General features: G+C 59.8%; 42 protein-coding genes. All 42 read left to right on the forward strand.

What is annotated here, in order from left to right:
* Complete coding sequence (gene flgG / locus ACIPLA_RS24180) at positions 1-786, forward strand: flagellar basal-body rod protein FlgG (RefSeq protein ID WP_008011001.1); 786 nt, start codon at positions 1-3, stop codon at positions 784-786.
* Between the two features lie 52 nt (positions 787-838).
* The gene (gene flgH / locus ACIPLA_RS24185; RefSeq protein WP_218394160.1) at positions 839-1534 is read left to right on the forward strand and encodes a flagellar basal body L-ring protein FlgH; all 696 of its coding nucleotides are present in this window, start codon (positions 839-841) and stop codon (positions 1532-1534) included.
* A gap of 27 nt (positions 1535-1561) precedes the next feature.
* Entirely contained in the window at positions 1562-2650 is a 1089-nt protein-coding gene (locus ACIPLA_RS24190; RefSeq protein WP_401176623.1) for a flagellar basal body P-ring protein FlgI, read from the forward strand.
* Between the two features lie 11 nt (positions 2651-2661).
* Complete coding sequence (flgJ, locus tag ACIPLA_RS24195; protein ID WP_218394161.1) at positions 2662-3960, forward strand: flagellar assembly peptidoglycan hydrolase FlgJ; 1299 nt, start codon at positions 2662-2664, stop codon at positions 3958-3960.
* 23 nt (positions 3961-3983) lie between these two features.
* Positions 3984-6044 (forward strand): flagellar hook-associated protein FlgK, encoded by a 2061-nt coding sequence (gene flgK, locus ACIPLA_RS24200; RefSeq protein WP_401176555.1) that lies wholly within the window; start codon positions 3984-3986, stop codon positions 6042-6044.
* A gap of 13 nt (positions 6045-6057) precedes the next feature.
* Entirely contained in the window at positions 6058-7623 is a 1566-nt protein-coding gene (locus ACIPLA_RS24205; protein ID WP_123495990.1) for a flagellar hook-associated protein 3, read from the forward strand.
* 94 nt (positions 7624-7717) lie between these two features.
* The gene (locus ACIPLA_RS24210) at positions 7718-11290 is read left to right on the forward strand and encodes a glycosyltransferase (protein WP_401176559.1); all 3573 of its coding nucleotides are present in this window, start codon (positions 7718-7720) and stop codon (positions 11288-11290) included.
* A 252-nt stretch (positions 11291-11542) separates the two neighbouring features.
* Positions 11543-12316, forward strand: a complete 774-nt coding sequence (rfbF, locus tag ACIPLA_RS24215) for a glucose-1-phosphate cytidylyltransferase (protein ID WP_008072576.1) — start codon at positions 11543-11545, stop codon at positions 12314-12316.
* Positions 12298-13380, forward strand: a complete 1083-nt coding sequence (gene rfbG / locus ACIPLA_RS24220; RefSeq protein ID WP_401176564.1) for a CDP-glucose 4,6-dehydratase — start codon at positions 12298-12300, stop codon at positions 13378-13380. The genes rfbF and rfbG overlap by 19 nt, the downstream gene beginning before the upstream one ends.
* Positions 13377-13937, forward strand: coding sequence for a dTDP-4-dehydrorhamnose 3,5-epimerase (locus tag ACIPLA_RS24225; protein WP_218394165.1), 561 nt, complete (start codon positions 13377-13379; stop codon positions 13935-13937). Before rfbG ends, ACIPLA_RS24225 begins: the two co-directional genes overlap by 4 nt.
* Positions 13934-15160, forward strand: a complete 1227-nt coding sequence (locus ACIPLA_RS24230) for a methyltransferase domain-containing protein (RefSeq protein ID WP_401176568.1) — start codon at positions 13934-13936, stop codon at positions 15158-15160. Before ACIPLA_RS24225 ends, ACIPLA_RS24230 begins: the two co-directional genes overlap by 4 nt.
* A complete protein-coding gene (locus tag ACIPLA_RS24235) occupies positions 15157-16014 on the forward strand; it encodes an NAD-dependent epimerase/dehydratase family protein (RefSeq protein ID WP_401176571.1) in 858 nt (285 codons plus the stop codon). Before ACIPLA_RS24230 ends, ACIPLA_RS24235 begins: the two co-directional genes overlap by 4 nt.
* Positions 16004-17074, forward strand: coding sequence for a class I SAM-dependent methyltransferase (locus tag ACIPLA_RS24240; protein WP_401176574.1), 1071 nt, complete (start codon positions 16004-16006; stop codon positions 17072-17074). The genes ACIPLA_RS24235 and ACIPLA_RS24240 overlap by 11 nt, the downstream gene beginning before the upstream one ends.
* Positions 17075-17091: 17 nt before the next feature.
* Positions 17092-17829: a cephalosporin hydroxylase family protein gene (locus tag ACIPLA_RS24245; RefSeq protein ID WP_401176577.1), complete on the forward strand. Its 738-nt coding sequence runs from the start codon at positions 17092-17094 to the stop codon at positions 17827-17829.
* Between the two features lie 51 nt (positions 17830-17880).
* Entirely contained in the window at positions 17881-20817 is a 2937-nt protein-coding gene (locus ACIPLA_RS24250; protein WP_401176580.1) for a TIGR00180 family glycosyltransferase, read from the forward strand.
* A 30-nt stretch (positions 20818-20847) separates the two neighbouring features.
* A complete protein-coding gene (gene pseB / locus ACIPLA_RS24255) occupies positions 20848-21849 on the forward strand; it encodes a UDP-N-acetylglucosamine 4,6-dehydratase (inverting) (protein ID WP_218394171.1) in 1002 nt (333 codons plus the stop codon).
* Positions 21846-23009 (forward strand): UDP-4-amino-4,6-dideoxy-N-acetyl-beta-L-altrosamine transaminase, encoded by a 1164-nt coding sequence (pseC, locus tag ACIPLA_RS24260; protein ID WP_401176585.1) that lies wholly within the window; start codon positions 21846-21848, stop codon positions 23007-23009. The genes pseB and pseC overlap by 4 nt, the downstream gene beginning before the upstream one ends.
* Before the next feature lie 21 nt (positions 23010-23030).
* Positions 23031-23726: a pseudaminic acid cytidylyltransferase gene (pseF, locus tag ACIPLA_RS24265; protein WP_401176588.1), complete on the forward strand. Its 696-nt coding sequence runs from the start codon at positions 23031-23033 to the stop codon at positions 23724-23726.
* Positions 23723-25222, forward strand: coding sequence for a UDP-2,4-diacetamido-2,4,6-trideoxy-beta-L-altropyranose hydrolase (pseG, locus tag ACIPLA_RS24270; RefSeq protein WP_401176591.1), 1500 nt, complete (start codon positions 23723-23725; stop codon positions 25220-25222). Before pseF ends, pseG begins: the two co-directional genes overlap by 4 nt.
* Positions 25219-26271 carry a pseudaminic acid synthase gene (gene pseI / locus ACIPLA_RS24275; RefSeq protein ID WP_401176594.1) on the forward strand — a complete coding sequence of 351 codons (1053 nt, stop codon included), beginning with the start codon at positions 25219-25221 and terminating at the stop codon, positions 26269-26271. The genes pseG and pseI overlap by 4 nt, the downstream gene beginning before the upstream one ends.
* A gap of 230 nt (positions 26272-26501) precedes the next feature.
* Positions 26502-27428, forward strand: coding sequence for a ketoacyl-ACP synthase III (locus ACIPLA_RS24280; protein WP_008072591.1), 927 nt, complete (start codon positions 26502-26504; stop codon positions 27426-27428).
* Positions 27429-27511: 83 nt separating this feature from the next.
* Positions 27512-28804: a motility associated factor glycosyltransferase family protein gene (locus ACIPLA_RS24285; protein ID WP_218394176.1), complete on the forward strand. Its 1293-nt coding sequence runs from the start codon at positions 27512-27514 to the stop codon at positions 28802-28804.
* Positions 28801-29070, forward strand: a complete 270-nt coding sequence (locus ACIPLA_RS24290; protein WP_218394177.1) for a hypothetical protein — start codon at positions 28801-28803, stop codon at positions 29068-29070. The genes ACIPLA_RS24285 and ACIPLA_RS24290 overlap by 4 nt, the downstream gene beginning before the upstream one ends.
* Before the next feature lie 253 nt (positions 29071-29323).
* Complete coding sequence (locus tag ACIPLA_RS24295; protein WP_008072599.1) at positions 29324-30175, forward strand: flagellin domain-containing protein; 852 nt, start codon at positions 29324-29326, stop codon at positions 30173-30175.
* 71 nt (positions 30176-30246) lie between these two features.
* Positions 30247-30612, forward strand: coding sequence for a flagellar protein FlaG (locus ACIPLA_RS24300; protein ID WP_218394178.1), 366 nt, complete (start codon positions 30247-30249; stop codon positions 30610-30612).
* Positions 30613-30694: 82 nt separating this feature from the next.
* On the forward strand, positions 30695-32125 hold the full coding sequence (gene fliD, locus ACIPLA_RS24305) for a flagellar filament capping protein FliD (protein ID WP_218394179.1): 1431 nt from the start codon (positions 30695-30697) through the stop codon (positions 32123-32125).
* A gap of 126 nt (positions 32126-32251) precedes the next feature.
* Complete coding sequence (gene fliS, locus ACIPLA_RS24310; RefSeq protein ID WP_123496026.1) at positions 32252-32647, forward strand: flagellar export chaperone FliS; 396 nt, start codon at positions 32252-32254, stop codon at positions 32645-32647.
* 10 nt (positions 32648-32657) lie between these two features.
* Positions 32658-32954, forward strand: coding sequence for a hypothetical protein (locus ACIPLA_RS24315; RefSeq protein WP_008006639.1), 297 nt, complete (start codon positions 32658-32660; stop codon positions 32952-32954).
* Between the two features lie 172 nt (positions 32955-33126).
* The gene (locus ACIPLA_RS24320) at positions 33127-34602 is read left to right on the forward strand and encodes a sigma-54 dependent transcriptional regulator (RefSeq protein WP_007894189.1); all 1476 of its coding nucleotides are present in this window, start codon (positions 33127-33129) and stop codon (positions 34600-34602) included.
* Between the two features lie 128 nt (positions 34603-34730).
* Positions 34731-35936, forward strand: a complete 1206-nt coding sequence (locus ACIPLA_RS24325; protein ID WP_218395134.1) for a PAS domain-containing sensor histidine kinase — start codon at positions 34731-34733, stop codon at positions 35934-35936.
* Positions 35937-35941: 5 nt separating this feature from the next.
* A complete protein-coding gene (gene fleR / locus ACIPLA_RS24330) occupies positions 35942-37327 on the forward strand; it encodes a sigma-54-dependent response regulator transcription factor FleR (protein ID WP_401176602.1) in 1386 nt (461 codons plus the stop codon).
* Between the two features lie 291 nt (positions 37328-37618).
* Positions 37619-37948, forward strand: a complete 330-nt coding sequence (fliE, locus tag ACIPLA_RS24335) for a flagellar hook-basal body complex protein FliE (protein WP_008072611.1) — start codon at positions 37619-37621, stop codon at positions 37946-37948.
* A gap of 15 nt (positions 37949-37963) precedes the next feature.
* Positions 37964-39751 (forward strand): flagellar basal-body MS-ring/collar protein FliF, encoded by a 1788-nt coding sequence (fliF, locus tag ACIPLA_RS24340; RefSeq protein WP_401176606.1) that lies wholly within the window; start codon positions 37964-37966, stop codon positions 39749-39751.
* Positions 39744-40763: a flagellar motor switch protein FliG gene (gene fliG, locus ACIPLA_RS24345; RefSeq protein ID WP_109628582.1), complete on the forward strand. Its 1020-nt coding sequence runs from the start codon at positions 39744-39746 to the stop codon at positions 40761-40763. The genes fliF and fliG overlap by 8 nt, the downstream gene beginning before the upstream one ends.
* A 7-nt stretch (positions 40764-40770) precedes the next feature.
* Positions 40771-41580 carry a flagellar assembly protein FliH gene (gene fliH, locus ACIPLA_RS24350; protein WP_401176610.1) on the forward strand — a complete coding sequence of 270 codons (810 nt, stop codon included), beginning with the start codon at positions 40771-40773 and terminating at the stop codon, positions 41578-41580.
* Complete coding sequence (gene fliI / locus ACIPLA_RS24355; protein ID WP_123496036.1) at positions 41570-42928, forward strand: flagellar protein export ATPase FliI; 1359 nt, start codon at positions 41570-41572, stop codon at positions 42926-42928. The genes fliH and fliI overlap by 11 nt, the downstream gene beginning before the upstream one ends.
* Positions 42929-42934: 6 nt before the next feature.
* Positions 42935-43384: a flagellar export protein FliJ gene (gene fliJ / locus ACIPLA_RS24360; RefSeq protein ID WP_218394184.1), complete on the forward strand. Its 450-nt coding sequence runs from the start codon at positions 42935-42937 to the stop codon at positions 43382-43384.
* Between the two features lie 210 nt (positions 43385-43594).
* The gene (locus ACIPLA_RS24365) at positions 43595-43900 is read left to right on the forward strand and encodes an STAS domain-containing protein (RefSeq protein WP_401176615.1); all 306 of its coding nucleotides are present in this window, start codon (positions 43595-43597) and stop codon (positions 43898-43900) included.
* A 5-nt stretch (positions 43901-43905) separates the two neighbouring features.
* The gene (locus ACIPLA_RS24370; RefSeq protein WP_218394186.1) at positions 43906-45609 is read left to right on the forward strand and encodes a fused response regulator/phosphatase; all 1704 of its coding nucleotides are present in this window, start codon (positions 43906-43908) and stop codon (positions 45607-45609) included.
* Positions 45610-45640: 31 nt separating this feature from the next.
* On the forward strand, positions 45641-46009 hold the full coding sequence (locus ACIPLA_RS24375) for an Hpt domain-containing protein (RefSeq protein ID WP_218394187.1): 369 nt from the start codon (positions 45641-45643) through the stop codon (positions 46007-46009).
* A gap of 83 nt (positions 46010-46092) precedes the next feature.
* The gene (locus tag ACIPLA_RS24380; protein ID WP_218394188.1) at positions 46093-47454 is read left to right on the forward strand and encodes a flagellar hook-length control protein FliK; all 1362 of its coding nucleotides are present in this window, start codon (positions 46093-46095) and stop codon (positions 47452-47454) included.
* 218 nt (positions 47455-47672) lie between these two features.
* Positions 47673-48158: flagellar basal body-associated protein FliL (gene fliL / locus ACIPLA_RS24385; protein ID WP_401176620.1), on the forward strand; the 486-nt coding region annotated here is incomplete at its 3' end.

Consider the following 48158-nt stretch of genomic DNA (forward strand, 5'->3'; position numbering starts at 1 on the left):
ATGCTTCCGGCTCTATGGGTTGCCAAAACAGGTCTGTCCGCCCAGGACACCAACCTCACCACCATTTCCAACAACCTGGCGAACGTATCGACCACGGGTTTCAAACGTGACCGCGCCGAGTTCCAGGACTTGCTGTATCAGATCAAACGCCAGCCAGGCGCCCAGTCGACCCAGGACAGCGAATTGCCGTCGGGTCTGCAAGTGGGTACCGGTGTGCGCATCGTCGGCACCCAGAAAAACTTCACCGCCGGCAGCCTGCAAACCACCGAGCAACCGTTGGACATGGCCATCGACGGTCGCGGTTTCTTCCAGATCCTGCAGCCGGACGGCACCACGTCCTACACCCGTGACGGTACGTTCCACCTGGATTCCAACGGCCAGATCGTCAACGCCAGCGGTTTCGCCCTGGAGCCGGCCATTGTCATTCCGAACGACGCCCAGACCTTCACCGTCGGCCGAGACGGCACCGTGTCCATCACCGTTGCCGGCAACCCGGCTTCCCAGGTGATCGGCAACCTGCAAACCGCCGACTTCATCAACCCGGCCGGTCTGCAAGCGGTGGGTAACAACCTGTTCCTGGAAACCGCTGCCAGTGGCGCGCCGCAAGTCGGCACCCCGGGCCTTGCCGGTTTCGGCACCACGCTGCAGAACACCCTGGAAACGTCCAACGTCAGCACCGTTGAAGAGATGGTCAACATGATCACCACTCAGCGCGCCTACGAGATGAACTCCAAGGTGATCTCCACCGCCGACCAGATGCTCTCGTTCGTAACGCAGAATCTGTAATCAAGTCTATGAGGCGGCCATGAGGTCGCCTGCAATACCGTGAGGTAGGGTCATGAATCGCTTTGTATCTGTTCTGGCACTGAGTGGGGCCGTTTTGCTCGCGGGCTGCGTCGCCCCGCCGCCCAAGCCCAATGACCCTTACTACGCCCCGGTGTTGCCGCGCACGCCGCTGCCGGCTGCCGCCAATAACGGCTCGATCTACCAGGCCGGTTTCGAACAGAACCTGTACAGCGACCGCAAGGCGTTCCGGGTCGGTGACATCATCACCATCACCCTGAACGAGCGCACCCAGGCGAGCAAGAACGCCAACTCGCAGATCGACAAGAACAGCAAGACCGACATCGGTCTGAGCTCGTTTTTCGGGGGCGGCCTGAGCACCAGTGATCCAGTGGGCAGCGGCAGCCTGAGTCTGGACGTCGGTTATGAAGGTGACCGCGCCACCAAGGGCGACAGCAAGTCCGGCCAAAGCAACAGCCTGACCGGTTCGATCACCGTGACCGTCGCCGACGTGTTGCCCAACGGCATCATCGCCGTGCGCGGCGAGAAGTGGCTGACCCTCAACACCGGTGATGAGCTGGTGCGGATTGCCGGCCTCGTTCGCGCCGATGACATCGCCACCGACAACACCGTGTCGTCGACCCGCGTCGCCGATGCACGCATCACCTATTCGGGCACCGGTGCGTTTGCCGATGCGAGTCAGCCAGGCTGGTTCGACCGTTTCTTCCTCAGCCCGCTGTTCCCTTTCTAGGTGGCTACGTTGAATCTGAAAAGCCTTATGGTGGGCGTCCTGTTGCTGACGGCGGCCTTCGACGCTCAAGCCGAGCGACTGAAGGACATCGCCAGTATTTCCGGTGTGCGTTCCAACCAATTGATCGGCTACGGCCTGGTGGTCGGGCTTAACGGCACCGGCGATCAGACGACCCAGACCCCGTTCACCCTGCAGACCTTCAACAACATGCTTTCGCAGTTCGGCATCAAGGTGCCGGCAGGTTCGGGCAACGTGCAATTGAAGAACGTCGCGGCGGTGTCGATCAGTGCTGATCTGCCGGCGTTCGCCAAGCCGGGTCAACAGATAGATATCACCGTTGCGTCCATCGGTAACTCCAAGAGCCTGCGTGGCGGTACGTTGTTGCTGACGCCGCTCAAAGGTATCGACGGCAACGTCTACGCCGTCGCTCAGGGCAACCTGGTGGTGGGCGGTTTCGATGCCGAAGGACGTGACGGTTCGAAGATCACCGTCAACGTTCCGTCGGCCGGTCGCATCCCTGGCGGTGCGTCGGTCGAGCGTGCCGTGCCAAGCGGTTTCAATCAGGGCAACAGCCTGACCCTGAACCTCAACCGTTCGGACTTCACTACCGCCAAGCGCATCGTCGACAAGATCAACAACATGCTTGGCCCTGGCGTCGCTCAGGCCATCGACGGTGGTTCGATCCGCGTGACTGCGCCACTCGATCCGAGCCAGCGGGTCGACTATTTGTCGATCCTCGAAAACCTCGAAGTCGACCCGGGCCAGGCGGTGGCGAAAGTCATCATCAACTCGCGCACCGGCACCATCGTGATCGGCCAGAACGTCAAGGTTTCCCCGGCCGCCGTGACCCACGGCAGCCTGACCGTAACCATCACCGAAGACCCGATTGTCAGCCAGCCCGGCCCTCTGTCCAACGGGCAGACGGCGGTTGTGCCGCGCTCGCGGGTCAACGCTCAGCAAGAAGCCAAGCCAATGTTCAAATTCGGCCCGGGCACCACCCTCGACGAAATCGTCCGTGCGGTGAACCAGGTCGGCGCGGCACCGGGTGACTTGATGGCGATCCTCGAAGCGCTGAAGCAGGCCGGCGCGTTGCAAGCCGATCTGATTGTGATCTGAGGACGGCGATCATGGATATGCGCAAAAGCGGTCTGGTCAGCAGCAGCGATTCGGGTTCCTACTCGGACCTGAATCGCCTGAACCAGCTCAAGGTCGGTGACAAGAACAGCGATGCGAACATGCGCAAAGTGGCGCAGGAATTCGAATCGCTGTTTCTGGGTGAAATGCTCAAGTCCATGCGTTCGGCCACCGAAGCGCTGGGCCAGGACAACCCGCTCAACACGCCGGCAGCCAAGCAATACCAGGAAATGTACGACCAGCAGTTGGCCGTTTCCCTGTCCCGCGAAGGCGGCGGTATTGGCCTGGCGGACGTGCTGATGCGCCAGATGTCGAAGAACAAACCGATGGCGCCGGGTGAGGCCGCGGCAGCGTCTGCCGCCAAGCAAGCCGCCGCGCAAGCTGCCGTGGAAACACCGATTGCCGCCGGTACGGTCGCCACCAACGGACCACTGTCGCGTCTCAATGGTGAGCGCCCGTTGTGGGCTTCGCGCTCGGTGAAGACGCCGGCAAGCGCGGGCGAGGGTGCTCATCGCAATGACATGGCGCTGATCAATCAGCGGCGTCTGGCATTGCCACCGAAACTGGCTGATCGTTTGCTCGCCGGGCTGGTGCCGTCGGCATCGACCACGGCGACGACCGCCACCGCAGCACAGAACAAAATCCAGGTGCCGCAGAGTACCGCGACCAGTTCCGGTTCCCTGTACAACGGCGATTGGCTGGCTGCGCAAACGGATACAGCGGCCAGCGGACGCATGCAGATTTATGGGCGTGCCATGGCCCAAATACCCCTGGCGCCGGCGAAGAAAGCCTTCAGTTCCGCCGACGAATTCGTCAACACCATGCTGCCGATGGCCAAAGAAGCTGCCGACCGTATCGGTGTCGATCCACGTTACCTGGTGGCTCAGGCTGCCCTGGAAACCGGTTGGGGCAAATCGGTCATGCGCGCCCAGGATGGCAGCAGCAGCCACAACCTGTTCGGCATCAAGGCCAGCAGTAACTGGAAGGGCGATTCGGCGCGGGCGATCACCAGCGAATTCAGAAATGGCGAGATGGTCAAGGAGACGGCCGAGTTCCGTTCCTACGCCTCTTACAAAGACAGCTTCCATGACCTTGTGACGCTGCTGCAAAGCAATAATCGCTATCAAGATGTGCTGAAGTCGGCCGATAACCCAGAACAGTTTGTACGCGAGTTGCAAAAAGCCGGGTATGCAACCGACCCGGATTACGCAAGCAAGATTTCGCAGATAGCCAAGCAGATGACGAGTTACCAAAACTACGCTGCGGCGGGCGCTTCCACTACGCCTTTATAGGCACAAGGCATAAGGTCTGAACCATGAGTTTGCTCAATATCGGGATGTCGGGTCTGGCCGCTGGCCAATCCGCGCTGATGACTACCGGCAATAACATTGCCAACGCCGACACCGCCGGGTACTCACGCCAGCAAACCGTGCAGGGCACCAAGGCTTCGAATCAGTTCGGCAATGTCTACATCGGCACCGGTACGACCCTGGCCGATGTGCGTCGGGTGTACAACAGCTACCTGGATGCGCAACTGCAGACCACCACTTCGCTTAACAGCGACTCGGCTGCCTACGCCGGGCAGATCAGCCCGCTCGATAAGTTGCTCTCGGACAGCGGCACCGGCCTCAATGGCGCCTTGACCAAGTTCTTCGCCTCGGTACAGAACGTCAACGCCAAGCCGGGCGACGATGCTTCCCGCCAACTGCTGCTCAGCGATGCGCAGGCGCTGAGCAACCGGTTCAACTCGATCTCCAGCCAGTTGACGCAGCAGAACGCCAACGTCAACGGCAACCTGGCGGACATGGCCGATCAGGTCAATAAACTGGCCGCCACCGTGGCCCAGCTGAACCAGAAGATTTCCGAAGTTTCCAAAGCCGGCGGCCAGCCCAACGACTTGCTCGATGCGCGCAACGAGACCGTACGCCAACTGTCCACTTTCACCGGTGCGCAGGTGATGGAGCGTGACGGTAACCTCGACATTTACCTGGGCAGCGGTCAGCCGCTGGTCATGGGCAGCACCGCCAGCAAACTGGAAGTGGTGCCGAGCAAAGACGACCCTTCGCGCTCGGCCATTCAGCTCAATCGTGGTTCGAGCACCATCGACATCACTTCGGTGATGACCGGTGGTGAAATGGGCGGCTTGCTGCGCTATCGCAGCACCGTGCTGGACCCGGCCATGAACGAGCTGGGGCGTGTGGCACTGGTCGTCGCCGATCAGATGAATACCATCCAGGCCCAGGGCATCGACAAGAACGGTGACTTCGGTTCGAACCTGTTCAACAGCATCAACAGTGCCGCTCAAATGGCTCAGCGCAGCGTCGCCACGGTCGGCAACAGCGCCGGCTCGGGCAACTTCGAGGTGAGCATCGAGGACAGCGGCAAGCTGACCATCAACGATTACAAGGTCATCTTCACCAGCGCCACGAACTACACCGTGCAGCGCCTGCCTGAAGGCACCGCCATGGGCGCATTCAGCACGCTGACCACGCCGCCGCCAGTGGTCGATGGTTTCTCGATGAAGCTCACCGGTGGCACCGCAGCCGCCGGCGACACCTTCAAGATCACCCCGACCCGCAACGCGGCGACCACCATCAAGACCGAGATGACCGACTCCAAGCGCCTGGCCATCGCGGCACCCTTGGGCGCCGCCATCGCGCCGGGCGGCAGCGGCACATTGACGATTCCGGCCAGCGGTCAACCGACCCTGACCACGAAGTTCGATATCTACGACACGGCGACCACCACCACGATCCAGAACGGCCTGAAGACCTCGACTCCGGTCAAGATTGTGTTCGGCACGGCCGGTGGTACGACCCAGACTTATCAAATGCTCGATGCCCAAGGTAACCCGCTCAGCAGCGGCACCATTGTGCCGGGCCAGAACAATACGCTGAGCCTGACCATTCCTCTGGTCGACGCCAGCGGCGCCGCGATCAATGACCCGGGGCCGCCAGTTGTGCAGCGCACTGTGTCGTTTGACATGACCGTGGCCGGTTCGCCAGGTCAAGGCTCTGCGATCAACGTCTCGCTCAGCCAACCGGGTACGCTGGACAACCGTAACGGCACCACACTGGCTGGCTTGCAGACCAAGCAGACCGTGGATACCGGTTCGGCGAGCAAAGGCATTTCCCTGACCGACGCCTACGGCAAACTGGTTGAGGGCGTAGGCGCCAAAGCCGCCCAAGGCAAGCTCGACAGCGCTGCCACCGAAGCGATTCTGGCCAACGCCAAGGGCGCTCGCGACTCGTTGTCCGGGGTCGACCTCGATGAGGAAACCGGCAACCTGGTCAAGTACCAGCAGTACTACACCGCGTCTTCGCAGATCATCAAGGCTGCGCAGGAAATCTTCAGCACACTGATCAACAGTCTTTAAGGAGTCGTAGCCCATGCGCATTTCTACCGCCCAGTTTTACGAGTCCTCTGCCGCCAACTATCAGAAGAACTTCGCCAACGTGGTCAAGAGCAGCGAAGAGGCCAGCAGCCTGGTTCGTGTGAATACCGCGGCGGATGATCCGGTCGGCGCTTCGCGTTTGCTGCAACTGGGTCAGCAGGCTTCGATGCTTGATCAGTATGAAGCCAATACCACCACCATCAAGGCAACCCTGGGCACCACGGAAGCAGTGATGACCAGCATCAATAACGTGCTGCAACGCGCCAAGGAATTGGCCGTAGGCGCAGGCAACGCCGGTTATACCGATGCCGACCGCCAGGCCAACGCATCGGAGCTGGGGCAGATCGAAGAGCAGCTGCTCAGCCTGATGAACAGCAAAGACGAGAACGGTAAATACATCTTCGCCGGTTCCAAGGGCGATACCGTGCCGTTCACACGTAACAACGATGGCACCTACAGCTACAACGGTGACCAGGTAACGCTTGACCTGGCGATCGGCGACACCATGTCGATGGCCACCAACAGCACCGGTTGGGATGCATTCCAGCAAGCGATCAACACCAGCCGTAGCGAGGTCACCCGGACCGCGCCGGTCGTGGACGACGGCCGCGTGACCCTGTCCAACGGCCAAGTGTCGTCGAACGTCACCTACAACGCCAAATTCCGCAGCGGCGAGCCGTATACCGTGGATTTCGTCAGCGGCACCCAGCTGAAAATCACTGACTCGGGCGGCAATGACGTGACTGCCGAAGCCAGTCAGGGTGGCGCGTTCGATCCTGCCAGCAAGACCGGCCAGGCCGTCACTTTCCGTGGCGTCGAGCTGACCCTGAACATCAACCTGAGCGCCGGCGACACGGCGGCGACCGTGCTGCCTGGCCACACGTTTACCCTGGCGGCCAAGCCGGACACCTTCAGCGCAACCGGCAGCCCGGGCAACCCTTCGGCGGCGCAGGTCACCACCAGCAGCATCACCAACCCGGCGGATTACCACGCCAGTTTCCCTACCGGTTCTGCGATCCTCAAGTTCACCAGCGCCACCGCCTTCGACCTGTATGCGGCGCCTTTGACGGCCAGCAGCAAGCCTGTGTCTAGCGGAACCATGGCCGGTAGCGTCGCCACTGCATCGGGTGTGAGTTTCACGTTGAGTGGTACGCCGGCTGCCAACGATCAGTTCAGCATCGCGGTCAACACTCACGAAACCCAGAACATCCTGGACACCGTGAGCCAGTTGAAAACCGCGCTGAATACGCCAACCAACGGTGATCCGATCGCTACTCAGAAGCTGCAAGCGTCATTGGCTTCCGGTATTGCCAACCTGGCCAGCGGTACCGATCAGCTGTCCAGTGCCTTGAGCTCGGTCGGTGGTCGCGGTGCTGCCCTGGATACCCAGAGCGATACCAACCAGAGCTTGAAACTGGCCAATGCCCAGACCCAATCATCGATCCGCGATTCCGATCCGGCTGAAGTGATGACCCGTCTGACCCTGCAACAAACCATGTTGCAAGCCTCGCAACTGGCCTTCAGCAAGATTGCTCAGTTGGGCCTGTTCAACAAGGTCTGAGCCTGCGCCTGCCGAGCAGCCAACCGTCTTTTTTTAAGCGGTTCCGGGGCCTCTGCCTGAAAGGGTAGAGGCCCGCCGCTCGAGAGTTTCCGCCGTGAATCAACGCCCCCTCGTCAGCATCGTCATCCCAGCCTTCAATCCGCGCTTCTTCAGTCAGGCATTGGAAAGTGCGCTCGCCCAGACCTACGAGCACGTCGAGATCGTCATCTGCGACGATTCGTCCAGCGACGAAATCCGCGACATTGTCGAGACCTTCGTCGAGCCGGCTCACCCGATTCGTTACTTGCGCAATCCGCAGCGTCTGGGTTTGCAGAAGAACGTATTGCGTTGCGTCGAGCAAGCCCGGGGCGAGTTCATTAAAGTGCTGTGCGACGACGACCGTCTGTTTTCACCGAGCATTGCCTTGCAGGCGCAGGTGTTGATTGACCACGCGGACGTGAATGTGGTGTTTGCCTTGCGGATGCTCAGCGACGCCGGCAATTTCATCTTGCCGCCACGGGTCGACAACTGCCGGTTCTCGCCGAACGACGCCTTGCTCAAGGGCGATGACATGCTGGCGATCTTTGAAGGCACGCCAAAGAATTTCCTCGGCAATTTCAGTTCGACCCTGATGCGTCGCGCCGATGTACTGGAGCTGTTGCCGGCGCTGATTCAGGAAGGTGCCGGTTTCGTCGCCATGCTCGATTTCGCCTTGTTCGTGTGCTTGATGCGTCGCGGCAATCTGGTGTCGCTGAGCACTGTGTTGAGCACTGAACGTCTGTATCCGGAGCGCCTTAGCAAAACCCCTGAAATGGTCAAGGCCGCAGCCGTGGAGTGGAACTGGCTTTCGCAGATGCTCGCGGCGCGCAGCGGTGAATCGGCACCGGCATCGGGTTGGGTGCGCTACATCGAACTGACTAAAATCACCGACCAGCCCCACGCCTGGGAAGAGCTGTGTGTGGTGCGCATTCTGGGCAACCGCAACACGGTGGTGAATGGCCGGGTGGGCGGGGAGAGCGAAAGCTACGCCGATTTCTATCGCGAATGGCTGGCGATCCGCAGGTTCTCCGATGTCGAGCAACGGCTCATGCCGCAACGTCTCGACAGTTGGGCGTACCGTCCGCAGATCGTGCCTATCGTGATCGACAGCACAGCTGACGGTGCGGGGCTCAAGACGACGTTGCAGAGTATTAGCCAGCAACTGTACGCGCCTCAGGCAGTGCTGGTGTTGTCCGATGCCTTGTGTGCGACTGACGATCGCGTGGTGCAGTTGCCGTTCCAGGCGGATTGGGCGCAACAGCTCAACGCCGTGGTACCGCAACTGGAAGGTGCTCACTGGTTTTATCTGCTGCACGCTGGCGACACCTTGCGCGAGTCGGCTCTGCTGATCCTGGCCGAACGCATTGCCGGTTCGGCGGGCATTCTTTGTGCTTACAGTGACGAAGGCGCGCTGGTCGATGGCGAGTCGATCGATCCGGTGTTCAAACCCGATTTCAACCTCGACCTGATGCGCGCCTATCCCTACGTCGGTCGAACCCTGGCCTTCGAGCGGCAGCGCTTCATGGCGCTGGGCGGTTTCGATCCGGCTCACGGTGAGCTGGCACCGCACGATTTGTTATGGCGTCTGGTGGAAGAGGCCGGGCCGCAAACCATCGAGCACATCGCCGAAATCCAGGTAGAGTCGACTCAGTCTTTCGCCGCCTGGCTGTCATTGCCCGAAGTGATCGAGAGCAACGCCGGCATGGTCAGTGCGCACCTGGATCGTATTGGCGTGGCGCACGCGATCCGGCAGGAAGCGTTGCCGCTGATCAACCGCATCGACTACCTCCATGGGGTGCGACCGCTGGTGTCGATCATCATCCAGACCGGCGATTCGCTGTACGCGTTGCAGCGATGCATCGAAGGCCTGATCGAGCGCACGGCCTATAGCCGATACGAAATCCTGATCGTCGACAGCGGCACGGACGACCCGGCGATGCTCGACTGGCTGGAAGCGATGGCGCAACTGGGCGCCGCAATGCTGAGAGTCTTGCGTTACGCCGGTGACGCCAACGACGCGGCGATCCGTAACTTTGCCGCGAGCCTGGCGCATGGCGAGTACTTGCTGCTGCTCAGTGCGCAGACGGTAATCTGCGACAGCGACTGGCTGGATGAATTGCTCAATCACGCCCAGCGCCCCGAAGTGGGTGTGGTCGGTGCCCGCATCCTCAGCCCCGAGGGCTCGATCGTCAGTGCCGGGTTGATTCTTGGTCTTGCCGGACCCGTCGGTTCGCCATTTTATGGCGAAGCGGCCGGTTCTCGCGGCTACATGCAGCGTTTGCATGTGACCCAGAACTGGAGTGCGGTGAGCAATCACTGCCTGATGGTGCGCAAGCAAGTGTTCGATGAACTCGAGCAGTTCGATGAGGTGACCTTCACCCTAGGCCTCAGCGACGTCGACTTGTGTTTGCGGGCGACCAAGGATGGCTACCTGGTGGTCTGGACGCCTTACGCCAGCGTGGTGTGGGTGCCGCAAGATGTGTCGCCGGCACAGCCTTCGACACTGGCGCTGCGCGAGCGTGAACAGGAGGACTTTTATCGCAAATGGCTGCCGAAGATCGCCAAGGATCCGGCCTACAGCCCGGCGCTGAGCCTTGGGATTTCCAGCTTCAGTCTGGAGCCGTCACTGCGCAATAACTGGAACCCGTTTTGTACCCGTGCCTTGCCGTTGATTCTCGGTCTGCCGGTTAACAGTACCGCCGTTGGCCATTACCGGGTAACCGCGCCGCTGGCCGAACTCGAAGCAGCCGGTCGGGTGATCGCGCGGGTGGCCTATGAGTCGCCGTCGACCGTGGAGATCGAGCGTCTGTCACCCGACACGATCATTCTGCAAGGGCGTTACAGCGAAGGCGCCGCGGGTGACATTCTGCGGATGAAAAAGTATTCCAGTGCGCTACGAATTTTCGAACTCGACGACTACATCGTCAGTGCGCCGAAGAAAAACACCCACGCCCGCAACAAACCGGTCAATACCGAGCAGCTGTTGCGCGAAGGCATTGGCCTGTGCGATCGCGTAGTGGTCACCACTCAGCCACTGGCCGATGCCTTGTCGAGTATGCACAGCGAGATCCGCGTGGTGCCGAACATGCTATCGCCGGACCCTTGGGCGACACTGACCAGTCACCGTCGCACCTCCAGCAAGCCGCGAGTCGGCTGGGGGGGCGGCACCAGCCACACCGGTGACCTGGAGATCATTGCCGAGGTTGTGCGCGAACTGGCGGACGAAGTCGAGTGGGTGTTCTTCGGCATGTGCCCTGACGCCTTGCGTCCGTATGTTCACGAGTTTCACTCCACCATCGGTTTGCAGAGCTACCCATTCAAACTGGCCAGTCTGAACCTTGACCTGGCGCTGGCACCGCTGGAATTTCATATCTTCAACGACTGCAAAAGCAACCTGCGCCTGCTGGAATACGGCGCCTGCGGGTACCCGGTGATCTGCACTGACACCGAGGCCTACCGCGGCCACTTGCCGTGTACCAAGGTCTATAGCAACAGCACGGACGAATGGCTGCAGGCGATCCGCATGCACCTGGCTGACCCGGATGCCAGCTATCGTATGGGCGATGAATTGCGTGAAGCGGTGCATCGCGATTTCATGTTGCGTGGCGACAACCTCAATCACTGGTTATGGGGCTGGTTGCCGGACTGATTCTGCTATTACCTTCCAAGGATCAAAAATCGCAGCCTTCGACAGCTTCACAGGAATGTGTTGACTGGCGAAGGCTGCGATTTTTTTGTCCTGCGCAATTGGCTCACTTCCTGCAAGTCGCCCGTATATCGCCATAAAACCTTCACCCCCGAGGGGATGACCGGCCCAATGGCTGCGGGTAAATGATGTGCATGACGGCTCGCCGACCCTTGCGGGGGGCTGCCGCGCCGCGCGAAGAGCAAGAGGACAGCGATGAAGGCAGTAATTCTGGCGGGTGGTCTCGGTACGCGCATCAGCGAAGAGTCGCACCTCAAGCCCAAGCCGATGATCGAGATCGGTGGCAAGCCAATTCTTTGGCACATCATGAAACAGTACTCTGCCCATGGGATTCATGATTTCGTGATTTGCCTTGGCTACAAGGGCTATGCGATCAAGGACTTCTTCGCCAATTACTTCCTGCACACCTCCGACGTCACCTTCGACATGCGCAATAACCGCATGGACGTGCACCAGAACTACAGCGAACCGTGGAGCGTCACGCTCATCGACACCGGTGAGGAAACCATGACCGGCGGCCGCTTGTTGCGCGCCGGCCGTTACCTCAAGGACGAAGAGGCGTTCTGCTTCACCTACGGCGACGGCGTCTCCGATATCAATATCCGTCAACTGGTGGACTACCACAGCGCCCACGGTCGTCTGGCGACCGTCACCGCCGTACAACCGCCGGGCCGTTACGGTGCCCTGGAGCGTCACGGCGATCAGGTGCTTGGTTTCACCGAAAAGCCCCGTGGCGACGGTGGCTGGATCAATGGCGGTTTCTTTGTGCTTTCGCCCAAAGTGCTGTCATACATCGGCGGTGACGAAACCACTTGGGAAGCCGAGCCCTTGGCGCGACTGGCCCAGGATGAACAGTTGAAGGCCTTCGAGCACGAAGGTTTCTGGCATCCGATGGACACCCTGCGCGACAAGAACCACCTCGAAGCGCTGTGGCAGAGCGGGGAGGCCCCATGGAAGCAATGGGACTGAGTCCGCAATTCTGGCGCGGCAAACGTGTTCTGCTGACCGGCCACACCGGTTTCAAAGGCAGCTGGTTGACGTTGTGGCTGCAAAGCCTCGGTGCCGAGGTCAGCGGGTTTTCGCTCGATCCGTCCACCGAGCCGAGCCTGTTCGAACTGGCCCGCGTGCACGAGGGCATCAATGATCAGCGCGGTGACCTGCGTGATCTCGGTGCCTTACTGGAATTGATCGCCGAAACCCAGCCGGAAATCGTCCTGCATCTGGCGGCCCAACCGCTGGTGCGCGAAGGCTATCGCGATCCGCTTGGCACCTATTCCAGCAACGTCATGGGCACGCTCAATCTGCTTGAAGCGATCCGCCAGGTCGGCGGCGTGCGTGCCTGTGTGCTGGTGACCACTGACAAGGTCTACGCCAACAAGGAATGGCTGTGGCCGTACCGCGAGAACGAAGCCCTCGGCGGTCATGACCCTTACAGCAGCAGCAAGGCTTGCTGTGAATTGTTGGCGCAGTCTTACGCCGCATCGTTTTTCCCGGCCGACAAGTACACCGAGCATGGCTTGGCGTTGGCCACCGCGCGTGCCGGCAATGTGTTGGGCGGTGGCGACTTTGCGCCTGAGCGCCTGATTCCCGATGTGCTCAAAGCCTGGTCGGCGGATGAGCCGGTGACCCTGCGCTACCCGCAAGCCGTGCGCCCATGGCAGCACGCATTGGAACCATTGGCTGGTTACCTGCAACTGGCCGCCGGCCTCTACGAGCAGGGCCCGGCGTTTGCCGGTGCGTGGAATTTTGGCCCGAGCGAAGCGGACATGTGCAGCGTCGGTGAAGTGGTCGAGTTGCTCGCCAGCCGCTGGCCGCAAGCGCGCGGCTTGCGCATCGAACCCACTGATTTGCATGAGGCCGGTCTGCTGCGCCTGGACAGCAGCCGCGCCCGTCAGCTGCTGGCCTGGCAACCGCGCTGGTCGTTACAGCAGTGCCTGACCCAGACCCTCGATTGGCACCTGGCATGGCAGAACGGCGATGACATGCGTGAAGTCACCTTGAACCAGTTGAACGTGTACCGAGGCGCGCTGTGAGCGAGTTCCTGTTGAAAGCCTTGCCGCTGGCCGGTCTGTTCAGTGTCCAGCACAAACGCTTCGAAGATGATCGCGGGCACTTCGCTCGGCTGTTTTGCGAAGGCAGCCTGAGCGCCTTCGGCCAGACGTTTCATATCCGCCAGATCAATCATTCCTGCACTCGCGAGCGGGGCAGTGTGCGCGGCCTGCATTATCAAAATTCCAATGCGCCGGAAGCCAAGTTGATTACCTGCCTGCGTGGCGAGGTCTGGGATGTGGCGGTGGACTTGCGCCCTGACTCCGAAACTTTTCTGCACTGGCACGCCGAACACCTGCAGGCCGGCGACGGCCGCAGCCTGCTGATCCCGGCCGGGTTCGCCCATGGTTTCCAGACCCTCACCGACGACGCCGAATTGCTCTACCTGCACAGCAACGATTACGCGCCTGCGCATGAGGGTGGCTTGAGCGTGAACGATCCACGGCTGGCCATCGCCTGGCCGTTGCCTGTCAATAATCTGTCGGCCAGGGATTCCAGCCATCCCTTGCTCGATGAACACTTCGCTGGAGTGCGTCTATGAATTGCCGTGGTTGCGCTGCACCGCTGAGCCTGCCGCTGATCGATCTCGGCACCTCGCCGCCGTCCAATGCCTACGTGCATGCGGATTGCCTGGAACAAGCCGAGCAATGGGTGCCGCTGAAGGTCGCGGTGTGTCAGCAGTGCTGGCTGGTGCAGACCGAGGATTACACCCGCGCCGACAGTCTGTTTGATGCCGAATATGCGTATTTCAGTTCGTTCTCCAGCACCTGGCTGGCCCACGCCGAGCGCTATGTCGCCGAGATGGTCGAACGCTTCGGCCTGACCGCCGACAGCCGCGTGGTGGAAATCGCCGCCAATGATGGTTACCTGTTGCAGTACGTGGCGGGGCGCGGCATCCCTTGTCTGGGCGTTGAGCCAACCCGCAGCACCGCGCTGGCGGCACGGGAAAAAGGCCTGCAGATTCGCGAACTGTTTTTCGGTCGCGACACCGCTGCGCAGTTGAACAGCGAAGGCTGGGCCGCTGACCTGATGGCTGCCAACAACGTGCTCGCCCATGTGCCGGACATCAATGATTTCCTCGGTGGTTTCGCCACCTTGCTCAAGCCCACCGGTGTGGCGACGTTCGAGTTTCCACAGCTGTTGACGCTGATGGCGGGGCAGCAGTTCGACACGCTGTATCACGAGCATTATTCCTATCTGTCCCTGACCGCCGTGCAGACGCTGTGCGAGCGCAATGGGCTGGAGGTGTTCGATGTCAGCCAGTTGACGACTCATGGCGGGTCGTTGCGGGTGTTCGTGCAGCGCAAGGACGGTGAACGCCGCGCCGTCCAACCAACTGTGCAGCATCAGTTGCAGGCTGAACTGGACGCCGGGGTGAAGACGCCCGAGTACTACGCGACCCTGGCGCCAGCGGCTGAATGTATCAAGCACGAACTGCTGCGTTTCCTGCTGCAGGCCAAGGCCGACGGCAAGCGCGTGGTCGGTTATGGCGCGGCGGCCAAGGGCAACACCTTGCTCAACTACGCCGGGGTCAAACCGGACCTGCTGGCCTGGGTGGCCGACGCCAACCCGCACAAACAGGGCAAGTACCTGCCGGGCAGTCGCATTCCGATCGTTTCGCCGGCGCAGATCGATCTGGAGAAACCGGATTACGTGCTGGTGCTGCCGTGGAATTTGCTTCACGAAGTCAGTCAGCAACTGGCGCAGGTACGGCAGTGGGATGGCCGTTTCGTGATCGCTGTGCCTGAGTTGACCGTGCTGTGAAAGTGCTCGTGACCGGTGCCACAGGGTTCGTCGGCCGACACTTGGTCGAAGCCTTGCTCACCCGTGGCTGTCAAGTCCGGGCCGTGGCGCGTAACGCCGAGGCCGCTGCGAGTTTGCCGTGGATCAATGCTGTGGAGTTTATCGCGGCGGATATTCACGCCGACGAGCTGAACATTCCAGCGCTGACCGATGGCATCGACGCCCTGGCGCATCTGGCATGGCCGGGGTTGCCGAACTATCAGGCGCTGTTCCATTTCGAGCATAACTTGATGGCCGATTACCGGTTCATCAAGGGCGCGGTCGAGGCGGGTGTGCCGCAAGTGTTGGTCACCGGCACCTGTTTCGAATACGGCCTGCAGAGCGGACCGCTCAGCGAGCAGACCGAGGCGCGGCCGAGTAACCCTTACGGGTTGGCGAAAAACACGCTACGGCTGTTCCTCGAAAATCTGCAGCAGGTTCAACCGTTCACCCTGCAATGGGCGCGGCTGTTTTACCTGCACGGGGAAGGGCAGAACCCTAACAGTTTATTGGCTGCGCTGGACCGGGCAATCGAGGCCGGCGACGCCAGCTTCAACATGTCGGCCGGCGAGCAATTGCGCGATTACCTGGCGATCGACACAGCCGCCGGTTACCTCGCCGCGATCCTGCAACAGCGCGAATTTGATGGCGTGATCAATTGCTGCAGCGGCCAGCCGATATCGGTCAGAGCGCTGGTCGAACAACGTCTGCATGAGCGCGGCGTGTCAATCGATTTGAACCTGGGCCATTACCCTTACCCTACCCATGAACCGATGGCGTTCTGGGGCGTGGCGGACCGTTTGCAACAGCTACTGGGAGCAGAGCATGAGGCATGAGTTGTATCGGGTCGCCGACCTGCCGGTGTTGCAGAACCGTACCTTTGCCGATGCGCAATCAGCGAAAGCTTCGGCCTGCGCCGACATGGTGTTGGTGCAGGACGAGACGAGCGGGCTGATCTTCAATCAGGCCTTCGACGCCGACAAACTCAGCTACGACGCTGACTATCAGAACGAGCAGGCGCATTCCGGCCAGTTCCAGAAACATCTGAACGATGTCGAAGGGATCATTGCTCGCCACTTCAAGGGGCAAGAGCTGATCGAAGTCGGCTGCGGCAAGGGGTATTTTTTAGAGCTGCTCAAAGGCCTGGGTTACTCGATCACCGGCATCGATCCGGCCTACGAAGGCGACAACGCCGATGTGATCAAGGCGCCATTCACTCGCGGCCTGGGTCTGTCGGCGGACGCCATCGTGCTGCGGCATGTGCTGGAGCATATTCAGGATCCGTTGAGCTTTCTGGCGGTCATCGCCGAGGCCAATCAGGGCGGGCAGATCTACATCGAAGTGCCGTGCTTCGACTGGATCCTTGAGCACCGTGCCTGGTTCGACCTGTTCTACGAGCACGTCAATTATTTCCGCCTCGATGACCTGCGCCGGATGTTCGGCACGGTGCACGAGGCCGGTCACCTGTTCGGTGGCCAGTATCTGTACATCGTCGCCGACCTGTCCACGTTGCGCCTGACCCCGGAACAACCGGTGCCGCGCCTGACGCTGCCCGAAGGTTTCACCGCCAGCCTCGACCGTGCCGTGCAGATCATCCAGGCCGCGCCTGAGCGAGGTTCGGCGATCTGGGGCGCGTCGTCCAAAGGCGTGATTTATTCGCTGTTCCTGCAACGAGCGGGTGTGGCGGTGGATCGCGTGGTGGATATCAATCCGGCCAAACAGGGCCGATATCTGCCCCTGAGCGGCGCGCGGGTGTCCTCGCCCCAAGAGGCCATGGATGCCTTGCCCGAAGGCGCCAACCTGTTTGTGATGAACTCCAACTACCTCGAAGAAATCAAGCGGATGACTGGTGGACGCTACGTCTATCACGCCGTCGACAGCGCTTCGTTCCAGTGACCAATGAGAATTTTGAAATGACCGACAACAGCATCAACAAAGCCTTCGAAGCCGAATGCCGGGAACAGATCGCCCAGCAAGGTGATGACCAGAAACTCACCGGCCTGGCCCGTGACTTCTTCAACGAATCGGCCAAGCACAAATACAGCTACCACTTCTCGTGGATGGGCCGTCCGATCATCCAGCTGCCGCAAGACATGATGGCGATGCAAGAGATCATCTGGCAGGTCAAACCGGATCTGGTCATCGAGTGCGGCATTGCCCACGGCGGTTCGATCATCTACTACGCCTCGTTGCTGGAGCTGCAAGGCCACGGCGAAGTGCTGGGCATCGACCTGGACATCCGTGCGCACAACCGCGAAGCCATCGAAAGCCACCCGATGAGCAAGCGCATTTCGATGATCGAAGGTTCGAGCATCGACCCGGCCATCGCCGCCAAAGTGCGCGCTGCCGCCGAAGGCAAGAAAGTCATCCTGGTGCTGGATTCCAACCACACCCACGATCACGTGCTCGAAGAGCTGCATCTGTATGCGCCATTGGTTTCGGTGGACAGCTACTGCGTGGTGATGGACACCGTGGTTGAAGACATGCCGGCCGACTTCTTTCCGGATCGTCCATGGGGCCCGGGCGACAACCCGAAGACTGCGGTATGGAAGTACCTTGAAGAGAACAAGGACTTCGAAATTGACCAGCAACTGCAAAACAAGCTGCTGATCACCGTAGCGCCGGACGGCTATCTGCGTCGCGTTCGTTAATCAAAAGTGGTTTCAGGTTCTTGGCGATTGGCCGGTTGTGGGGATAGAAAGATGCAGGTTCAAAACAGTGCTCAAAACAACGTTGCACCGCTGAACGAGCGGTTTACGGTGGTGGTGATTTCCCACAACCGGAACGCGTTCCTGCGGCGTACCTTGCAGTACTACAGCAGCTATCCCTGCACGGTTCTGGTTCTGGATTCGTCCGCTGAGGGTGACGAGAACATGGCCCGGGACTTCCCGTCGGTCGACTATCGCCACTTGCCGCAATACACCTACAAGGGACTGCAGGAAAAACTCACCTACGGTGTCAATCAGGTCACCACGCCCTACATGGTGTTTGCCGCCGATGACGACTTCCTGCTGCACCGCGCACTGACCGAGTCGGTGGAGTTTCTCGAAGCCAATCCCGACTACGGCTTGTGCCATGGCTACGGGATCATGTACCTGACCCGTGCCACGGAAGTGAACTACTTCCGTCGCGACCGCAAGGTTCATGAGGATTACAACTCGGAGCAGGCCGAAGACCGTGTGGTGCGGTTCATGGATAATTTCCTGCCGCCGTTCTATGCGGTCACCCGTACCGACTTGCTGCAACAGTGGTACAGCCTTCTGCCAGCGGGCACCAGTTTCGAATGGCAGGAAATCGGCCACACCTTCTACTTGTTGGCCTGCGCGAAGGCGCGGATCCTGCCGATTCCGTTCGCCGTGCGGGAAATGAACTATGGCGCTTCGGACCACAACACCAACGTGTTGACGGTGCTGACTTTCAAAGACGCCAAAAGCGTTGCCGAACGCGAGCAGTTTGCCCAATTCCTGGCCTCGATCCCGACGCCACTCAGCGACAACAAGGATCCGGCCCGGGTCAAACAAATTGCCCTGGACAGTTTTGCTGCCATGGCCGATTGCCTGGTCGAAGGCCGCTCGCTCAAAGGCACCATGATTATTCGCTCGGCCTGGCGCGAGGCGGGGGAAGAGCCGATTCGTTCATTCGGCCCCGAGCAGTTCGTCGAAATACCGTTCTACAACAAACCGGTGTTCGATCTGCTGACCGAGTTCGAATTTCTGCTGCACGCCATGCCTGCCGGTCGCCTGCAACTTCAGGAGCTGGAAGGCATCCTGCTCAAGCAGCATGAGTTGATGCGCGTTCACCCCAACGACACCGACCGCACCGTGCGTAGCCGGTTGTGGGAGGCCTTGAGCCTGAACGTGTTCAATCGCGCGGTGGTCAAGCGCCTGGCGGAGTCATTGAAAGACAGTGACGAGCAGGAAGAAGGCCTCAAGCTGCAAGCCTGGGCCGAGCGACTGAACGCTTTACCGGGTCAGCAAGAACGCCGACTGCTTGAGAACATGCCGTCCGGCCGCTTGCTGAGCTGGCTCGAAGCGCGCAACCCGGATGCCGCGCAGCTCAAGGCTATCGCTGCACAGTTGGCCACGCATAATGGCGGTCCACAGTTCGGCATTCTGTTGCTGGATCTGGATGCCGACATGGTCAAGTTGCAGGCGACCTTCGACAGCTTGGTCGGTGGTCACTGCAAAGCATTCAACGTGGTGGTGTTCACTACCGGTGATTTACCGGCGACCACGTCCGTGCGCGACACCGTGCACTTCGTCAAAGTCACCGCGACCAATTATGTGGAGCGCATCAACCAGATCGTCGCTCAGTCCACCGCCGATTGGCTGTTGCTGGCCGAGGCCGGTGATCAGTTCACTGCCAGCGGTTTGCTGCGCGCCAGCCTGGAGCTGGCCGGTGCCGAGGGTGTCCGTGCAGTGGCGATGGACGAGCTTCAGCGTCAGGCCAACGGTGCTCTGGCGGATGTGTTCCGCCCCGGGGTCAATCTCGACCTGCTGCAAAGCGTGCCGTCGCTGATGGCGCGCCACTGGTTGATCCAGCGTGATGTGTTGGCTCAGGCACGCGGTTTCTCGGCCGAGTACAGTCAGGCGCTGGAATTCGATCTGTTGCTGCGTCTGATCGAGGATGGCGGGCTGGCGGGCCTGGCGCATCTGGCCGAGCCGCTGCTGATTTGCAATGCCCCGGTAGAGGAAGTCAGCGTTCAGGAGCGTCAGGTGCTGACCCGTTCTCTGACTGCGCGTGGGTATCGCGCTCAGGTCAGCTCGACGCTGCCGCTGACTTACCAGATCGACTATCAACACGCTGAGCGGCCGCTGGTATCGATTATCCTCCAGAGCCAGGACAACCTTGAGTCGCTGCAACGAGCGCTGGTCAGCGTGCTGCAGCGCACCCGTTATCAACGTCACGAAGTGCTGATTGCCGACAATCACAGCCAATCCGAAGAACTGGCGACCTGGCTGAGCAGCCTTGAAGGCAAGGGCGATCGACTTCGCGTAGTGCGCAGCGGTCAGCGCCTGAGTGCCTCGGCACTGAACAATGTTGCCTGTGCCGAGGCCAAGGGGAACTACCTGGTGCTGCTGTCGGCAGAATCCGAAGTGGTCAATGCCAATTGGCTCGACGCCATGCTCAACCAGGCCCAGCGTCCGGAAGTCGGCATCGTTGGCGCCAAACTGATGGACATTCGTGGCGTCACCACCCAGGCCGGTCTGGTCCTGGGTTTGAATGGCGAGATCGGCTCGGTCTTTGTCGATGAACGTAAGGACGCCAAGGGCTACATGAACGGCCATCAGGTCGAGCAGAACTATTCGGCAATATCCGGTGCCTGTCTGATGGTTCGCAAGGACGTGTTCGAAGCGGTGGGCGGTCTGGACGAGGAACATTTCGACGAAGCTTTTGGCGATATCGACCTGTGCCTGAAAGTCGCCGATGCCGGTTATCTGACTGTCTGGACGCCACAAGCACAATTACTGCACCCGGGCCTGCTGCCCGATGCGCCTCAAGCACGCGCCGCTCTGCGCGACAAGTGGCAGGGCCGCTTCGAACACGACTCGGCCTACAACCAGAACCTGGCCTTGACCGGCAAGGGCTTTACTCTCGGCGAACCGACCAGCGTGAACTGGGCGCAGTTGCTCGCATAAGCCTGGCTGACAGGTAAAAGGACTCAAGGCATGTTCAACGGTAAATCGATTTTCATCTCTGGCGGCACCGGCTCGTTCGGGCGCAACTTCATTCGCCGCTTGCTGGAGCAATACCAGCCCAAGCGGGTGGTGGTGTTCTCCCGCGATGAGCTCAAGCAGTACGAGATGCAGCAGACGTTCAACGCGCCGTGCATGCGTTACTTTATCGGCGATGTGCGCGATGCCGAGCGTTTGCGTCAGGCCATGCGCGGTATCGATTACGTGGTGCATGCCGCGGCCCTGAAGCAAGTGCCGGCGGCGGAATACAACCCCACTGAATGCATTCGTACCAACGTCAACGGTGCGGAAAACATCATCGCCGCTGCCATCGACAACGGCGTGAAAAAGGTCGTCGCGCTGTCTACCGACAAGGCCGCCAGCCCGATCAACCTGTACGGCGCGACCAAGCTGCTGTCGGACAAACTGTTCGTGGCCGCCAACAACATCGCCGGCGAACAGCAGACTCGTTTTGCCGTGGTGCGCTACGGCAACGTGGCTGGCTCGCGGGGTTCGGTGGTGCCGTTCTTCAGCAAACTGATTGCCGAGGGCGCCAAATCACTGCCGATCACCGACGAGCGCATGACGCGTTTCTGGATCACCCTCGATCACGGTGTGAAGTTTGTGCTCGACAGCTTCGCCCGCATGCACGGCGGTGAAGTGTTTGTGCCGAAGATCCCGTCGATTCGCATCGTCGATCTGGCGCAGGGCATGGCTGGACATTTGCCGCACAAAAACGTCGGCATCCGTCCGGGGGAAAAGCTCCATGAACTGATGGTGCCGCTGGACGACGCGCGCATGACCCTGGAGTTCGATGATCACTACACCATTCAGCCGTCGATTCGCTTCACCAGCGTCGACGTGGATTTTGCCGTCGACAAACTGGGCGAGCAGGGCCGGCCGGTGAGCGAAGATTTCGAGTACCGCTCCGACACCAACCCGCACTTCCTGTCGGTCGGCCAGATCGCTGATCTGCACGCGGAGTTGTCGGCATGATTCCCTACGGTCGGCAAAGCCTGGATCAGGAAGATATTGACGCGGTGGTTGCCGTGTTGCAGTCCGACTGGCTGACGCAGGGGCCGACCATCGAGCGTTTCGAACAGGCCATGGCCGAGCGTTGCCAGGCTGATTTCGCTGTGGCGGTGTGCAATGCCACGGCGGCGTTGCACATTGCCTGTCTCGCCGCCGGCCTCGGGCCGGACGATCGGTTATGGACTACGCCGAACACCTTTTTGGCCTCGGCCAATTGCGGTCGCTACTGCGGCGCCGAGGTTGATTTTGTCGACATCGACCCGCTGACCTGGAACCTCGACGCCTATGCCTTGGCGGCGAAGCTTGAGATCGCCGAGCGCGACGGCATGCTGCCGAAAGTGCTGGTGGCGGTGGCGTTCTCCGGGCAGAGCTGCGATATGCGCATGATCGCTGAATTGGCCGAGCGCTATGGTTTCACCGTGATCGAGGATGCTTCCCACGCGGTCGGGGCGTCTTATGCCGGGCGTCCGGTAGGGTGCGGCGATTTCGCGGCGATGACGGTGTTCAGTTTCCACCCGGTGAAGATCATCACCAGCGCCGAAGGCGGCATGGTGCTGACCAACCGCCCGGAACTGGCCGAGCGCTTGCAGCGCCTGCGCAGCCACGGCATGACCCGCGACCCTGCGCAGATGACCGAACCCAGCCACGGCCCCTGGTACTACCAGCAAGTGGAACTGGGCTTTAATTACCGCATCACCGACCTGCAAGCGGCCCTCGGTCTGTCGCAGCTGAACAAGCTCGATGGTTTCATCGAACGTCGGCGTGAACTGGCGGCGCGTTATGAGCGGTTGCTGGCGTACTTGCCGCTGACCTTGCCCAGCGCGCAGCCCGAGGCCGAATCGGCGTGGCATCTGTACGTGGTGCGCTTGCAGACGGAGCGGATCAACCTCAGTCATCGACAGGTGTTCGAAGGTTTGCGAGCAGCCGGGGTCGGGGTGAATCTGCACTATATTCCGCTGCACTTGCAGCCGTACTATCGCGACCTGGGTTTTGCCGAGGGTGATTTCCCCCAGGCCGAACGTTATTACGCCGAGGCCATCAGCCTGCCGCTGTTTCCTCTGCTGAGCGATGAACAACAGGACTATGTGGTCGAGCAACTGCGACGACTGATTCTTGAGGCATAGCAACTTGAGGAGTACTGACTCTTGAGCAGTGTTGCGATCATTCCGGCCCGCGGTGGCAGCAAGCGAATCCCGCGCAAGAACCTCAAGCCGTTCGATGGCGTGCCGATGATCGTCCGTTCGATTCGCACGGCGCTGGAGTCGAACCTGTTCGACCAGGTGATCGTCAGCACCGACGATGAAGAAATCGCCGAGGTCGCACGGGCCAATGGGGCTCAAGTGCCGTTCATGCGACCCGCGACGCTGGCCGATGATTTCACCGGGACTGCAGCGGTGATCGTACATGCCTTGCAGCAATTGCCGCCGTTCGACTATGCGTGCTGCGTCTACGCGACGGCGCCCCTGTTGCAGGCGCGTTATCTGCGTCAAGGGCATGAGTTGCTGGTGCAGAATCCGGACAAGTCTTTCGCGTTTTCAGTCGCCGGTTTTGGCTTCCCGGTACAACGGGCCTTGACCCTCGACGAGCAGGGCGCCTTGACCTCGCTCTACCCGGAGTTTCGCGAGACCCGTTCCCAGGACTTGCCCGAAGCTTTTCAGGACGCCGGCCAGTTCTATTGGGGGCGCAGCGAGGCCTGGTTGCGTGGCGATGTGCTGTTCTCGCCGGCAAGCCTGCCGGTGATTCTGCCGCGACATCTGGTGCAGGACATCGACACCCTCGAAGACTGGAAACGCGCCGAATACCTCTACATCGCCTTGAAGGCGGGAGGTGAGCTGCAATGAGAGTACTGATCCGCGCCGACGCGTCGCCGACCATTGGCAGTGGCCACGTCGCCCGTTGCCTGACCCTGGCCAGGGTATTGCGCAAGCAGGGCGCGCACGTTGCCTTCGCCTGTCGTCTGTTGCCCGGGCATCGACTGGATAGCCTGCGGGCCGAAGGCTTCGAGACCTTCGCGCTGCCGGAGCGCTATCGCGATGAAGACCCACAGCAGGCCATCGAGTCGATGCTGCCCTGGCAGGCTGACATTGCAGCGCTGGGGCAAGTATTGGAAAGTCATCCGGCTTTCGACTGGATCATCGCCGACCACTACGGTCTCGATCACCATTGGCAGACTGCCGCCCGCCGCTGGGCTCCACGAATTGCGGCGGTAGACGATTTGGCCACTCGGCAATACAGCGTCGATCTGCTGCTCAATCAAAATCTGTCGGGCACGCCAGAGGCTTATGCCTCACTGCTGACGCCCGATTGCCAGACGTTACTCGGCCCACGGTTTGCCTTGCTGCGCGATGAGTTCTGTTGCCCGGCGATCGAGATCAAACCTCGAGCCAGGCGCGTGCTGGTGAACTTCGGCGGCTTCGACGCGGCCATGCAGACCCATCACGCGATGCTGGCATTGGCGGACTTCCATGAGCTGGAAGTCGATTTCGTGGCAGGTGCCGACAACCCGGCCTGGGAGCAGATGCAGAGTCTGGTGGACTATCGTCCGAACTGGCGCCTGCACCATTTTGTCAGCGATTTCTACCAGCTGATGACCGAGGCCGACCTGTTCATCGGTGCCGGTGGCGGTACCAGCTGGGAGCGGGCGGCCATGGGACTGCCGACGATCTGCATTGCGGTTTCGAATAATCAGCAGGCCAACGGCGAGGTGATGGCGACCTCGGGTGCTCATGTGTTCCTGGGCAATCGCGACCGGGTCAGCGTCGAGCAGTTGCATCAGACCATCGGTTTTGTCGTGGGCAATCAGGGGATTCGTCAGAGTCTGGCCGAACGCTCGCGGCAGTTGGTCGATGGCCGTGGGGCGCAGCGGGTGGCGGCAGCGCTGGCGGGGGCGGTGTTGCAGGTTCGTCAGGCCACTCAGGATGATGCGCAATTGTTGTTCGATGGGCGCAATGCCGAAGCGGTTCGGCGCGGGTCGCTGGACACGCACGTCATTGACTGGCAACGGCATCAGGCCTGGCTAGCCGCGAGCCTGAGCAATCCGCGGCGGTTGCTGTTGATCGCCGAAGCGGATGATGGCCCGGTCGGTGTGCTGCGTTATGACCTCGACGATGCTCGCGCCGAAGTCTCGATTTATCTGTTCGAAGGCCGATTTGGCCTGGGCTGGGGCAGGGCGCTGCTGGCGCGGGGCGAAGCCTTCGTCACCGCTCATTGGCCGCGACTGGAAGCCATCACCGCTCAGGTGCTGCCGGCCAATTCAGCGTCGCTGAAAGTTTTCCGCGAGGCAGGTTTCACTCAGAGTGCTTGTGCGTTCACACGCGTCTTAAAGGATCACCCATGACCAGTTTCAAGATCGGCAACCGCTTGATTGGTGCCGATGCGCCGCCGTTCATCATTGCCGAGATGAGCGGCAACCATAACCAGTCGCTGGACGTGGCGCTGCACATCGTCGAAGCCGCGGCCAAGGCCGGTGCGCACGCCTTGAAGCTGCAAACCTATACCGCCGAGACCATGACCCTGGATCTGTCTGAAGGCGAGTTCTTCATCAAGGACCCCAACAGCCTGTGGGCCGGTTCTTCGCTGTACGCGCTGTACGAGAAGGCCCACACGCCGTGGGAATGGCACGCGCCGATTTTCGCCCGTGCCAAAGAGCTGGGCATGCTGGCGTTCTCCACACCGTTCGATGACACCGCAGTGGACTTCCTCGAAAGCCTGGACGTGCCGGCCTACAAGATCGCCAGTTTCGAGAACACCGATTTGCCGTTGATCCGGCGGGTCGCTGCCACCGGCAAGCCGCTGATCATCTCCACTGGCATGGCCAGCATCGCCGAACTCGACGAAACCGTGCGCGCCGCCCGTGAGGCCGGTTGTAAGGACCTGGTGTTGCTCAAGTGCACCAGCACGTACCCGGCGACGCCCGCCAACAGCAATGTGCGCACCATCCCTCATCTGCGGGAGCTGTTTGGCTGTGAAGTCGGTTTGTCCGATCATTCGATGGGCGTTGGAGTGTCCGTCGCCGCGGTAGCGCTGGGGGCGACGGTGGTGGAAAAACACTTCACCCTCGACCGTGCCGCCGGTGGCGTGGACGCCAGTTTCTCGCTGGAACCGGCTGAACTCGCCAGCCTGGTGATCGAAACCGAACGCGCCTGGCAGGCCATGGGCCAGGTGCATTACGGCGTGACCGAGGCCGAGCGCAAATCTCTGGTATACCGACGTTCGCTATACGTCACTCAGGACATGGCCGCCGGTGAGCCTTTCACCGTTGCCAATCTGCGAGCCATCCGGCCTGGCCTGGGGCTGGCCCCCAAACACGCTGAAACCCTGCTGGGCCGCCGTGCGCGCCAGGCCATCAAGCGCGGAACACCGCTGGATTGGTCGTTGGTTGAATAACCGCTTGTGCGGCTGATTCGGCAAAATAGCGTGACCTGCGAGTCATAACGCGCATCTTCACTGTATTGTATAAAAAGGGGAGATGGCGCCTGGACTGTTTTTAGCCCAGTGATGGCCTTTTATTCTTCCCGCTGTCACCCCCTTGAGGGCGACGTTTATTCGTTGTTTGTCGGCGCCCCTCGATTCCTTGCGAGCGGTGGTATTGGGCTGTTTATTATTGGGAAGCCGTAATGATTGGCATAAAGAGCATTGCGAGCTACGTTCCTGTAGCCGGCGTGGACAATTACGCACAAGGTGCAAAATTCGAAAAGGATGAAGAATTCATCCTGGGCAAGATCGGTTCGGCCTTCCTGCCGCGCAAAGATGCGGGGCAAGAAACTTCGGACCTGTGTGTCGAAGCAGTCAACGCGCTGTTCGCCAACAATCCCGATTTGAAGCGTGAAGCCATCGACGTGTTGATCGTCGTCACCCAGAATGGTGACGAAGAAGGTCTGCCGCACACTGCTGCCATTGTTCAGGACAAACTGGGCCTGCCGACGACCGTGGCAGCGTTCGATATTTCCCTGGGCTGCTCGGGTTACGTCTACGGCATCTACGCCATCAAGGGCTTCATGGAAGCCGCGGGCCTGAAGAATGGCCTGCTGGTGACCGCTGATCCGTACTCGAAGATCGTCGATCCGGAAGACCGCAACACCACCATGCTCTTCGGCGATGCCGCCACCGCCACCTGGATGGGCGAAGACGCTCCATGGCAGCTGGGCAAGGCCAAGTTCGGCACTGACGGTTCCGGCGCGCCGCACCTGAAGGTTTCCGACGGGGTGTTCTTCATGAACGGCCGTCAGGTCTTCAACTTCGCGCTGCTCAAAGTGCCGGCGCATTTGCATGAGCTGCTCGCTGACTCGGGCCTGACGGCTGACGATATCGATGCCTTCTGTATTCACCAGGGCAGTGCGGCGATTGTCGACGCGGTGGCGCGACGCTTCGAGGGCGAGCCTGAGAAGTTCATCAAGGACATGGTCGAAACCGGTAATACCGTGTCGTCGAGCATTCCGTTGCTGCTGGAAAAACACGTGCTCGATTCCAAGTGGAAGCGTGTGGCGCTCAGCGGTTTCGGTGTTGGTTTGTCCTGGGGGTCGGCGATCATCTATCGTCCTTGAGCTTCTAAAAGCCAGGCACAAAAAAAGCGTTCAAGGTGTAACCTTGAACGCTATTTTTTTGCCCGAATGAAAAGCGAGGCTCCATGAGCGAGTTCTTTGAGCGCAACGTCGAGGTCATCCAGCGTCGCTGGCCGGCCGTGGCTGAGCGTTTGCTGACTGAAGATCCGGGCCCGTTGCAGGCCGATCTGGTGGAAGGCCTGGGCTCGACCCTGAGCATCAACGGCATTCAGTTGACCAGTCGCCATGACCGCAATCGCGAGGCCAGGCTTCAGGCCGACAGCCTGCCCATTGACAGTCCGGTGGTGCATGTCTACGGCACCGGGCTTGGCGATCTGCAGATAGAGCTTCTGCAGCGCGACGGGCTCGAGCGTTTATACGTACACATCCTCAACGGCGCGGTGTTTGCGCTGGTGCTGCAACTGCTCGATCAACAGCAGTGGCTCAGCGATCCGCGAGTTGAATTGTTATATGCCGGCGATCTGGCAGAAATTCAGCTGCCGTTCTTTGCCTTGCCGTCCGAGCTGGTGCTGGCCGATGACTTCAATGCCAAGATCCGCGATCGCCTGATCAGCGAAACCCACCTGGCGTTCAATAATCGCGAGTTCGACCCTCAGGCTCCGGACATCGTCGAACGCTTGCAGGCGAGTCTGGAACTGGTGCAGGGCGATCGAGATGTGGCCGAGTTATTCGGCTGGCGCAAAGGGCAGGAGGTGTTCGTCATTGCCACGGGCCCGAGCCTTGAGCAGCATTTCGAGACCTTGCTCGCGATTCGTAATCAGGCCGAACGGCCGTTGTTCATCTGTGTCGATACGGCTTACCGACCACTGATCGATCACGGGATCCGACCTGATGTGGTGGTCAGCATCGACCAGCGCATCTCGGCTCGGCATCTACCCTATGAAGGCACGACCGATATCATCCTGGCGTATATGCCCATGGTCGATCCCCTGGTGCTTGAAGCCTGGCAGGGACCGCGCTATGCCAGTTACTCCGCCAGCCCGATTTACCAGCAGATGCGTCGGCAACAGCCCAAAGGCGAACTGTATGTCGGCGGTAGCGTGATTCATCCCGCGGTAGACCTTGCGGTGAAGATGGGCGCAGCACAGATCACCTTGTTCGGTGCCGACTTTGCCTTTCCCAATGACAAGACCCATGCGGGCTGGAACGATGGCGATCTGGGACCGCAACTGGGCGCCGCCAAGCATTGGGTGCTCGATGGTAACGGTCAACGCATCAAGACCCAGCTCAATTTTCGCAGTTACCTGTGTGAGCTGGAGCGCTTTATCGCAGGGCATCCTCAGGTGCGCTTCTATAACAGCAGCCGGGCAGGCGCGATGATTGCCGGTACGGCTTTTCATCCGGAGTGGGTGTCATGAGCGGGCTTGAATCCTTTGTCGTCGACTCTGAGCAATGTGCAACATTGTTCCGTTTGGGACGTGATGTAGAAGCCGGGCTGGCGATGATCGAGCTGATCGTTGCGGTGCAACCGTCCTTTGATCTGACGCCGCAGGTGGTTCAGCAGCAGTGGGTGCTGTTGCTCGGCCAGATGCTCGAATGCCAGGAGGCGCAAAATTGGCTGGCGCTGGCGGACTATCTGGAATACGAACTGGTCCAGTTGCTGCGCGACAGTCTGTCCATTTAAACAATTTCCCTTCTGCCGGTGCAGGCGAGTCCTCGCCAGTCTGTCACCGGCATTTCCCTGACGTCATTTTTTCGCTGCTTGAACACAGCCAAGCCCTTGATTTGCGGAGGGTGGCAACGTGATGGCAAATATTTTTCAAAATCCCCTAAAGCAAGTTCCAATCCCGACGATAACTATTACGAAGGTTCTCTAGGCCATACCCGGCGGTTGCCAGGGCCGGAAGCCGCAGTACCCAACCAACGAGGAATTCGTCATGGCTTTAACAGTAAACACCAACGTCACATCGTTGAACGTTCAGAAAAACCTGAACCGCGCTTCCGACGCTCTGTCGACGTCGATGACTCGCCTGTCTTCCGGCCTGAAAATCAACAGCGCTAAAGACGACGCCGCCGGCCTGCAAATCGCTACCCGTATGACTTCGCAGATCCGCGGTCAGACCATGGCTATCAAAAACGCCAACGACGGTATCTCGATCGCTCAGACCGCTGAAGGCGCGATGCAAGAATCGACTAACATTCTGCAGCGTATGCGTGAACTGGCTGTTCAATCGCGAAACGACTCGAACGGTACTGCTGACCGTGCTGCTCTGAACAAAGAATTCGCTTCGATGTCGGACGAGCTGACTCGTATCGCCAAGTCGACCAACCTGAACGGCAAGAACCTGATCGACGGCACCGCTGGCACCATGACCTTCCAGGTTGGTTCCAACACCGGCGCTACCAACCAGATCACTCTGACCCTGGACAGCGGCTTCGACGCAGCTACCCTGTCGGTTGACTCGGCTACCGTTCAGATCACTGGTAACAACTCGGCAACCGCCGAAGCTTCGATGAACAACGCGCTGACCAAAATCGACGCCGCTCTGGCCAAGATCAACTCCAGCCGTGCTGACCTCGGTGCTGCGCAAAACCGTCTGTCCAGCACCATCTCCAACCTGCAGAACATCAACGAAAACGCCAGTGCTGCACTGGGTCGCGTACAAGATACCGACTTCGCTGCTGAAACTGCACAGCTGACCAAGCAACAAACTCTGCAACAAGCTTCGACCGCAGTTCTGGCTCAGGCCAACCAACTGCCATCCGCTGTACTGAAACTGCTTCAGTAATAGCTGATGTGTTTTGGCGGGGGAGTGCGCTTGTCGCGCTCTCTCGCTTTTTACTTTAAGAGGTGATGGACATGGATATGAGCGTCAAGCTGAACTTGTCTTATCCTGCGGCCAAGCAGGCGACGACTGTTGCCGACAAGCCGGCGGAGAAGCCTCGAGCGGTAGTTGCTCCAGTAGCTGTCGTCAAGGAAGAAGGTAAGGGCGAACAGACCGAGCAGGACAAACTGAAGATGGCTGTTCAGGAAATTGAAAAATTCGTTCAGTCGGTCAAGCGCAACCTGGAATTCTCGATCGACGAGCCTTCGGGCAAAGTGGTCGTCAAAGTCATTGCCAGCGAATCCGGTGAGGTGATCCGACAGATCCCCAACGAAGAAGTCCTGAAACTGGCCAATAGTTTGAATGATGCAAGCAGCCTGTTGTTCAGCGCTAAAGTCTGACAACTGGCACGAATTTTGTTGCTATGTTCTTTTGGGCGTTGTAGTGGTCAAAAGGCCGGCGACACACTGAAGGGAGTTTCACATGGCAAGTCCAATTCTACCGGGCACAGGTTTAGGTTCCGGCCTTGATACCGGTGCTATCGTTAAAGCCTTGGTGAACGCCGATAAAGCGGCCAAGCAAGGTCAGATCGATCGTGGAACCGCCACTAACTCGGCGAGTATTTCCGGGATTGGTACCTTGAAGTCGCTGTTGGCTACGTTCCAGAAAGCGCTTACCGATCTGGGTAGTACGACAACCCCTCAGTTCACGGGTTTTGCCGCGACGTCGTCCGATGTTAAAGTGCTGACCGCTACGTCCAGTAACGCGGCTGTCGCCGGTAACTACGTGGTCGACATCACCAGCCTGGCCACCTCCTCGAAAGTCGCCTCTGCTGCGTTTGCCGGTGGTACAACCAGTGCGATCCCTGCTGGCACGCTGACCATCACGCAAAATGGCAAAAGCTATCCGGTAACTGTGGGCGCAGGCGCCACGCTGCAATCGGTGCGTGATTCGATCAACAGCCAATACCAGTCCAGTGGCTTGAGCGCCAACATTGTGACCGACAGCTTCGGCTCGCGCCTGGTGCTGGGTTCCACGACGACTGGCGCGGGTTCCGACATTTCCGCCAGCGGTATTGCCGGTCTGGAAATCGATGGGACCGCCCCGATGGCCACCCCACCGACTGCCACTTCTTCGGGGGCTATTGGTGCTCCGGCCCAGGACGCGGTGTTTAGCGTCGACGGTCTGGCGATGACCAGCAAGTCCAACACCATCGACAAGACGATCTCCGGGTTGAGCCTGAGTTTGCTCACCACGGGCAAGTCGACCGTCACCGTGGCGTCCAACAATGATGGTCTGAAGGCGTCGATCCAGAAGTTCGTCGATGCGTACAACGCCGTCGCCAACGCTGTGACTTCGTTGACCAAGCCGTCCCTGGATGACGATGGCAAGCTGACCGTTTCCGCGGCGCTGACCGGTGATCCGCTGCCACGTTCAATTCTGGATTCCTTGCGGGGCCCGCTGTCCCAGACCGGTGCCGGCGACAAGCTGACCGTGCTTTCCCAGTTGGGTATCACCACTAACCAGAAGACCGGCGCGCTGGATTTCGACAGCACCAAGTTCAACACTGCAATGAACGACAAGAAGCTGGGCGGTGAGGTTCAGACACTGTTCACCGGTACCAACGGTCTGATTGAACGTATGAACAATGCGATCAAGCCTTACACCGAAGGTAAAACCGTCAATGGCAAAGCAGTCGACTCGATCCTGGATGCGCGCGCCAAGAGCCTCGATTCAACCAAGAAAAAGCTGAGCAATGACCAGGCAGCCCTGGATCGCCGAATCGAGACCCTGACCGCGGTACTGACCAAAAAGTACAACGACATGGACACCCTGGTCGGCAAGCTGAAAGCGACAGCCAGCAACATCACGTCGATGTTCGAAGCGATGACCGCGCAGCAGAAGAACTCCTAACACTCACAGTGCCAAAAGCCCGGCAGCGTTTTCACGCTCCGGGCTTTTTGTTTTTGAATCTAAAGTTTTTTGACGCGTCGTCGATACACTGGTTATACGGACCACAGATTTCTGATGAGGTACAACATGAATCCAATGTTAGCCCTTCGCCAATACCAGAAGATTGGCGCTCAGGCGCAAACTTCCGAAGCCAGCCCGCATCGTCTGGTGCAGATGCTGATGGAAGGCGGCCTGGATCGTATCGCCCAGGCCAAAGGCGCGATGGAGCGTAAGGATATTCCGAATAAAGGTGTTCTGATCGGTAAGGCCATCGGCATCATCGGTGGTCTGCGTGAAGGTCTGGATCTGGAAAATCAGGCCGACTCGGTGACTGAGCTGGATAACCTTTACACCTACATGATGAAACGTCTGGCTGAAGCCAATCTCAAGACCGATCCAAAAATTCTCGACGAAGTCGCCGACCTGCTTCGCACGGTCAAAGACGGTTGGGATGCCATTGCCGCGCCGGGTCCGCAGTTTTAAGGAGATCACTATGAGTCTTGTCTTGCAGCGAATCGAACAAACCCGTGATGCCCTCGTCGGTGCATTGGCCGAGCGCAACTGGGAAGCCATTGGTGAATTGGACCTGGCTTGCCGTTCCTGCATGGAAGACGTCTTGAGTGAAGCTTCGGTGGACGAGGCCGCGTTGCGCGATAACCTTGAGGAGTTGCTGGGGGTGTATAAACAGCTTCTGGAGGCGGCGACGGGGGAGCGCCAGGCGATAGTCGACGAGATGTCGCAGATCCACCAAGCGCAGAGCGCGGCAAAGGTTTACCATCTGTTTGGGTAGTTAACCCTCAGTTAATCCAAACATAGTGCGCCATAAATTTGACTGTGCACGGTTTTTTGACTTAACTAGTGGCTGGTTCCAGATTTCAGGCGTCTACAGGCATAACGTGTCTGCAAGCGTCTAGCTTGCCCCTCATTTTGGGCATTGAGTTGACTAGGGAAGTTGCTATTGCATGTGGCGTGAAACCAAAATTCTGCTGATTGATGACGATAGCGTCCGCCGCCGCGATTTGGCGGTGATTTTAAATTTTCTCGGCGAAGAAAATTTACCCTGTGGCAGCCATGACTGGCAGCAGGCTGTCGGCTCTTTGTCATCAAGTCGTGAAGTAATCTGTGTCCTCATCGGGACGGTAAATGCTCCTGGTGCACTTTTGGGCCTGTTAAAGACACTCTCAACCTGGGATGAGTTCCTTCCAGTTTTGTTAATGGGCGATAATTCTTCCATTGACTTGCCGGAAGACCAGCGTCGTCGAGTGCTTTCGACGCTCGAAATGCCACCCAGCTACAGCAAATTGCTCGACTCGTTGCACCGTGCACAGGTCTATCGCGAGATGTATGACCAGGCGCGTGAGCGCGGTCGTCACCGTGAACCCAATCTTTTCCGTAGCCTCGTCGGCACCAGCCGGGCGATTCAACACGTCCGTCAGATGATGCAGCAAGTGGCCGATACTGATGCCAGCGTGCTGATCCTCGGCGAGTCCGGGACCGGCAAGGAAGTGGTCGCGCGCAACCTGCACTACCACTCCAAGCGGCGTGACGCGCCGTTCGTGCCGGTCAACTGCGGTGCTATTCCGGCCGAGTTGCTCGAAAGCGAATTGTTCGGCCACGAGAAGGGCGCCTTCACCGGAGCGATCACCAGTCGCGCCGGGCGTTTCGAGCTGGCCAATGGCGGTACCTTGTTCCTCGACGAAATCGGCGACATGCCGTTGCCGATGCAGGTCAAGCTGTTGCGCGTCTTGCAGGAACGCACCTTCGAGCGCGTGGGCAGCAACAAGACCCAAAGCGTCGATGTGCGGATCATTGCGGCGACCCACAAGAATCTCGAAAGCATGATCGAGATCGGCACTTTCCGCGAAGACCTCTACTATCGCTTGAATGTGTTCCCGATCGAGATGGCGCCATTGCGCGAACGCGTCGAAGACATTCCGCTGCTGATGAACGAGTTGATCTCGCGCATGGAGCACGAGAAGCGCGGTTCGATCCGTTTCAATTCGGCGGCGATCATGTCGCTGTGTCGTCACGGCTGGCCGGGCAACGTTCGCGAGCTCGCCAACCTGGTGGAGCGCATGGCGATCATGCACCCGTACGGGGTGATCGGCGTGGTCGAGTTGCCGAAGAAATTCCGCTACGTCGATGACGAAGACGAGCAACTGGTCGACAGCCTGCGCAGCGATCTTGAAGAGCGGGTGGCCATTAACGGTCATACCCCGGACTTCACCGCCAATGCCTTGCTGCCACCGGAAGGCCTGGACTTGAAGGATTACCTCGGTGGTCTGGAACAAGGGCTGATCCAGCAAGCGCTGGATGATGCCAATGGCATCGTGGCGCGGGCGGCAGAACGGCTGCGGATTCGTCGTACCACGCTGGTGGAGAAGATGCGCAAGTACGGCATGAGTCGTCGTGACGGTGATGAACAGGCGGATGATTGACGCCTGTTTTTCAACTCCTTCATTTATAGGTGGTTTTTTTTAGGCACGGGTATTGCTACATCCCTCGCAACGTTCCGTTTAACTGACGGTCAACCACGCGAGAGAGCCCGATGCCCCAAGCCGCCCAGATGTCTCCTGCCCTTGATGCTTCGGGGCAACCGTCGTCCGTAGAGCAGGCAAGCCGGCTTGGCCTTGAGCAGGCATTTGCGCTGTTCAGCCAGATGTCGAGCCAATTGACCGATTCCTACAGCATGCTCGAAGCCCGGGTCACCGAGCTCAAGGGCGAGCTGGCGGTGGTCAGCGCTCAGCGCATGCAGGAGCTGGCGGAAAAAGAACGTCTGGCTAATCGCCTGCAAAATCTCCTCGATCTGTTGCCCGGCGGTGTCATCGTCATCGACGCCCAGGGCATCGTGCGCGAAGCAAATCCCGCCGCGAGTGAACTGCTCGGGCTGCCCCTCGAAGGCGAGCTGTGGCGTCATGTGATTGCTCGATGCTTTGCACCGCGCGAGGACGACGGTCACGAAATATCCCTTAAGGACGGTCGACGTCTATCGATCGCCACGCGTTCGCTGGACGCCGAGCCCGGTCAGTTGGTGCTGCTCAACGACCTGACTGAAACCCGTCATCTGCAAGATCAACTGGCTCGCCACGAACGCCTGTCGTCTCTGGGGCGTATGGTCGCCTCGTTGGCTCATCAGATTCGCACGCCGTTGTCCGCTGCGTTGCTCTACGCCAGTCATTTGACTGAGCAGCAGTTGCCGGTCGAGACCCAGCAACGTTTTGCCGGGCGCCTGAAAGAGCGTCTGCATGAACTCGAACACCAGGTTCGCGACATGCTGGTGTTCGCCCGCGGCGAGCTGCCGCTGACCGATCGCGTGACCCCCAGGATGCTGATGCAGTCGCTGCAAGCGGCAGCGCTGACTCACGTTCAGGACTTGCCGATTCGCTGGCAGTGCGACAGTCATGCCGGTGAGTTGTTGTGTAATCGCGACACCTTGGTCGGGGCGATCCTCAACCTGATCGAGAATGCCATCCAGGCCAGCGCCGGCGATGTTCGTTTGAAGGTTCACCTGTATACCCGCGACAACAACCTGCGCTTGTGCATCAGCGACAGCGGCAGCGGTATCGACACGAAGGTACTGGCGCGTTTGGGTGAACCGTTTTTCACCACTAAAACCACCGGCACCGGCCTGGGCCTGACCGTGGTCAAGGCAGTCGCCCGTGCCCATCAGGGAGAATTGCAGTTGCGCTCGCGGCCGGGTCGCGGCACCTGCGCGCAGGTGATCTTGCCGCTTTTTTCTGGTGAACAACCCAGCGCTCAGGGAGCGAAGTGAAGGACATGGCCATCAAGGTTTTACTGGTCGAGGATGACCGCGCGCTACGGGAAGCATTGGCCGATACGCTGCTGCTTGCCGGGCACGATTATACGGCGGTCGGCTCGGCGGAAGAGGCGTTGGCTGCGGTCGGCGCCGAGGCATTTAACCTGGTGCTCAGCGACGTCAACATGCCGGGCATGGATGGTCATCAACTGCTTGGATTGCTGCGGGCTCGTCAGCCGCAACTGCCTGTATTACTGATGACCGCTCACGGTGCGGTCGAACGCGCAGTCGACGCCATGCGTCAGGGCGCGGCGGATTATCTGGTCAAGCCATTCGAGCCCAAAGCCTTGCTCGATCTGGTGGCGCGGCACGCACTGGGCAATCTGGGCGTGACCGAGAGTGAAGGGCCAGTGGCATTCGAGCCCGCCAGTGCGCAATTGCTGGAACTGGCTGCGCGGGTGGCGCGCAGTGACTCCACGGTGTTGATCTCCGGTGAGTCCGGGACCGGTAAGGAAGTGCTGGCGCGTTACATCCATCAGCACTCTCATCGCGCCAGTCAGCCGTTCATTGCGATCAACTGCGCAGCGATCCCGGACAACATGCTCGAAGCCACCTTGTTCGGTCACGAAAAGGGTTCGTTCACAGGCGCCATTGCGGCGCAGGCCGGCAAGTTCGAGCAGGCCGATGGCGGCACGATTCTGCTCGATGAAATCTCCGAAATGCCCCTCGGCCTTCAAGCCAAATTACTGCGTGTATTGCAAGAGCGTGAAGTCGAGCGAGTCGGCGCACGCAAGCCGATCGTGCTGGATATTCGAGTGGTGGCTACCACCAACCGTGACCTTGCCGCCGAAGTGACGGCGGGGCGTTTTCGCGAAGATCTTTACTATCGCCTTTCGGTGTTCCCGCTGGCCTGGCGTCCGCTGCGCGAGCGCACCGCCGATATCCTGCCGCTGGCCGAGCGACTGTTGGCCAAGTACGTCAATAAAATGAAGCATGCCGCGGCGAAGCTCTCGCCCGAGGCGCAAGTTTGCCTGATCGCTTATCCGTGGCCGGGCAACGTCCGTGAGCTGGATAACGCGATCCAGCGAGCCTTGATTCTGCAGCAGGGCGGTTTGATCCAGCCGCAGGATTTTTGCCTGACCGGGCCTGTGGCGTGTGCGCCGTTGCCGCCATTGGCGTCGCCCCCCACACGTACGGTGGACGTCGAAGCTGAATCGGCGGGCGCCCTCGGCGATGACCTGCGGCGCCGTGAATTTCAGATGATCATCGACACTTTGCGTTCCGAGCGTGGCCGTCGCAAAGAAGCCGCCGAGCGACTGGGCATCAGCCCGCGCACCTTGCGCTACAAGCTGGCGCAAATGCGTGACGCCGGTATGGATGTGGAAGGCTACTTGTTCGCCACCTGAAAGTTGACGCAGCAACACCGATCCAAATGTGGGAGCGGCGGTGCGACGATTCGACTTGCTCGCGAAAGCTGTAAACCAGCCAGCATCTCTGTTGAATGGGAAACCGTATTCGCGAGCAAGCCCGCTTCCACATTTGTTTTGCGGTGGTTCAAGGTTGAGCAAGATCCGGAAGGCTTTTGTTTAAAGCGATCACCGAGCTGGCACCCTTGTTGCTAACACCTCACTACCCGCCGAGTGAGTGTCAAAAAATTGCGGGTAGCCAAAGACGTAGCTTCGTCAAAGAGAGAAACCATGAGCCAAGGTATTGAATTCAATCGGTTGATGCTGGATATGCGCTCCATGCAAATGGATGCCATGTCTGCGCCGAAATCGACTGCCGCAGTCCCTGAATTGGGTGGCAGCAGCTTTTCCGACATGCTCGGTCAGGCCGTCAATAAAGTGAACGACACCCAGCAGGCGTCAAATCAGTTGGCCAGTGCTTTCGAGATCGGTAAAAGCGGCGTCGATCTGACGGACGTGATGATTTCCTCGCAGAAGGCCAGCGTGTCTTTTCAAGCGTTGACCCAAGTGCGTAACAAGCTGGTTCAGGCATACCAAGACATCATGCAGATGCCGGTTTAAGGACGAGATTGAGTCATGGCAGAAGCAATCGCCGATAATGTTCCGGCCAAGGCCACTCCAATAGACGGCAAACCGCCGCTGTTCGGGTTGTCCTTCCTGGAAAACCTCTCCGAGATGACCATGTTGCGTCAGGTGGGCCTGTTGGTCGGCCTGGCCGCGAGCGTGGCGATTGGTTTTGCCGTGGTGTTGTGGTCCCAGCAGCCAGACTACCGGCCTCTGTACGGCAGCCTTGCCGGTATGGACGCCAAGCAGGTCATGGAAACCCTGGCCGCAGCCGACATCCCCTATACCGTTGAACCGAACTCCGGTGCCTTGCTGGTCAAGGCCGATGACCTGTCCCGTGCGCGGCTCAAGCTCGCGGGCGCTGGTGTCACTCCCAGCGACGGCAACATCGGTTTTGAGATCCTCGACAAGGAGCAGGGGCTGGGCACTAGCCAGTTCATGGAAGCGACCCGTTATCGTCGCGGCCTCGAAGGCGAACTGGCCCGGACCATTTCCAGCCTGAACAACGTCAAGGGTGCCCGCGTGCACCTGGCGATTCCGAAAAGTTCGGTGTTCGTGCGTGACGAGCGTAAGCCCAGCGCTTCGGTTCTGGTTGAACTCTATTCCGGTCGCTCGCTGGAGCCGGGCCAGGTCGTCGCTATCATCAATCTGGTTGCTACCAGCGTTCCTGAACTGAGCAAGTCGCAGATCACAGTGGTCGATCAGAAGGGCAACCTGCTGTCGGATCAGGCGGAAAACTCCGAACTGACCATGGCCGGCAAGCAATTCGATTACAGCCGTCGCATGGAAAGCATGCTGACCCAGCGTGTACACAACATCCTGCAACCGGTGTTGGGTAATGATCGCTATAAAGCCGAAGTGTCGGCCGATGTGGATTTCAGCGCCGTCGAGTCGACTTCCGAGCAATTCAACCCGGATCAGCCGGCGTTGCGCAGTGAGCAATCGGTCAACGAACAGCGCACCGCCAGCAATGGCCCGCAAGGTGTGCCGGGTGCCCTGAGCAACCAGCCGCCATCGCCAGCCTCGGCGCCGCAAACCACCGGTGGCGCCACCGCGTCGGCCGGGATGGTGCAACCAGGCCAGCCATTGCTCGATGCCAACGGTCAGCAAATCATGGACCCGGCCACCGGCCAGCCGATGCTGGCGCCGTACCCGGCGGACAAGCGTCAACAATCCACCAAGAACTTCGAACTCGACCGTTCCATCAGTCACACCAAACAGCAACAGGGCCGTTTGAATCGCCTGTCGGTGTCGGTGGTGGTGGATGATCAGCTCAAGGTCAACGCGGCCAACGGCGAAACGACTCGCGCGCCGTGGAGCGCCGATGAATTGGCGCGCTTCACGCGTCTGGTTCAGGACGCGGTCGGTTTCGACGCCAGCCGTGGCGACAGCGTCAGTGTGATCAACATGCCGTTCTCCGCCGAGCGCGGTGAAGTGATTGCCGAGATTCCATTCTATTCCCAGCCGTGGTTCTGGGACATCGTCAAGCAAGTGCTGGGTGTGTTGTTCATCCTGGTGCTGGTGTTCGGTGTGCTGCGTCCGGTGCTCAACAACATCACCGGTGGCGGCAAAGACAAGCAACTCGCAGGCCTGGGCAGCGACGTGGAGCTCGGAGGCATGGGCGGCCTGGACGGCGAACTGTCCAGCGACCGCGTCAGCCTTGGTGGCCCGACCAGCATCCTGCTGCCGAGCCCGAGCGAAGGCTATGACGCACAGTTGAACGCAATCAAGAGTCTGGTGGCAGAAGATCCGGGTCGCGTGGCCCAGGTCGTGAAAGAGTGGATTAACGCAGATGAGTGATAACCGAGTCGTTGCCGCCAAACTGACCAAGGTCGACAAAGCCGCGATTCTGCTGCTGTCCCTCGGTTCCACCGATGCTGCGCAAGTGCTGCGCCACATGGGGCCCAAAGAGGTCCAGCGTGTGGGCGTGGCGATGGCCCAGATGGGCAATGTGCACCGTGAGCAGGTCGAACAGGTGATGAGCGAGTTCGTCGACATCGTCGGCGACCAGACCAGCCTGGGTGTCGGCTCCGATGACTACGTGCGCAAAATGCTCACTCAGGCACTGGGCGAAGACAAGGCCAACGGCCTGATCGACCGGATCCTGCTGGGCGGCAACACCAGTGGCCTCGACAGCCTGAAGTGGATGGAGCCGCGCGCCGTCGCCGACGTGATCCGTTACGAGCACCCGCAGATCCAGGCCATCGTGGTCGCCTACCTCGACCCGGATCAGGCCGGTGAAGTGCTGGGCAACTTCGACCACAAGGTCCGGTTGGACATCATCCTGCGGGTGTCTTCGTTGAACACCGTGCAACCGGCAGCCCTGAAAGAACTCAACCAGATTCTCGAGAAGCAGTTCTCCGGCAACTCGAATGCCTCGCGCACCACCCTGGGTGGCATCAAGCGTGCGGCCGACATCATGAACTTCCTCGACAGCTCGATCGAAGGTCAGCTGATGGACTCGATCCGCGAAGTCGACGAAGACCTGTCCGGTCAGATCGAAGACCTCATGTTCGTGTTCAACAACCTGTCCGATGTCGACGACCGTGGCATTCAGGCGCTGTTGCGCGAAGTGTCCTCGGACGTCCTGGTGTTGGCCCTCAAGGGTTCGGACGAAGGCGTCAAGGAAAAGATCTTCAAGAACATGTCCAAACGGGCGGCCGAACTGTTGCGCGACGACCTCGAGGCCAAAGGCCCGGTGCGCGTCAGCGACGTGGAAACTGCGCAGAAAGAAATCCTCACCATTGCCCGCCGTATGGCCGAAGCCGGAGAAATCGTTCTCGGCGGGAAGGGCGGCGAAGAGATGATCTAAGGTCACTATGTCGTCCAAACATGATGAGTCCAATACCGACCTGATCCGTGCCAAGGACGTCGGTGGTTTCGACATCTGGTCGTTGCCCAGCTTCGACCCGTTTGTGCCGGAACCCGAGCCGGAACCGGAACCCGAACCGCCGGAAATGGAAGAAGTGCCGCTGGAAGAAGTCCAGCCACTGACCCTCGAAGAGCTCGAGAGCATTCGCCAGGAGGCCTACAACGAAGGCTTCGCCGTTGGCGAAAAAGAAGGTTTCCACAGCACCACGCTCAGGGTCCGTCAGGAAGCCGAAGTGGCCCTGACGGCCAAGATCGCGGGCCTGGAACAACTGATGGCCAACCTGTTCGAGCCGATTGCCGAGCAGGACACGCAGATCGAAAAGTCGCTGGTTGACCTCGTGCAGCACATCACCAGGCAAGTGATTCAGCGCGAACTGGCCATCGACTCGACGCAGATCGAACACGTCATGCGCGAAGCGCTCAAGCTTTTGCCGCTGGGTGTGGGCAATGTGCGGCTGTACATCAATCCGCAGGATTTCGAGCAGGTCAAAGCCCTGCGCGAGCGCCATGAAGAAACCTGGCGCATTGTCGAGGACGAGTCCTTGTTGCCGGGCGGCTGCCGGGTCGAAACGGAGCACAGCCGCATCGACGCCACCATCGAAACCCGTGTTACCCAGGTCATGGCCAAGCTGTTCGATCAATTGCACGATCAGGCGCTGCACCCGGCCGCGCCGGACCTGAGCCTGGAACTGCCAATCGACGAAAAACCCGCGGTTACACCGGTCGAGCCGACACTGGACGATCCCGATGCGCCTTGATCGCACCAGCTTTGCCAAGCGCCTCGGCAGCTACGCCGAGGCCACGGAGCTTGCCAGTGCGCCGATCCTCGAAGGTCGCCTGCTGCGCATGGTCGGCCTGACCCTCGAGGCCGAAGGCTTGCGCGCCGCCATGGGCAGCCGCTGCATGGTCATCAACGATGACAGTTATCACCCGGTGCAGGTTGAAGCCGAGGTCATGGGTTTCTCTGGCAGCAAAGTCTTTCTGATGCCAGTTGGCAGCGTCGCCGGCATCGCCCCCGGTGCCCGTGTGGTTCCCCTGGCTGATACCGGTCGCTTGCCCATGGGCATGAGCATGCTCGGGCGGGTGCTCGATGGCGCCGGACGTGCGCTGGATGGCAAGGGTGGCATGAAGGCAGAAGATTGGGTGCCGATGGACGGCCCGACGATCAACCCGCTCAAGCGCGAACCGATCAGCGAGCCACTGGACGTGGGCATTCGCTGCATCAACGGTTTGTTGACGGTGGGTCGCGGTCAGCGGCTCGGGCTGTTCGCCGGTACTGGCGTGGGCAAGAGTGTGCTGCTGGGCATGATGACCCGCTTCACCGAGGCCGACATCATTGTCGTCGGGCTGATCGGTGAGCGGGGGCGAGAAGTTAAAGAATTCATTGAGCACATCCTCGGTGAAGAAGGCCTCAAGCGTTCGGTGGTGGTGGCATCGCCAGCGGACGACGCACCACTGATGCGTCTGCGCGCGGCCATGTACTGCACGCGAATCGCCGAGTATTTTCGCGACAAGGGCAAGAACGTCCTCTTACTCATGGATTCCCTGACCCGCTTCGCCCAGGCCCAGCGGGAAATCGCCCTGGCCATCGGCGAACCTCCAGCGACTAAAGGCTATCCGCCGTCAGTGTTCGCCAAGTTGCCGAAACTGGTGGAACGTGCCGGTAACGCTGAAAAGGGCGGCGGTTCGATCACCGCGTTCTACACGGTACTGTCCGAAGGCGACGATCAGCAAGACCCGATCGCCGACTCGGCGCGGGGTGTGCTCGACGGACACATCGTGCTGTCCCGGCGTCTGGCCGAGGAAGGGCATTACCCGGCCATCGATATCGAAGCCTCCATCAGCCGGGTCATGCCGTCGGTGGTGGGCATCAAGCACATGAACCACGCGCAGACGTTCAAGCAATACTGGTCGCGCTATCAGCAGAGCCGCGACTTGATCAGTGTCGGCGCCTATGTGTCTGGCGGTGATCGGGAAACCGATACCGCGATCAGTCTGCAACCGGCCATGACCATGTACCTGCGCCAGGGCTTGAACGACAACATCAGCATGGGCGCCAGCGAGAACCATCTCGCTTCGATCTTTGCGCCAGCGCCGGGCGGTTAACCCGTCATGGCCTCGAGCCGCGCAGCACGTCTGGCGCCTGTGGTGGAAATGGCTGAAAAGGCCGAAAAGACCGCGGTCCTGCGCCTGGGGCACTTTCAGGGCCAGGTTCGCCTGGCGGAAAGCAAACTCGCCGACCTGGAAAACTTCCGCCTCGAATACCAGGAACAATGGATCGTACGCGGCAGTAGCGGCGTGTCGGGCCAATGGTTGCTGGGTTATCAGGGTTTTCTCGCGCAATTGGGCACGGCCATCGACCAGCAGCGTCAGAGCCTGAACTGGCACCAAAATAACCTGAACAAATCCCGGGAAGCCTGGCAGCAGGCGTTTGCCCGGGTCGAAGGCTTGCGCAAACTGGTTCAGCGCTACAGGGATGAAGCGCGGCAACTGGAAGACAAGCGCGAGCAGAAGCTGCTCGATGAGCTGTCCCAGCGGTTGCCGCGTCACGATCCGTATTGAAGACCGCGTTATCGTTCTTCGCGGGCAAGCCTCGCTCCTACAGAGGCAGTGTCGAGCGCAACGGTGTGTTCGACCATTTTTCGTAGGAGCGAGGCTTGCCCGCGAAGTCGATTTCACAAACCGAACAACTCTTCAGCCTTGCTCCAGCCCCCATCAGGTGCTAAACCTTGTACACGTACGTTCGTTCGCCAATGACAAGGAAGCCGTGAAATGTCAGTCGTTACAGAAGTATCTCAAGATGGAAAAAAGCTGACGATTTCGATCGAGGGACGATTCGATTTCGGTCGGCATCAGGAGTTTCGCGAGTCCTACGAAAAACTCAGCAGTAAACCCGATTCCATTGTGGTGGACCTCAAGAAAGCCACTTATCTCGACAGCTCTGCGCTGGGCATGCTGCTCTTGCTGCGTGATCACGCCGGTGGCGACACCTCCGATATTCGCGTCGTCAACAGCAGTTCCGATGTGAAGAAAATCCTCGCCATCTCCAATTTCGACAAACTGTTCGACATCAGTTGACCGTCATGCAGTCGCTCGAACCGCTGACGATTCTGATCGCCGAAGACAGCGCGGCCGATCGCATGCTGCTGTCGACGATCGTCCGGCGCCAGGGCCATGAAGTGTTGACGGCTGCCAATGGCGCCGAAGCGGTCGAAGTATTTCGCTCGCAACGACCGCATCTGGTACTGATGGACGCCATGATGCCGGTGATGGACGGTTTCGAGGCGGCGCAGCAGATCAAGGCGCTGGCCGGCGAAACCCTGGTGCCGATCATCTTTTTGACGTCGCTGACCGAAAGCGAAGCCTTGGCCCGTTGTCTGGAGGCCGGAGGCGACGATTTTCTGGCAAAGCCTTACAACCAGGTGATCCTCGCGGCCAAGGTCAAGGCGATGGACCGCTTGCGACGTTTGCAAGCCACGGTGCTGGAGCAGCGCGACCTGATCGCCAGGCACCACGATTACCTGCTCAACGAACAACGTGTAGCCAAAGCCGTGTTCGACAAGGTCGCCCACTCCGGTTGCCTGAATGCACCGAACATCCGTTACCTGCAATCGCCCTATGCGCTGTTCAATGGCGATCTGTTGCTGGCCGCGTTCACTCCGGCTGGCGACATGCATGTGCTGCTCGGTGATTTTACCGGCCATGGTTTGCCGGCCGCTGTCGGTGCCATGCCGTTGGCCGAAGTCTTCTATGGCATGACGGCCAAGGGTTACGGTTTGTCCGAAACCCTGCGCGAGATGAACGCCAAGCTCAAACGTATTCTGCCGGTGGACATGTTCTGCTGTGCGGCGCTGCTGTGCCTGAGCTTTCAGCGAGGGTCGGTGGAGGTCTGGAACGGCGGAATGCCGGACGGTTACCTGCACAGTATCGCCAGTGGCGAGCGCACGGCGCTGACGGCACGGCACTTGCCGCTGGGCGTACTGAGCTCGCAAACCTTCGATGATCGCACCGAGGTGTTCCCGATGGCCGTCGGCGATCGGGTGTTCCTGTTGTCCGATGGGGTGATCGATACCTGTGATGCCAATGAGCAGTTGTTTGGCGTAGAGCGGCTGGAGCAAGTGTTTGCAACCAATCGTCAGCCCGATGCACTGTTTGAAGAGATCGAGCAGGCACTGCGGGATTTTCGTGGCGAGGCTCGTGATGACGTGAGCATGGTCGAGGTCCGTCTGCTGGAAGCCGCGCAACTGAGCCCTCCGGCACCGGTGTATTCCGACAGCGGCCAGTCGTGCCCGCTGGACTGGTCGGTGAGTTTCGAGTTCCGCGCCGCCACCCTCAAGCGCTTCAATCCGCTGCCGTACTTGTTGCAGTTGCTGCTTGAGGTGCATGGTCTGCGCGCTCAGAGTGGCGCACTCTACAGTGTGCTGGCAGAGCTTTATTCCAATGCTCTGGAGCATGGCGTGTTGGGCCTGGATTCGAGTTTGAAACGCGATGCGGCAGGTTTTGCGCGTTATTATCAGCAGCGCAATGCACGCCTGGACGAGTTGCGCGATGGCTATGTGCGGGTGCATTTGCAGGTGACGCCAAAAGGCGAGGGCGGTTGCCTGGTGGTGCGGGTCGAAGACAGTGGCAAAGGCTTCGATGTGGCGCGGGTCATGGCGCGTCCCGTCGATGACGTCCGTCTGTCAGGACGTGGGGTCAATTTGATCCGCCAGTTGAGCGATCATGCGACCTGGTCCGATAATGGAAGAAGTGCTCGCGTGGAGTTTTTCTGGGAGGCTCTGGCATAATGCCAGGCATTCTTGATCAAGGAGTGAACAAGTGGACGACACACATCTGGACCGCGACGTGCTGAGCGCGTTGCAGGAAGTGATGGAGGACGGGTATCCAGAATTGCTCGATACCTTTCTCGCCGATTCCGAAGAGCGTTTACGCGTCCTGCGAAAGGCCGAGGACGCCGCGCAGCTTATGAATGCTGCCCATAGTTTCAAAGGTAGCAGCAGCAACATGGGCGCCAGTTATCTGGCCAAGCTGTGCGGTGAGCTGGAGCAGCGTGCCAAAGAAAAGAGTCTCGTCGGCATTGAGCGGCTCATTGATGACATTGACGGCGAATTCGCTATTGTCCGACCGCTCTACGAAGCGGAACGCCAGCGTTCCCAGGCTGAACCAGCATCCGTCCGGCGTTTTTAGCAGCCAGCGAACAAAGCTGGCTCGACCCTTGCAGTTAACTTGCTCAACTGTACCTACGATCCCAGTGCAGCGGAGACCGTTTTATGCCCGTTACCCCAAACATCCTTCTTCAGGCCGCCACGACGGCCAAGGCTCAAGCCGCGTCCGCCAATGCACCGGCGCTGACGGCCGAGCCCGGGGACAAGGCCTCCAGCTTCGCTCAGGTCTATGCCAATCAGGCGCAGAATAAACCCTCCGCCATGGCGGACGGCTCGGCTAAACCCGCGCGCGACAAAGTCTCGGACAGCGTCGGCAAAAAGGACGTGAGCAACGACGAGTCTGCCGCCCCGGTACCGACGGTTGCCGATAGCGGCAAATCCTTGCCCGCCGATAAACCGGCGCAGGCTGACGACAAGACGGCCAGCGATGACGCGTCGGATACGGCCGAGGCGTCGACGCCGGTGGCCGATACCGCGCCTGTCGATCCGGCCCTCGATCCTGCGTTGGTGGTGCAGCCGGTGTTGCCAGCTCCTGTGCTGGAAACGCCAACAGTTGTGGCCACTGCGCAATCACAAGTTGAGGCACCTGTCGCTGCCGTCGTTACTGCGGCTGCGGCACAGACTGTTGCAACCATCGATCCGGATTTCGATCCCGAAGCCGATCCTCTCGATGCGCTGCCAGCCGTGCGCATGGCCATGGAGCAGGGCGGGCACGTTTCGCCCGCCAGCCAGGCCCAGCCAAAAGCGGCACCGACCTCGGCTCAAGTCGACGGCGAGCCAACTTCGGCACAGAACTTTGCCACGGGCATGGCGGGCATGCTCGATGTGCAAGCCGATCAGGACAGCACCAGCCAGGGCGGCGAGAAGGCTTTCAGTGGCCTGATCGATGACGGCCTCAAGGATCTCAAGTCCGCCAGCAGCGATACCCGTGTCGATGATTTCGCCAACCGTCTGGCGGCATTGACCCAGGCGGCAACGCCGAAGACTGCCAATGCATTACCGGTAAACCAGCCAATCGCCATGCATCAGAGCGGTTGGACCGAAGAGGTGGTCAACCGGGTCATGTACCTGTCCAGCGCCAATCTCAAGGCGGCCGACATTCAGTTGCAGCCGGCCGAGCTGGGGCGCCTGGATATTCGGGTGAACATGGTTCCGGATCAGCAGACCCAGGTGACCTTCATGAGTGCCCATCCAAGCGTTCGTGAAGCGCTCGACGGGCAAATGCATCGCCTGCGTGACATGTTCGCGCAACAGGGCATGGGCCAGGTCGACGTCAACGTTTCCGATCAGTCCCGTGGCTGGCAGGGGCAGGGTCAGGAGCAGGCTCAACAGGGGCAGGGTGGGCGTGCCAACGCCAATGGCGGTCGACTCGATTCTGTCGATGAAGAGCTTCCTGCGACTGTCGCTGAAGTAGCCGCCAACACCACCAGCGTGATTGGCTCCAGCGCCGTCGACTACTACGCCTGATCAAACGCAATACCCCTGTAGGAGCGAGGCTTGCCCGCGAAGAACGATAACGCGGTTTAACCGATAAACCGCGTTATCGTTCTTCGCGGGCAAGCCTCGCTCCTACGGTTCCTTCGATCTAAGCCTGCGCCTCTACTCCCTCCCGACACTTCTGGCATAACACTTGCTCTTGCCTTGCCGTGCGACTGTGAAAACCCGAATAGTGACGGATTATTGGCATGGCTAAGAGCGACGCAGCACCAGTGAAAGACCCCGCAACCAAAGGCAAAATCAAGCTGATCATTGTGATCGTCGTGGCCCTGTTGCTGGCGATCGGCTTGTCCGTGGGGGCGACCTGGTTCTTCATGCACAGCGCCCAGAGCAAGCCTGCCCCTGCGGCTGAAACGGCGGTGATCGGCAAGCAGCCAGCGATATTCGAGCCCATGGCGCCGGCTTTCGTGGCCAACTACAACCAGAACGGTCGCCAGCGCTACATGCAGGTGAGCATCACCCTGCAGGGCCGCAATCAGGCCGATCTGGAAGCGCTCAAAGTCCACATGCCGGTGATTCGCAATAACCTGGTGATGCTGTTTTCCGGTCAGGATTTCGCCACGCTGGCGACTCCGGTCGGCCAGGAAATGTTGCGTCAGAAGGCCACGGCCAGCGTCCAGGAAGTGGCGCAGAAAGAGCTTGGCAAATTGGTGATCGAACAGTTGCTTTGCACT

Source organism: Pseudomonas sp. NPDC086112, from assembly GCF_044746425.1.
Taxonomy (GTDB): Bacteria; Pseudomonadota; Gammaproteobacteria; order Pseudomonadales; family Pseudomonadaceae; genus Aquipseudomonas.

Bases quoted from the DNA above. Each gene is read 5' to 3' on its own strand.
- flgG (WP_008011001.1), top strand. From the start codon at position 1: ATGCTTCCGGCTCTATGGGTTGCCAAAACAGGTCTGTCCGCCCAGGAC.
- flgH (WP_218394160.1), top strand. From the start codon at position 839: ATGAATCGCTTTGTATCTGTTCTGGCACTGAGTGGGGCCGTTTTGCTC.
- ACIPLA_RS24190 (WP_401176623.1), top strand. From the start codon at position 1,562: ATGGTGGGCGTCCTGTTGCTGACGGCGGCCTTCGACGCTCAAGCCGAG.
- flgJ (WP_218394161.1), top strand. From the start codon at position 2,662: ATGGATATGCGCAAAAGCGGTCTGGTCAGCAGCAGCGATTCGGGTTCC.
- flgK (WP_401176555.1), top strand. From the start codon at position 3,984: ATGAGTTTGCTCAATATCGGGATGTCGGGTCTGGCCGCTGGCCAATCC.
- ACIPLA_RS24205 (WP_123495990.1), top strand. From the start codon at position 6,058: ATGCGCATTTCTACCGCCCAGTTTTACGAGTCCTCTGCCGCCAACTAT.
- rfbF (WP_008072576.1), top strand. From the start codon at position 11,543: ATGAAGGCAGTAATTCTGGCGGGTGGTCTCGGTACGCGCATCAGCGAA.
- rfbG (WP_401176564.1), top strand. From the start codon at position 12,298: ATGGAAGCAATGGGACTGAGTCCGCAATTCTGGCGCGGCAAACGTGTT.
- ACIPLA_RS24230 (WP_401176568.1), top strand. From the start codon at position 13,934: ATGAATTGCCGTGGTTGCGCTGCACCGCTGAGCCTGCCGCTGATCGAT.
- ACIPLA_RS24240 (WP_401176574.1), top strand. From the start codon at position 16,004: ATGAGGCATGAGTTGTATCGGGTCGCCGACCTGCCGGTGTTGCAGAAC.
- ACIPLA_RS24245 (WP_401176577.1), top strand. From the start codon at position 17,092: ATGACCGACAACAGCATCAACAAAGCCTTCGAAGCCGAATGCCGGGAA.
- ACIPLA_RS24250 (WP_401176580.1), top strand. From the start codon at position 17,881: ATGCAGGTTCAAAACAGTGCTCAAAACAACGTTGCACCGCTGAACGAG.
- pseB (WP_218394171.1), top strand. From the start codon at position 20,848: ATGTTCAACGGTAAATCGATTTTCATCTCTGGCGGCACCGGCTCGTTC.
- pseC (WP_401176585.1), top strand. From the start codon at position 21,846: ATGATTCCCTACGGTCGGCAAAGCCTGGATCAGGAAGATATTGACGCG.
- pseG (WP_401176591.1), top strand. From the start codon at position 23,723: ATGAGAGTACTGATCCGCGCCGACGCGTCGCCGACCATTGGCAGTGGC.
- pseI (WP_401176594.1), top strand. From the start codon at position 25,219: ATGACCAGTTTCAAGATCGGCAACCGCTTGATTGGTGCCGATGCGCCG.
- ACIPLA_RS24280 (WP_008072591.1), top strand. From the start codon at position 26,502: ATGATTGGCATAAAGAGCATTGCGAGCTACGTTCCTGTAGCCGGCGTG.
- ACIPLA_RS24285 (WP_218394176.1), top strand. From the start codon at position 27,512: ATGAGCGAGTTCTTTGAGCGCAACGTCGAGGTCATCCAGCGTCGCTGG.
- ACIPLA_RS24290 (WP_218394177.1), top strand. From the start codon at position 28,801: ATGAGCGGGCTTGAATCCTTTGTCGTCGACTCTGAGCAATGTGCAACA.
- ACIPLA_RS24295 (WP_008072599.1), top strand. From the start codon at position 29,324: ATGGCTTTAACAGTAAACACCAACGTCACATCGTTGAACGTTCAGAAA.
- ACIPLA_RS24300 (WP_218394178.1), top strand. From the start codon at position 30,247: ATGGATATGAGCGTCAAGCTGAACTTGTCTTATCCTGCGGCCAAGCAG.
- fliD (WP_218394179.1), top strand. From the start codon at position 30,695: ATGGCAAGTCCAATTCTACCGGGCACAGGTTTAGGTTCCGGCCTTGAT.
- fliS (WP_123496026.1), top strand. From the start codon at position 32,252: ATGAATCCAATGTTAGCCCTTCGCCAATACCAGAAGATTGGCGCTCAG.
- ACIPLA_RS24315 (WP_008006639.1), top strand. From the start codon at position 32,658: ATGAGTCTTGTCTTGCAGCGAATCGAACAAACCCGTGATGCCCTCGTC.
- ACIPLA_RS24320 (WP_007894189.1), top strand. From the start codon at position 33,127: ATGTGGCGTGAAACCAAAATTCTGCTGATTGATGACGATAGCGTCCGC.
- ACIPLA_RS24325 (WP_218395134.1), top strand. From the start codon at position 34,731: ATGTCTCCTGCCCTTGATGCTTCGGGGCAACCGTCGTCCGTAGAGCAG.
- fleR (WP_401176602.1), top strand. From the start codon at position 35,942: ATGGCCATCAAGGTTTTACTGGTCGAGGATGACCGCGCGCTACGGGAA.
- fliE (WP_008072611.1), top strand. From the start codon at position 37,619: ATGAGCCAAGGTATTGAATTCAATCGGTTGATGCTGGATATGCGCTCC.
- fliF (WP_401176606.1), top strand. From the start codon at position 37,964: ATGGCAGAAGCAATCGCCGATAATGTTCCGGCCAAGGCCACTCCAATA.
- fliG (WP_109628582.1), top strand. From the start codon at position 39,744: ATGAGTGATAACCGAGTCGTTGCCGCCAAACTGACCAAGGTCGACAAA.
- fliH (WP_401176610.1), top strand. From the start codon at position 40,771: ATGTCGTCCAAACATGATGAGTCCAATACCGACCTGATCCGTGCCAAG.
- fliI (WP_123496036.1), top strand. From the start codon at position 41,570: ATGCGCCTTGATCGCACCAGCTTTGCCAAGCGCCTCGGCAGCTACGCC.
- fliJ (WP_218394184.1), top strand. From the start codon at position 42,935: ATGGCCTCGAGCCGCGCAGCACGTCTGGCGCCTGTGGTGGAAATGGCT.
- ACIPLA_RS24365 (WP_401176615.1), top strand. From the start codon at position 43,595: ATGTCAGTCGTTACAGAAGTATCTCAAGATGGAAAAAAGCTGACGATT.
- ACIPLA_RS24370 (WP_218394186.1), top strand. From the start codon at position 43,906: ATGCAGTCGCTCGAACCGCTGACGATTCTGATCGCCGAAGACAGCGCG.
- ACIPLA_RS24380 (WP_218394188.1), top strand. From the start codon at position 46,093: ATGCCCGTTACCCCAAACATCCTTCTTCAGGCCGCCACGACGGCCAAG.